General features: G+C 28.2%; 62 protein-coding genes (1 of these 62 running past the window's edge). 6 read left to right on the plus strand and 56 right to left on the minus strand.

All coding sequences use genetic code 11. From position 1 onward, the window contains the following. From QZ429_RS02020 to QZ429_RS02065, 10 genes are all read right to left on the minus strand, one after another. The coding region (locus QZ429_RS02020; protein ID WP_291950311.1) for an SAM-dependent methyltransferase at positions 1–886 on the minus strand (886 nt) is incomplete at its 3' end. Further along, on the minus strand, positions 887–4,150 hold the full coding sequence (carB, locus tag QZ429_RS02025) for a carbamoyl-phosphate synthase large subunit (protein ID WP_291950313.1): 3,264 nt from the start codon (positions 4,148–4,150) through the stop codon (positions 887–889). Between the two features lie 88 nt (positions 4,151–4,238). Then, entirely contained in the window at positions 4,239–4,982 is a 744-nt protein-coding gene (gene mreC / locus QZ429_RS02030) for a rod shape-determining protein MreC (protein ID WP_291950315.1), read from the minus strand. Beyond that, the gene (locus QZ429_RS02035; RefSeq protein ID WP_291950317.1) at positions 4,972–6,009 is read right to left on the minus strand and encodes a rod shape-determining protein; all 1,038 of its coding nucleotides are present in this window, start codon (positions 6,007–6,009) and stop codon (positions 4,972–4,974) included. Before QZ429_RS02035 ends, mreC begins: the two co-directional genes overlap by 11 nt. A gap of 2 nt (positions 6,010–6,011) precedes the next feature. Beyond that, complete coding sequence (clpX, locus tag QZ429_RS02040; protein WP_291950319.1) at positions 6,012–7,238, minus strand: ATP-dependent Clp protease ATP-binding subunit ClpX; 1,227 nt, start codon at positions 7,236–7,238, stop codon at positions 6,012–6,014. Beyond that, a complete protein-coding gene (gene lpxA, locus QZ429_RS02045; RefSeq protein WP_291950478.1) occupies positions 7,231–8,022 on the minus strand; it encodes an acyl-ACP--UDP-N-acetylglucosamine O-acyltransferase in 792 nt (263 codons plus the stop codon). Before lpxA ends, clpX begins: the two co-directional genes overlap by 8 nt. Beyond that, positions 8,022–8,462 carry a 3-hydroxyacyl-ACP dehydratase FabZ gene (gene fabZ / locus QZ429_RS02050; protein ID WP_291950321.1) on the minus strand — a complete coding sequence of 147 codons (441 nt, stop codon included), beginning with the start codon at positions 8,460–8,462 and terminating at the stop codon, positions 8,022–8,024. Before fabZ ends, lpxA begins: the two co-directional genes overlap by 1 nt. A gap of 67 nt (positions 8,463–8,529) precedes the next feature. Continuing rightward, positions 8,530–9,603, minus strand: coding sequence for an epoxyqueuosine reductase QueH (locus QZ429_RS02055; RefSeq protein ID WP_291950323.1), 1,074 nt, complete (start codon positions 9,601–9,603; stop codon positions 8,530–8,532). Further along, complete coding sequence (gene bcp, locus QZ429_RS02060) at positions 9,597–10,058, minus strand: thioredoxin-dependent thiol peroxidase (protein ID WP_291950325.1); 462 nt, start codon at positions 10,056–10,058, stop codon at positions 9,597–9,599. Before bcp ends, QZ429_RS02055 begins: the two co-directional genes overlap by 7 nt. Next, complete coding sequence (locus QZ429_RS02065) at positions 10,055–10,261, minus strand: 4-oxalocrotonate tautomerase family protein (protein ID WP_291950328.1); 207 nt, start codon at positions 10,259–10,261, stop codon at positions 10,055–10,057. Before QZ429_RS02065 ends, bcp begins: the two co-directional genes overlap by 4 nt. A gap of 98 nt (positions 10,262–10,359) precedes the next feature. On the opposite strand from QZ429_RS02065, the gene ilvE reads away from it, so the two are divergent. The 4 genes from ilvE to QZ429_RS02085 are packed head-to-tail and all read left to right on the plus strand — an operon-like array spanning position 10,360 to position 13,433. Beyond that, complete coding sequence (gene ilvE / locus QZ429_RS02070) at positions 10,360–11,274, plus strand: branched-chain-amino-acid transaminase (RefSeq protein ID WP_291950329.1); 915 nt, start codon at positions 10,360–10,362, stop codon at positions 11,272–11,274. A gap of 9 nt (positions 11,275–11,283) precedes the next feature. Continuing rightward, entirely contained in the window at positions 11,284–12,351 is a 1,068-nt protein-coding gene (locus QZ429_RS02075; RefSeq protein WP_291950332.1) for an SPFH domain-containing protein, read from the plus strand. Positions 12,352–12,366: 15 nt separating this feature from the next. After that, a complete protein-coding gene (locus QZ429_RS02080; RefSeq protein WP_291950335.1) occupies positions 12,367–12,903 on the plus strand; it encodes a DUF2393 family protein in 537 nt (178 codons plus the stop codon). Next, positions 12,903–13,433, plus strand: a complete 531-nt coding sequence (locus QZ429_RS02085) for a DUF2393 family protein (protein ID WP_291950338.1) — start codon at positions 12,903–12,905, stop codon at positions 13,431–13,433. The genes QZ429_RS02080 and QZ429_RS02085 overlap by 1 nt, the downstream gene beginning before the upstream one ends. A gap of 2 nt (positions 13,434–13,435) precedes the next feature. On the opposite strand, the gene purF is transcribed toward QZ429_RS02085, so the two are convergent. The 21 genes from purF to mqnP form a co-directional block, all read right to left on the minus strand. Beyond that, positions 13,436–14,776, minus strand: coding sequence for an amidophosphoribosyltransferase (purF, locus tag QZ429_RS02090; RefSeq protein WP_291950341.1), 1,341 nt, complete (start codon positions 14,774–14,776; stop codon positions 13,436–13,438). Between the two features lies 1 nt (position 14,777). Beyond that, positions 14,778–15,506, minus strand: a complete 729-nt coding sequence (gene dapB / locus QZ429_RS02095) for a 4-hydroxy-tetrahydrodipicolinate reductase (RefSeq protein ID WP_291950344.1) — start codon at positions 15,504–15,506, stop codon at positions 14,778–14,780. Between the two features lie 266 nt (positions 15,507–15,772). After that, positions 15,773–16,711, minus strand: a complete 939-nt coding sequence (gene trxB / locus QZ429_RS02100) for a thioredoxin-disulfide reductase (protein WP_291950347.1) — start codon at positions 16,709–16,711, stop codon at positions 15,773–15,775. Between the two features lie 116 nt (positions 16,712–16,827). After that, positions 16,828–17,142 (minus strand): thioredoxin, encoded by a 315-nt coding sequence (gene trxA / locus QZ429_RS02105; protein ID WP_291950350.1) that lies wholly within the window; start codon positions 17,140–17,142, stop codon positions 16,828–16,830. Between the two features lie 55 nt (positions 17,143–17,197). Continuing rightward, entirely contained in the window at positions 17,198–17,536 is a 339-nt protein-coding gene (locus QZ429_RS02110) for a YraN family protein (protein ID WP_291950353.1), read from the minus strand. A gap of 3 nt (positions 17,537–17,539) precedes the next feature. Continuing rightward, a complete protein-coding gene (locus tag QZ429_RS02115) occupies positions 17,540–18,793 on the minus strand; it encodes a homoserine dehydrogenase (protein ID WP_291950356.1) in 1,254 nt (417 codons plus the stop codon). Between the two features lie 2 nt (positions 18,794–18,795). After that, positions 18,796–19,998: an LL-diaminopimelate aminotransferase gene (locus QZ429_RS02120; RefSeq protein ID WP_291950359.1), complete on the minus strand. Its 1,203-nt coding sequence runs from the start codon at positions 19,996–19,998 to the stop codon at positions 18,796–18,798. 9 nt (positions 19,999–20,007) lie between these two features. Further along, a complete protein-coding gene (locus QZ429_RS02125) occupies positions 20,008–20,814 on the minus strand; it encodes a hypothetical protein (protein WP_291950361.1) in 807 nt (268 codons plus the stop codon). Continuing rightward, entirely contained in the window at positions 20,808–21,677 is an 870-nt protein-coding gene (locus tag QZ429_RS02130) for a hypothetical protein (protein WP_291950364.1), read from the minus strand. Before QZ429_RS02130 ends, QZ429_RS02125 begins: the two co-directional genes overlap by 7 nt. Next, positions 21,670–22,350, minus strand: coding sequence for a 23S rRNA (guanosine(2251)-2'-O)-methyltransferase RlmB (rlmB, locus tag QZ429_RS02135; protein ID WP_291950367.1), 681 nt, complete (start codon positions 22,348–22,350; stop codon positions 21,670–21,672). The genes QZ429_RS02130 and rlmB overlap by 8 nt, the downstream gene beginning before the upstream one ends. 19 nt (positions 22,351–22,369) lie before the next feature. Then, positions 22,370–23,188 carry a 16S rRNA (cytidine(1402)-2'-O)-methyltransferase gene (rsmI, locus tag QZ429_RS02140; protein ID WP_291950370.1) on the minus strand — a complete coding sequence of 273 codons (819 nt, stop codon included), beginning with the start codon at positions 23,186–23,188 and terminating at the stop codon, positions 22,370–22,372. After that, complete coding sequence (rpmE, locus tag QZ429_RS02145; protein WP_291950373.1) at positions 23,188–23,388, minus strand: 50S ribosomal protein L31; 201 nt, start codon at positions 23,386–23,388, stop codon at positions 23,188–23,190. Before rpmE ends, rsmI begins: the two co-directional genes overlap by 1 nt. A 77-nt stretch (positions 23,389–23,465) precedes the next feature. Beyond that, positions 23,466–24,128, minus strand: a complete 663-nt coding sequence (locus QZ429_RS02150; RefSeq protein ID WP_291950376.1) for a 16S rRNA (uracil(1498)-N(3))-methyltransferase — start codon at positions 24,126–24,128, stop codon at positions 23,466–23,468. Then, positions 24,129–24,539, minus strand: a complete 411-nt coding sequence (locus QZ429_RS02155) for a hypothetical protein (RefSeq protein WP_291950379.1) — start codon at positions 24,537–24,539, stop codon at positions 24,129–24,131. A gap of 2 nt (positions 24,540–24,541) precedes the next feature. Beyond that, positions 24,542–24,739 (minus strand): cytochrome C, encoded by a 198-nt coding sequence (locus QZ429_RS02160; protein WP_291950382.1) that lies wholly within the window; start codon positions 24,737–24,739, stop codon positions 24,542–24,544. Beyond that, a complete protein-coding gene (locus QZ429_RS02165; RefSeq protein ID WP_291950385.1) occupies positions 24,739–25,323 on the minus strand; it encodes a 6-carboxytetrahydropterin synthase in 585 nt (194 codons plus the stop codon). The genes QZ429_RS02160 and QZ429_RS02165 overlap by 1 nt, the downstream gene beginning before the upstream one ends. After that, positions 25,320–26,069 (minus strand): 7-carboxy-7-deazaguanine synthase QueE, encoded by a 750-nt coding sequence (locus QZ429_RS02170; protein ID WP_291950482.1) that lies wholly within the window; start codon positions 26,067–26,069, stop codon positions 25,320–25,322. The genes QZ429_RS02165 and QZ429_RS02170 overlap by 4 nt, the downstream gene beginning before the upstream one ends. A 1-nt stretch (position 26,070) precedes the next feature. Continuing rightward, positions 26,071–27,036 carry a GTP 3',8-cyclase MoaA gene (gene moaA / locus QZ429_RS02175; RefSeq protein WP_291950388.1) on the minus strand — a complete coding sequence of 322 codons (966 nt, stop codon included), beginning with the start codon at positions 27,034–27,036 and terminating at the stop codon, positions 26,071–26,073. Between the two features lie 10 nt (positions 27,037–27,046). Continuing rightward, on the minus strand, positions 27,047–27,553 hold the full coding sequence (locus QZ429_RS02180; RefSeq protein ID WP_291950391.1) for a hypothetical protein: 507 nt from the start codon (positions 27,551–27,553) through the stop codon (positions 27,047–27,049). After that, positions 27,550–28,050 carry a hypothetical protein gene (locus QZ429_RS02185; protein WP_291950393.1) on the minus strand — a complete coding sequence of 167 codons (501 nt, stop codon included), beginning with the start codon at positions 28,048–28,050 and terminating at the stop codon, positions 27,550–27,552. The genes QZ429_RS02180 and QZ429_RS02185 overlap by 4 nt, the downstream gene beginning before the upstream one ends. Further along, positions 28,041–28,916 (minus strand): menaquinone biosynthesis prenyltransferase MqnP, encoded by an 876-nt coding sequence (gene mqnP / locus QZ429_RS02190; RefSeq protein ID WP_291950396.1) that lies wholly within the window; start codon positions 28,914–28,916, stop codon positions 28,041–28,043. Before mqnP ends, QZ429_RS02185 begins: the two co-directional genes overlap by 10 nt. Before the next feature lie 69 nt (positions 28,917–28,985). Between mqnP and miaA the strand changes: the two genes are divergently transcribed. Further along, positions 28,986–29,855, plus strand: coding sequence for a tRNA (adenosine(37)-N6)-dimethylallyltransferase MiaA (miaA, locus tag QZ429_RS02195; RefSeq protein WP_291950399.1), 870 nt, complete (start codon positions 28,986–28,988; stop codon positions 29,853–29,855). On the opposite strand, the gene QZ429_RS02200 is transcribed toward miaA, so the two are convergent. From QZ429_RS02200 to QZ429_RS02320, 25 genes are all read right to left on the minus strand, one after another. After that, entirely contained in the window at positions 29,849–32,266 is a 2,418-nt protein-coding gene (locus tag QZ429_RS02200) for a flagellar protein (protein ID WP_291950401.1), read from the minus strand. The genes miaA and QZ429_RS02200 overlap by 7 nt on opposite strands. Continuing rightward, entirely contained in the window at positions 32,230–33,639 is a 1,410-nt protein-coding gene (locus QZ429_RS02205) for an NADH-quinone oxidoreductase subunit N (RefSeq protein ID WP_291950404.1), read from the minus strand. The genes QZ429_RS02200 and QZ429_RS02205 overlap by 37 nt, the downstream gene beginning before the upstream one ends. Continuing rightward, the gene (locus QZ429_RS02210) at positions 33,639–35,111 is read right to left on the minus strand and encodes a NuoM family protein (protein ID WP_291950408.1); all 1,473 of its coding nucleotides are present in this window, start codon (positions 35,109–35,111) and stop codon (positions 33,639–33,641) included. The genes QZ429_RS02205 and QZ429_RS02210 overlap by 1 nt, the downstream gene beginning before the upstream one ends. 1 nt (position 35,112) lies before the next feature. Then, on the minus strand, positions 35,113–36,915 hold the full coding sequence (nuoL, locus tag QZ429_RS02215) for an NADH-quinone oxidoreductase subunit L (RefSeq protein ID WP_291950411.1): 1,803 nt from the start codon (positions 36,913–36,915) through the stop codon (positions 35,113–35,115). Further along, a complete protein-coding gene (gene nuoK, locus QZ429_RS02220) occupies positions 36,903–37,217 on the minus strand; it encodes an NADH-quinone oxidoreductase subunit NuoK (RefSeq protein ID WP_291950414.1) in 315 nt (104 codons plus the stop codon). Before nuoK ends, nuoL begins: the two co-directional genes overlap by 13 nt. After that, positions 37,214–37,717 (minus strand): NADH-quinone oxidoreductase subunit J, encoded by a 504-nt coding sequence (locus QZ429_RS02225; protein ID WP_291950418.1) that lies wholly within the window; start codon positions 37,715–37,717, stop codon positions 37,214–37,216. Before QZ429_RS02225 ends, nuoK begins: the two co-directional genes overlap by 4 nt. Further along, complete coding sequence (gene nuoI / locus QZ429_RS02230) at positions 37,710–38,339, minus strand: NADH-quinone oxidoreductase subunit NuoI (protein ID WP_291950421.1); 630 nt, start codon at positions 38,337–38,339, stop codon at positions 37,710–37,712. The genes QZ429_RS02225 and nuoI overlap by 8 nt, the downstream gene beginning before the upstream one ends. A gap of 5 nt (positions 38,340–38,344) precedes the next feature. Further along, positions 38,345–39,343, minus strand: coding sequence for an NADH-quinone oxidoreductase subunit NuoH (nuoH, locus tag QZ429_RS02235; protein ID WP_291950425.1), 999 nt, complete (start codon positions 39,341–39,343; stop codon positions 38,345–38,347). Then, the gene (locus QZ429_RS02240) at positions 39,336–41,789 is read right to left on the minus strand and encodes an NADH-quinone oxidoreductase subunit G (RefSeq protein WP_291950428.1); all 2,454 of its coding nucleotides are present in this window, start codon (positions 41,787–41,789) and stop codon (positions 39,336–39,338) included. Before QZ429_RS02240 ends, nuoH begins: the two co-directional genes overlap by 8 nt. Beyond that, the gene (locus QZ429_RS02245; RefSeq protein ID WP_291950431.1) at positions 41,786–42,499 is read right to left on the minus strand and encodes a hypothetical protein; all 714 of its coding nucleotides are present in this window, start codon (positions 42,497–42,499) and stop codon (positions 41,786–41,788) included. Before QZ429_RS02245 ends, QZ429_RS02240 begins: the two co-directional genes overlap by 4 nt. Continuing rightward, complete coding sequence (locus QZ429_RS02250; protein WP_291950433.1) at positions 42,496–42,723, minus strand: NADH-ubiquinone oxidoreductase subunit E family protein; 228 nt, start codon at positions 42,721–42,723, stop codon at positions 42,496–42,498. The genes QZ429_RS02245 and QZ429_RS02250 overlap by 4 nt, the downstream gene beginning before the upstream one ends. Continuing rightward, complete coding sequence (gene nuoD / locus QZ429_RS02255; protein WP_291950436.1) at positions 42,720–43,946, minus strand: NADH dehydrogenase (quinone) subunit D; 1,227 nt, start codon at positions 43,944–43,946, stop codon at positions 42,720–42,722. The genes QZ429_RS02250 and nuoD overlap by 4 nt, the downstream gene beginning before the upstream one ends. A 1-nt stretch (position 43,947) precedes the next feature. Beyond that, the gene (locus QZ429_RS02260; RefSeq protein WP_291950438.1) at positions 43,948–44,739 is read right to left on the minus strand and encodes an NADH-quinone oxidoreductase subunit C; all 792 of its coding nucleotides are present in this window, start codon (positions 44,737–44,739) and stop codon (positions 43,948–43,950) included. Then, positions 44,739–45,236 (minus strand): NADH-quinone oxidoreductase subunit B family protein, encoded by a 498-nt coding sequence (locus QZ429_RS02265; protein WP_291950442.1) that lies wholly within the window; start codon positions 45,234–45,236, stop codon positions 44,739–44,741. Before QZ429_RS02265 ends, QZ429_RS02260 begins: the two co-directional genes overlap by 1 nt. After that, positions 45,215–45,634 (minus strand): NAD(P)H-quinone oxidoreductase subunit 3, encoded by a 420-nt coding sequence (locus QZ429_RS02270; protein ID WP_291950445.1) that lies wholly within the window; start codon positions 45,632–45,634, stop codon positions 45,215–45,217. Before QZ429_RS02270 ends, QZ429_RS02265 begins: the two co-directional genes overlap by 22 nt. Positions 45,635–45,741: 107 nt before the next feature. Further along, a complete protein-coding gene (locus tag QZ429_RS02275; RefSeq protein ID WP_291950447.1) occupies positions 45,742–46,416 on the minus strand; it encodes an ATP-binding cassette domain-containing protein in 675 nt (224 codons plus the stop codon). Continuing rightward, complete coding sequence (locus tag QZ429_RS02280) at positions 46,407–47,168, minus strand: ATP-binding cassette domain-containing protein (protein ID WP_291950450.1); 762 nt, start codon at positions 47,166–47,168, stop codon at positions 46,407–46,409. The genes QZ429_RS02275 and QZ429_RS02280 overlap by 10 nt, the downstream gene beginning before the upstream one ends. Further along, positions 47,165–47,932 carry an ABC transporter permease gene (locus tag QZ429_RS02285; RefSeq protein WP_291950484.1) on the minus strand — a complete coding sequence of 256 codons (768 nt, stop codon included), beginning with the start codon at positions 47,930–47,932 and terminating at the stop codon, positions 47,165–47,167. Before QZ429_RS02285 ends, QZ429_RS02280 begins: the two co-directional genes overlap by 4 nt. Before the next feature lies 1 nt (position 47,933). Further along, on the minus strand, positions 47,934–48,884 hold the full coding sequence (locus tag QZ429_RS02290) for an ABC transporter permease (protein ID WP_291950452.1): 951 nt from the start codon (positions 48,882–48,884) through the stop codon (positions 47,934–47,936). After that, the gene (locus QZ429_RS02295) at positions 48,885–50,420 is read right to left on the minus strand and encodes an ABC transporter substrate-binding protein (protein WP_291950455.1); all 1,536 of its coding nucleotides are present in this window, start codon (positions 50,418–50,420) and stop codon (positions 48,885–48,887) included. A gap of 42 nt (positions 50,421–50,462) precedes the next feature. Further along, positions 50,463–51,113, minus strand: a complete 651-nt coding sequence (locus QZ429_RS02300) for a lactate utilization protein C (protein WP_291950458.1) — start codon at positions 51,111–51,113, stop codon at positions 50,463–50,465. Then, positions 51,106–52,521, minus strand: coding sequence for a LutB/LldF family L-lactate oxidation iron-sulfur protein (locus QZ429_RS02305; RefSeq protein ID WP_291950461.1), 1,416 nt, complete (start codon positions 52,519–52,521; stop codon positions 51,106–51,108). Before QZ429_RS02305 ends, QZ429_RS02300 begins: the two co-directional genes overlap by 8 nt. Next, positions 52,518–53,255, minus strand: a complete 738-nt coding sequence (locus tag QZ429_RS02310) for a (Fe-S)-binding protein (protein WP_291950464.1) — start codon at positions 53,253–53,255, stop codon at positions 52,518–52,520. Before QZ429_RS02310 ends, QZ429_RS02305 begins: the two co-directional genes overlap by 4 nt. A gap of 8 nt (positions 53,256–53,263) precedes the next feature. Then, complete coding sequence (locus QZ429_RS02315; RefSeq protein WP_291950467.1) at positions 53,264–54,919, minus strand: L-lactate permease; 1,656 nt, start codon at positions 54,917–54,919, stop codon at positions 53,264–53,266. A gap of 178 nt (positions 54,920–55,097) precedes the next feature. Continuing rightward, positions 55,098–57,044 (minus strand): BCCT family transporter, encoded by a 1,947-nt coding sequence (locus QZ429_RS02320; RefSeq protein ID WP_291950470.1) that lies wholly within the window; start codon positions 57,042–57,044, stop codon positions 55,098–55,100. 241 nt (positions 57,045–57,285) lie between these two features. On the opposite strand from QZ429_RS02320, the gene QZ429_RS02325 reads away from it, so the two are divergent. Next, on the plus strand, positions 57,286–57,671 hold the 5' portion of the coding sequence (locus tag QZ429_RS02325; protein ID WP_291950473.1) for a cytochrome C. The gene runs 193 nt beyond the window's last position; the window shows 386 of its 579 coding nt (coding positions 1–386); the start codon lies at positions 57,286–57,288; its stop codon lies off the right edge, out of view.

Here is a 57,671-nt window from a genome sequence, read left to right on the forward strand (position 1 = left end):
TATAAATATAATATTTTAAATTATCCTTAAAAACTTTAACAGAATTAGAATTTTTACTTAACATAAATGTTTGATTTCGCTTTAGAGCATTTATGTCTCTTAATGTATGAAAATAAGCAGCCGCTTCTCTTGGATCATTATGATTTGGATATTTATTAACATAATTAGCGATACTATCATAATTATCTAAAGAAAAATCGTTTCCCTCTATAGTTTTAAAAGTATAATTTTTAATATACTCATAATTCATACCATATTTATCTTTTTTATAAAGTGCAATAATAATAGGAAAAAAAGTATTTGATTTAGGTGTAAAAATTTCTGATGATATAATTAAACTATCGATCAATTTATAATTATCTTTAAATTTACTCAAAGCCTGAAAATTTGTCTTTTTTATCAAATATGATAAAGGATGTAAAATACAAATAAATTCAGGATTTATAACCTCATATGATCTTAAAAAAGAAATTCCTAAATCTCTATAGTATAAAGATCTATCACATAAAAAAAGTTCTTTTTTTATATTTGAACGAATAATTGAAGTTTTATCATTATAAGGTGGATTACCTATTATAATAAGTTTTTCATCATCACCTATGTTAAATTTTTTTCTACTTGTATTTAATAAAGAATTAGAATGTATTATTTTAGCATTTCTAACTTTTCTCAACGCCATTTCATCAATATCGCAACCTATATATTTTAAGTTTTTTATAAAAAAATCCCCATATCCACAAGAACTATCTAAAAAAATATAATCATCTAATTTTATATATTTTTCTAAAATATCATATACTTTTTCAACTATAAATCTTGGAGTATAAAAACTTCCTAAATTTATAGTAGTATTTCTATCTAAATGAGTTTGGATACTCTGATTCATTTATCCTCTCAAATATTCTTGTAAGCTTTTAATTTCTAAATAACTTTTATCCTGCATAGCTTGTATAGCTTTTACACCTGCATAAGCTGCTCTTAAATTTGTAAAATATGGAGTTTTAAAGCGTAAAATATTTGCTCTAATTTTTTTAGTATCACCTTTAAAACTATGCTCATCACTTGTATTAATAGCTAAATGAATTTCAGCATTTTTGATCTTATCTTCAACATTTGGACGACCTTCTGAAATTTTATGAATAAATTCACATTCTATCTTTGCTTCTTGTAAAATTTTATAAGTTCCACTAGTTGCTATAATCTTAAAACCAAGTTTAATGTATTTACTAGCTAAATCTACAGCATATTTTTTATCTTTTTCTCTTAAAGATAAGAATACATTTCCACTTTTTGGTAAAAAATTTGACGAAGCAAGCTGACTTTTTGCATACGAATTTTCAAAATTTTTACTTATCCCCATTACCTCACCTGTTGAACGCATTTCAGGGCCAAGATCAAGATCGCTACCATTAAGTTTTGCAAAAGGAAAAACTACTGCTTTGACACTAATATGATTTGCCTTCTTAGCTCTTAAAATTCCACTATTTTCTTCAACTACATTAAAAGTATCATAAAATTTTAAACTTTCTTTTAAATTCCCCTGCCACATTACACGCGTTGCTACTTTAGCTAAAGGAATTCCTGTTGCTTTGCTCACAAAAGGCACCGTTCTACTTGCTCTTGGATTTACTTCTATCATATAAAGTTTATTTTCATAAATTGCAAATTGTATATTTAAAAGTCCTATAACTCCTAAATTTAAAGCTATATCTTTAGTTTTTTGCTCGATTAATTCAAGCATACTTTCATCGATATTTAAAGCAGGTAATGAGCACGCACTATCACCTGAATGAATCCCTGCTTCTTCGATATGTTCCATAATTCCAGCTACATATACATCTTTACCATCACAAATAGCATCTACATCAAGTTCGGTCGCATTATCTAAAAATTGATCTATTAAAACAGGGCTTTTATCACTAACATCTACTGCCTCTTGCATATAAATTTTAAGTTCATCTTCATCATATACTACTCGCATAGCACGCCCACCTAAAACATAACTTGGCCTAACAAGAACAGGATAACCTATTTCATTTGCTTTAATTATCGCCTCTTCTACGCTAATTGCAGTGCCATTTCTTGGCTGATTGATTCCTAAATTGTCTATAAATTTGGCAAATTTTTTTCTATCTTCAGCTAGATCTATCACTCGAGCACTAGTCCCTATAATCTTAGCACCCATAACACTTAAACGTTTGGCAAATTTAAGCGGAGTTTGACCACCAAAATGCACAATAACTCCATCAGGTTTTTCTTTATCAATGACTGCCCTTAAATGTTCAAAATCAATAGGTTCAAAATACAAAATATCACTTATATCATAATCTGTTGAGACCGTTTCAGGATTACAATTATACATTATGGTCTTTATACCCATATCCCTTAAAGCAAATGAAGCATGCACACAAGCATAATCAAATTCAATCCCTTGTCCTATACGATTAGGTCCTCCACCTATAATCATCACCTTTTTTTCTTTCTTGTCTTTACTTTCTTTATTTTGAGTTAATTCACTAGCATTAATACTAGAATACAAATAAGGAGTCAATGCTTTAAATTCACCAGCACAAGTATCTACTTCACTATATTGAGCGATAATTTTTTGCTTCATTCTTGCATAGTAGATATCATTTTGGCTTAATTCTAAATTATCTTTTTGATTTACTAAATTAGCTATTTTTTTATCTGAAAAACCTAATTTTTTTGCTTTTCTTAATAGATGCTTATTATTTAAAATATCCATATCTATCATTTCTTCAAAATCAACAATTTCTTTTATTTGACTTAAAAACCACATATCAATTTTACACAGCTCATAAAGCTCTTGAATGCCAAAGCCCTCTCTAAATGCCTGTGCAATATAAAGCAATCGTTTTTCATTAGCATAACGTATCTTCGTCATAAGTTCATTTTTATCACAATGTATTACATCAAAACCACTTAAATTTCTTTCAAGAGAACACAAAGCTTTCTGTATGCTCTCTTTAAAAGTCCTACCTATTGCCATTACTTCACCAACACTTTTCATAGCTGTGCCAAGTTCAGTATTAGCTCCTGGAAATTTTTCAAAAGTAAAACGAGGAATTTTAGTTACTATATAATCAATTGCAGGTTCAAAAGAAGCAGGAGTTCCAGTAATATCGTTTTTAATTTCATCTAAACTAAACCCAACTGCTAAAAGTGTTGCAATCTTTGCTATAGGATATCCTGTAGCCTTACTAGCTAAAGCACTAGATCTTGAAACACGTGGATTCATTTCTATGACTATCATTCTACCATTTTGCGGATTTACAGCAAATTGTATATTAGATCCACCCGTATCAACACCAATTTCTCTTAAAATAGCAAAAGAAGCATTACGCATAACTTGATATTCTTTATCAGTAAGTGTTAAGGCTGGAGCTATAGTAACACTATCTCCAGTATGCACACCCATAGGATCAACATTTTCTACAGAACACACAATAATACAATTATCATTCTTATCGCGTATGACCTCCATTTCATACTCTTTCCATCCAAGCAAACTTTCTTCTATTAAAATTTCATGAATTGGACTTAATGCTAAAGCTGTATTTGCAAGTTCTTTAAATTCATCCATATTATAAACTACACCACTACCTGCACCACCTAAGGTAAAAGACGCCCTAATCATCAAAGGAAAACCTATAATATCAACAGCTTTTAAAGCTTCATCATAATTATATGCATATATAGATTTTGGTAAATCCATACCAATTTTATTCATACATTCTTTAAAAATTTGTCTATCTTCACCTTTTTTGATAGCTTCTGGATTGGCTCCTAAGAATTTAATATCCTTTAATTGGCCACTTTCATAAACTTCCATTGCCACATTTAATGCCACTTGACCACCCATAGTTGGCAATATAGCATCAATTTTTTCTTTTTTAATTATGTTTAAAATACTTTCTTTGGTAATTGGTTCTATATAAGTTGCATCAGCAAATTCAGGATCTGTCATTATAGTCGCAGGATTAGAATTAATCAAAATTACTCTATATCCTAGCTCTTTTAAAGTTTTAGCTGCTTGTGTTCCAGAATAATCAAATTCGCAAGCTTGTCCTATGATAATAGGTCCGCTGCCTATTAGAAGTATGTTTTTTATATCTGTTCTTTTTGGCATAAATTTTCCTAAGATAATTTTTGGACAAAATTATAACAAATCAAAGTTTTTTAAAAGTTGAAATTTATTAAAACAAAAAGGAGAAATATTAATTTTCTACCATATAAAAATAACTTGGAATTTTTGTATGAACATAAGGTTTTACATAAGCATTCTTATAAGCTCCCTCTTCTTCTACCTTAAATATTTTTCCTACTGGTATGCCTGAAAAAAATATCTCATCTAATCCACTAGCATATACTTCATCATTTATTTGAATTTCAAGCCACTTAGGAATATATTTAACTAATACATAATCGTTTTTTCCATAAGCTACCCCTGGAGTTTGATTTTTACCAATATAAACAGAAAATACACATTCTTCATCACCCTGCAAAAGACCCATTGCTCGACCATTCTTCTCTACTACAATCCCTGCTGTATAACCATTATATATAAGACCTCTAACTTTACCTTTATAATCTAAAATATCAAGCCATACTTTATAATAATCACTAATTTGAACATAAGAAATAGCTTTTACTAAACTCACATTAGGATAATAAAAACTTGAATTTTTATCACTCAAAATATTGTTTAGCTCATTAGAAAAGTTTTTCATATAAATATTATTTTTTTCAAGCTCCAAATTTCTTTCTCGCAGTTTTCTAATTTCTTGAGCTTGATTGAAGTGTTCATCGAATTTATGTTTTACAAAAGTAAGACTTTGAGAAAAATACTCAAGTATTATTGTATTTAAATTTAAAACATTTCGCTTTATTATATCTCCATAATAAAACGAAATAAAAACTAAAAAAGATAAAACAAGAACACTAAAAATTTTACTCTTCATTGGTTAATTGATGTAATAAAGAAATTTCTTCTAAAGCTTTTCCAGTGCCTTTTGCAACAGCTAGCAAAGGTTCATCAGCTACATAAACTGGAAGTCTAACTACGTCAGAAAGATATTTATCAAGTCCTCGTATTAAGGCTCCTCCGCCTGTAAGCACAACACCATTTTCAACAATATCAGCTGCTAAATCAGGTGGCATCATTTCAAGAACTATTTTTAATGCATCAGCAATTTCTTTTAAATATTCTCTCATAGCTTCTCTAACATCTTCACTCGTAAGCTCTATTCTATTTAATAAACCAGTAACTTGATCACGACCCTTAACCACCATAGAAAGTTCTTTTGAAAGTTGCACTGCTGAACCTATTGATATCTTAATTTCTTCTCCTGTTCTTTCACCTATTACAAGGTTATATTTTTCTTTTACATAATTTACTATACTAGTATCAAGCTTATCGCCCGCTGTGCGAATTGATTTTGATATCACAAGTCCGCCCAATGAAATAACTCCAATTTCAGTAGTCCCACCACCAATATCTACAACCAAACTCCCTTGAGGCTCACGGATTGGTAAATTTGCACCTATAGCAGCGGCCATTGGCTCTTCTATTAAAAATACTTCTCTTGCTCCAGCACTCAAAGCACTTTCTCTAACTGCTTTTCTTTCAACTTGAGTCAAACCATAAGGGACAGAAATAATAATTCTAGGTCTTAAAAAAGATTTTCTTCTATGAGTCTTTTCTATAAAATAACGTATCATTTTTTCAGTCATATCAAAATCAGCTATAACTCCATCTTTCATAGGACGTATAGCTTCAATATTTCCAGGAGTCTTTCCAACCATTTCTTTTGCTTCTTTACCAACGGCTAAAATTTTAACTCTACCATATCTTTCACGTTCAACTGCCACAACAGAAGGTTCATCAATTACAATACCTTTATCTTTTACTAAAACTAAAGTATTTGCTGTTCCTAAATCAATCCCCATATCACTAGAAAAAAAACCAATTACTTGATCTAAAATCATTTTTATCCCTTAACTTTTTTATTTTTAACAAATAAAGGTTTAGCACCTTCTTTAATAACTTCCCCTGTTATAATTATAGTATAACCACTATACTCTGGTAATTCAAACATTAAATCTATCATTAATTCCTCAATAATACTTCTTAAGCCTCTTGCACCAGTTTTTCTTTCAAGCGATAATCTTGCAATCTCTCTTAAAGCATCTTCTTCAAATTTTAATTCCACATTATCAATCGCAAAAAGCTTTTGATATTGCTTAACAATAGCATTTTTAGGCTCTGTTAAAATACGGACCATACTCTCCTCATCAAGTTCTTCTAATGAAGCTAAAACGTGCAATCTCCCTATGAGCTCAGGGATAAGTCCAAAATGCACTAAATCATCGGGTTCTAATTTTTGAAACAAAACCTCTTTTTTATTTTCTTTTTCATTAAAAAATCCCATAACATTATCGCCTAATTTTCTCTTAATAATATCACTTATACCATCAAAAGCACCACCGCAAACAAATAAAATATTAGTCGTATCCATTTGTATAAAATCTTGATTTGGATGTTTTCTACCGCCCTTAGGAGGGATATTAACTACCGATCCTTCGATAATTTTAAGCAATGCTTGCTGAACGCCTTCTCCACTAACATCTCTAGTAATAGAACGATTCTCTCCCATTCTAGCAATTTTATCAATTTCATCTATAAAAATAATACCTTTTTGTGCTCTTTGCACATCTCCATCAGCAGCTTGCAAAAGACGTGTAAGAATATTTTCCACATCTTCACCAACATAACCTGCTTCAGTTAAAGAAGTAGCATCACAAATTGCTATAGGCACATCTAAAAATCTTGCTAAAGTTTGAGCAAGTAAGGTTTTACCGCTTCCTGTTGGTCCAACAAGCAAAATATTTGATTTTGCTAACTCTGTATCATCATCTTCTAAATTTGACTTAAATAATCTTTTGTAATGATTATAAACTCCCACACTAAAAATTTTTTTAGCCCTATCTTGTCCAATAACATATTTATCAAGATATGATTTTAATTCTTTAGGAGAAATATTTTGAAAATACGCACCATCAGCCTCTTGATGTTTTATCTTCTTTTCTTCTCCAAAAAAAATATTACAAGCACTCTCTGCACAATATTCACAGATAAAAGCACTATTGTAATCATTTACTAAAATTCTTCTATCACTCGTTTCTATCTCATTACAAAAACTACATCTTTTAACCATAATTTCTTTCCTTACAAATAGGAATTCCTCTTTTTGTTTCTAGTATAAAATTACACATTTTTTTTACATTTTCACTTTCAGTATTTCCCAACAATGCCAAAGCATTTTCCCTTAAATTTCCTTGTCTAAACAAAAATTTAAAAGCTCGATTTAAAATATCAACTTCATCTTTGTTAAAACGTCTTCTAAGACCTACCAAATTCAAGCTTTTAATACAAGCACGATTACCTTCAGCCAAACAAAAAGGAACTACATCTTGAGATAATGCACTAGCACCTGCAATCATACACCCTTCACCTACTTTTACAAATTGATGAATAGGCGTAAGTCCTCCAACAACAGTGTAATCACCAAGCTCTACATGACCTGCTAAAGTAGCATTATTAGCCAAAATAACATTATCTCCAAGCAAACAATCATGAGCTATATGAGAATAAGCCATTATAAAGGCATTATCGCCTATTCTAGTATAACCATCTCCTTTAGCTGTGCCTGAATTTATAGTTACAAATTCTCTAATAACAGCATTATTACCTATAATAACACCTGATTGTATCTTGTCCTCATAAGAAACATCTTGAGGTATATCTCCTACTATAGCATAAGAAAAAACTTTAGAATTTTCTCCAATTGTTACATTAGATAGAATTCTTGCACCTTGCTTTATCGTGCTATTAGCTTTTATATGAGCTTTAGATCCTACATAAGCATAAGCTTCTATAGTAACATTCTCTTCTATAATAGCACCATCTTCTATAACTGCACTTAGATGAATTTTACTCATCATTTATCTACTATCATAGCTTTAAGTTCAGCTTCTGCAACTAGTTGATCACTCACAAAAGCCTTACCTTGAAAAATCCACATATTTCCACGATTTTTAACCACACTCATTTCATAATCAAGCCTATCACCTGGACGCACTGGATTTCTAAATTTTGCGTTATCAATACCTGTAAAATACACCACTTTAGAACTAGGATCCACTTTATCATTCATACTTTCAAAAGCCAACACACCTCCTGTTTGAGCCATACCTTCTAAAATTAAAACTCCAGGGTATATAGGATGATCTGGAAAATGGCCCATAAAAACATTATCGCTAATACTGATATTTTTATAGCCCTTTACAACTTCTTTGACTTTAAGCTCAACAATTTTATCCACTAATAAAAAAGGATATCTATGTGGTAATATCTTTTGAATCTGCATTACATCAATCATAAATCCAACCTTCACATAACATCTAAATCCAAGATTTTACAAAAAAAATATTAATAAATCGCTAAATTTACAACTTTACAATCTTTTCTCTACTATCAAAATAAATCTCACTTTTTACAATAAATTCATACGAGGTATTTTTTAAATTTTCTATAATGACAATAGGTGAAAGATCATAAGCGTCAAATTGCTTTTGACGAATCTTAATTTCTTGTGCTATGGTTAAAGGGTGGGCAATTAACTCATTAAAATTTTTAAATTTACTTTTGCATAAAGAATTAAAATATTCAAAATCCCAAAGATTAATCTCATCTTTGACACTTTTATAAACGTGGAGTTTTTCTTGCTCAATATGAAATTTAGTATAGATATTCTTAAAATGAGAATAAAATAAAATATATGCTTTAATAGCTTGTTTATTTTGTTTAATCAAAGCACTTAATAGACGATAATTAAGAAATTTTTCTCTTTGAATATTAAAGGAAATATTTTTATCTTCTAAAGATTTTACTTTCTTATAAAATTTAATTTTTTCTTCTATACTAGCAGGTAAAATCTGCTTATTTATAGGAGATATAAATTCATCAATAAAAGTCTTATACTGCTTTTGTTTTGATAAAGCATAAATACATCCACAATAATTTTGATGATAAAGCATATTTTCTTTTGCAAGAGCAAATTGTCTTTGCGTTCCTCCATTTTTTCTAAAATCAGGAGCTATAAATTCAATACCAAACCGATTACATTCTTTTTGTAATGCTTGTTTTAGTTGCTCTAACTTTTTTTTAGGAGAAGTTAAAAGAGTAGTTGTTATTTTTGTTTCTCCTATCTTTTTAGCAAATTTCACACTCTTTTGAATTCTAAAGTCAAAACACACTTGACATCTTGCACCTTTTTCTGGCTCATCTTCATAACCTTTAACATTATCAAGCCACTTTTCATATTCATACTCACCTTTATATAACTTAACACCCAACTTATTACAACTTCTTTTTACATCTAAATATCTAAGCTCATATTCGCTATAAGGATGAATATTTGGATCATAAAAAAAACCAATAATTTTTTCTTCAGGATAAAATTTACTTAATTCTTGTATAAAATAATGGCTATCAACACTACAACAAATATGCACTAGCATAATTCGTTTAAAACTCTTAAAGCATGATCTTTTGTTTTAACATTTTTATAAATATTTTTTATTATTCCATTTTCATCAAGCACAAAAGTAGATCTTATCAACCCTTCATACACTTTACCATAATTTTTTTTCAATCCCCACACTCCATATGCTTTAGACACCTCTTTTTCACAATCACTCAATAAAATATGCTTAAGATTATATTTTTGTATAAAATTTTCGTGAGATTTAGTGCTATCAGGGCTAATACCTATAATTACAACATTTTTAGATAAAAATTCATCATAAAATTTTGTAAAATCACATGCTTCTAAAGTGCATCCTGGCGTATTGTCTTTAGGATAAAAATACAAAATCACTTTTTTACCTATAAAATCTTTTAAAGAAATTTTTATACCATCTGGATTTAAAAGCTCAAACCAAGGTGCTCTATCGCCAATTTGCAATTCCTTCATTTTTTATCTTTCAATCTTAATTTCTCTACACTTTCACCACCAAATGCTATATTAAAAGGCTCAATATCTTCTAAAATTACTACTATATTTTGTTTTGGCTTTTTATATTTTTCATGTAAAAGTTTTGTTATATCTAAAACTAATTCTTCTTTTTCTTTAACACTAAACTCCGGCTTAGCAAGCTTTATATTAATAATTGGCACTGATTATCCTTAATAATTTTTGTATTAATTTTACTATATTCTAGCAATTATTAGTATATTTTTGATAAAATTAATCTTATTTAAAAAAGGTTTAATTTATGATTTGGGCAAAAAAAATTTGGATGGATGGAAAAATTATCAATTTTGATGATGCAAAAATTCATGTTTTAACACATTCTTTACACTATGGTAACGCGGTATTTGAAGGAACAAGAGCTTATAAAACACAAAATGGTTTAGCAATTTTTAGGTTAAAAGAACACACTAAAAGGCTTTTAGAGTCTGCTAAAATAACTTTGATCACACCCTCTTTCACACAAAGCGAACTTGAAAATGCACAAATTGAGCTTTTAAGAGTTAATGATTTTAAAAAAAATACTTATTTGCGTCCATTAATATTCTTAGGCGATGGAGTAATGGGGGTATATCACGCTAAAGCACCTGTTCGAGTAGCCATAGTTGCGTGGGAATGGGGTGCATATTTAGGCGAAGAAGGTTTAGAAAAAGGTATTAAAGTAAAAATTTCTTCTTTTGCTAGAAACAGCGTAAAATCAAGTCTTGGAAAAGCAAAAGCTAGTGCAAATTATTTGAATTCACAAATGGCTAAATTTGAAGCTATTGACGCAGGTTATGAAGAAGCTTTGATGTTAGATGAAGAAGGTTTTATAGCAGAAGGAACTGGTGAGTGTTTTTTTATGATTAAAGACAATAAGCTTATCACTCCGCCTAATGATTTTTCTTTAAAAAGTATAACACAAGATACGGTTTTAAAAATAGCTCATGATTTAGGATTAAGTGTTATACGAAAAAGAATTTCAAGAGATGAAGTGTATGTTGCAGATGAAGCATTTTTTACAGGCACTGCAGCAGAAATTACTCCGATTAATAACATAGATGGAAGAATTATAGGAAATGGAACAAGAGGCGAGCTTACTAAAAAGCTTCAAAATGCGTATTTTGATATAGTATATGGGCGAAACGAAAAATACGCTTCTATGCTAACTTATATTTAAAGGAATTAAATGCCAGCTGATTTAAATGATTATTTTAATAAAAAAAACAATCAAAATAACAAACAAAATCTAAATTTTAAAACTCCAGATTTTAATTTTAAAGGATTTGGTAAATTTTCATCACTTATTTATACTGCTACTGCAATCATTCTAATTTTTGCACTTTTTAAACCATTTGCAGTCATAAATTCTGGAGAAATGGGAATAAAATCTACGACAGGAAAATACAATCCCACTCCTTTAGAGCCAGGCTTACATTTTTTTATGCCTGTTTTGCAAAAAATCACTATAATAGACACTAGAGTAAGACAAATCAATTATGCTTCAGTTGAAGGGATTAATGAAAATTTACAAATGGGTTCAGGTGTAATAAATAAAAATAGTATCTCTGTGCTAGATTCAAGAGGATTGCCTGTATCTATTGATGTAACCGTTCAATATAGACTAAATCCACTACAAGTCCCTCAGACTATTGCTACTTGGGGATTAAATTGGGAAAATAAAATCATTGATCCTGTAGTTAGAGATGTAGTTAGAAATGTAGTAGGTCAATATACAGCTGAAGAACTTCCAACTAATAGAAATACCATAGCAATTCAAATTGATCAAGGTATTAGAAAAACCATAGAAAATCAGCCTAATGAACCTGCAGAACTTCAAGCTGTTCAACTTAGAGAAATCATTTTACCTAGCAAAGTAAAAGAACAAATTGAAAGAGTCCAAATTGCAAAGCAAGAGGCTGAAAGGACAAAATATGAAGTTGAAAAAGCTAATCAAGAAGCTTTAAAAAAAGCTGCTTTGGCTGAAGGTGAAGCAAATGCAACTATAATTAGTGCAAAAGGGCGTGCTAGTGCCGCAAAAATAGAAGCTGACGCACAAGCATACTCTAATAAAGAAATCGCAAAAAGCTTAAATAATCCCTTGCTTAGTTTAAAGCAAATTGAAACTCAAAAACAATTCAACGAAGCTTTAAAAGCAAATAAAGATGCCAAAATTTTCTTAACACCTGGTGGAGCTGTGCCAAATATATGGTTAGATAGTAAAGATATAAAACAAACCTCTTCTATAAATAATTAAATTTAAAGAGTGGCAATGAATGCACAGCATATACGAGAGCAAATATTTTTCTTTACAACTCATTTGCACATAATAGATTTTTTATTAATTATAGTAGTTATATTTTTTTTTGTTGCCACTTTAATTGTAGCTTTAATTATTAGACATAAAGGTAATTTTGCCTTTTGTGTAATAATTTTAGGAATTTTGTGCTCAATATCTATGGCTTATTTGGGATATTACATAATAGATACACAAATTCGTTCAAGAATTACAGAAGTTGAACATTTTAAACACTTTACTTATGATAATTCTTTAAGTGTAGAATATAGCCTAACAAACACCTCTAAAAATAATTTTAATTTTTGTAAAATAAATATCAATATACTAAAAAAACAAGAAGAATTAAATTTTTTACAAAAAATAATCTACACTATAAAACCTTTACGTAGTAAATCAATTATGCTAAAAAAAATAATAAAACCTAAACAAACTATAAACCTTAGAACTAATTTTTCCGATTTTAAAGAAAATCAAGATTTTGATATAAAAATTAATTCAAAGTGTTTTTAATGGGATATTTTACAATTTTTCATATATTAATTATTTTTGTTATGCTGGTTTCAACAATATTAACTTGGGTTTTAATCTATTTAAAAATACAAAATAAAAAAAATATGTTAATTTTTTGCTTACTTAGTTTTATTCTAGCTTCAATTTTAACAATTTCTTTGTTATTAGTAATAGAACAATATACAAAAAAAGCAAGCTTAAGTAACTTCTCTACTTACAGAAGATTATCTACAGAAAGTATTATTATCAAAGGAAGAATTACTAATGATACTAATTTTAAAATTTCAGAATGTTTGTTAAATCTTAGAATCATTGATGATAGTAAAAAATATGAAATAAATGGAGAAATTTTTAATCAAAATAATTTTGATAGCATAAAAAAAGCAAATAAAGAAATAAGATATACTACTTATAGTATAAAAATAGCAACAAATCTCTTAGGTAATACCTACAAAGACTTTTATTTTGAAGTTGCTCTACCTCCACATTTTCAAAGTTACAAAGTATTTAAACAATTAAAATGTCATTAGGATTATTTTATAAAATAATCTCCATCAAAACTAATCAAAGAATATTTCCTCTCGCTTCCTATGCTTTCAGCAAGCTCATTTATATCAAGAAAAATCAAACTATCAGCACCAGTATATGCTCTAACTTCTTCTATATTTTTATTAGCTGAAATTAATTCTTTAAAAGTCGGTGTATCTATACCATATGTATCAGGAAACTTGATTTCAGGGCACGCAATAGCCAAATGAATCTTTCTAGCTCCAGCTTGTCTTAGAAGTGAAATAACTTTTTTAGATGTTGTTCCTCTTACAATACTATCATCAATAACAACAATATCTTTATCTTGCAAAACTTTTTTCATAGGATTTAATTTTAATTTTACTTTCAAATTTCTTAATTCTTGAGTTGGTTCTATAAAAGTTCTCCCCACATAATGATTTCGCACTATAGCCATTTCAAGAGGTATATTAAGATATTGTGAAAACCCTATTGCTGCACTAACTCCGCTATCTGGCACAGGTATTACAAAATCAACTTTTTCGTTAAATTTCTTTGCCAATGTTTCACCCATTTTTTTACGCACTTCATAAACACTTTTACCCTCTACTATACTATCAGGTCTTGCAAAATAAATATACTCAAAAGCACAAATTCTAGGCTCAATATCATCAAATATTTGAATACTCTCAAATTCATCTTTTCCTTGTGTAAAAATAATCATCTCACCAGGTATAATATCACGAATAAATTCAGCCTCTATTAAGTCAAAAGCACAAGTCTCGCTTGCTACAATAAATCCTCCATCTTTTAATCTACCCAAAGATAAAGGTCTTACTCCATAAGGATCTCTTACAACAAAAAGTTGATCTTTACTTGCAAGCATAAAACAATATGCTCCTTTAGAATATTTTAATGCTTCTATAAATCTATCTTTTAAATATTTTTGCTTACTTTTAGCTATTAAATGGATTACATTTTCTGTATCCATATTAGAATGAAAAATAGCTCCATTATCTATAAGTTTTTTTCTAATCTCTTCTTTATTAATTAAATTTCCATTATGCACTAAAGAAATATCTCCTAAAGAACACGTTGCTGTTACTGGTTGTGCATCTTGCAATGAAGAATGACCAGCTGTTGAATAGCGATTATGTCCTATAGCTATACTTCCTTGTAATTGGGATAAAATCTGACTATTAAAAATTTGTCCAACTTCTCCTTTTGCTTTATGTGTTTTTATATTTTGACTATCACTCACACTAATACCACTTGCTTCTTGCCCACGATGTTGCATAGCAAACAAAGCATAATAAGCAAGCGTGCTAGCATTTTTTGAGTTTATAATTCCAACAACTGCACACATTTTAAATTCCTAAACAATCATTAATATCATACAAACCATTATCTTGAGTTACAATCCATTTTGCACAACATATTGCACCCATAGCAAAAGTTGCCCTTGAAGTTGCACTATGATTTAATTCTATAAATTCCCCCTCATTATAAAATCCCACTCGATGAGAACCTACAATATCACCACCCCTTAAACTCATAATCGCTATCTCATCTTTACTTCTAGCACCTATTAATCCATCTCTTCCGCTTACTCTAACTTGATCTAAATTTAAATTTCTAGCCTTTGCTACACATTCTCCTAAAGTCATAGCTGTTCCACTTGGAGCATCTTTTTTCTTATTATGGTGCATTTCTACTATTTCTATATCAAAATCACGCAAAATTTCACTAGCTAAAAATGAAAGTTTTTTTAAAACCGCTATGCCTAAAGACATATTAGTAGCATAAAGTATAGGCATAGTAATACTCGCACTTTGTAAAAGTTCATATTGTTTTGAATTTAAACCTGTGGTACCAATAACTAAAGGTTTTGGATTGCTTCTAGCGTATAAAATTAAATTTTCACATCCTTGGGGAGTTGAAAAATCAATAATCACATCACTTTTTTTAAAAAAATCTTCATAATCTGAACCTTGATCAAAAAATGCACTAGATTTAGCATCTATACATTCTTGCAAACAAAGATCAATCTGCTTTCCCATACGCCCTTTGCTTCCATGGATTCCAACGTTAATCATCAAATAAACCTTTCAAAATTTGAAATTATTGTAGCGTTTATTTGATTAAAAGCAACTAACAAATTTAAACACAATTTCACTATAATTAAATTTTTTAACATACTTTCAATTTATTTAATAATTAAAAATAATTTAAATCGCACTTTGTTAATGTTTTAATTTTAGATATTTAAATACTTCTTAAATTTAATATTAAAATCAGATAAAAGCTTTTATGATTTATCCTTTATCTTCAAAGATAAAGGATTTATAAAATTAATAAATTTTTAATGTAGATTCTCTATATATGATAAAGCACTCAACGCAGCAACTGCACCATCTCCTGCTGCACAAATTACCTGCTTAGGTGCATCTTTTCTTAAATCTCCTGCTGCAAATAATCCTGCAACATTTGTTTGCATTCTAAGATCAACACTAACTTGGCCGCTTTCTTCCATATTACATAAAAATTTACCATCGTCTTGTTTTAAAATTTCATTTCTCACATTCAAACCAACAAAAGTAAAAATTCCAGGTATATCAAGTTCTCTTTTAGTGCCATCATTAATACCTATTTTTATTTTATTAACACCCATATTATCACCACAAACTTCATCAACAATCGCATTAGTAATTAATTCTATTTTTTCGTGATTTTTTACCTTTTCTATTGTTGAAGGAGCTGCTCTAAATTCATTTCTTCTGTGAATGAGATAAACTTTTGAACAAATATTTGCAAGATAAAGAGCTTCCTCTAAAGCGGTATCGCCCCCTCCAAGAACTGCAACTTCTTTATTTTTATAAAAAAATCCATCGCATGTAGCACAAGTACTAACACCTTTGCCAAAAAATTCATCTTCACCTTTAAATCCTGCACGACGCGGTGTAGAACCAGTGCAAACAATTACTGCTTTAGCTAGCTCATTTTTTCCACCTTCAAGCTTAATGCTAAAACTTCCATCATCATTTTTTCGAACTTGCTCTACCCCTACCATTTCGTGTTTTAATCCAAAACGCATACATTGTTCATTCCAAGGTGCCATAAAAGAAATTCCATCTAAAACTTGAGCAATACCTGGATAATTTTCTATTTCAGAACTTGAAGTAATCTGGCCACCTGGCATACCTTTTTCAAACATTGTAACGTTCTTTAAGCCACCTCTTGTAGCATATAATCCTGCACTAAGACCAGCAGGACCACCACCAATAATTGCTAAATCTAACATACTATACCCTTTAGAAAAATTATTTGACTGCATTATACAAATTTTTCTTTAATTATAAATAATAAAAATTATTAAATAGTAAAAATAGAAGAAAAAGCCACGATAGTGGCCTAAGATTATAAAAGTGAATTTATTTTATCAACTAAAACTTGTTTTGATTGTGCGCCAACTAATTGATCTACAACTTCACCATCTTTAAAGAATATGATAGTTGGAATAGATCTAACACCAAATTCAGCTGCTAAATCACCTTGTTCATCTGTATTTACTTTACAAATTTTAGCCTTACCTTCAAACTCATCTGCAAGCTCATCAATAACCGGTGCAAGCATTCTACAAGGTCCGCACCACGGAGCCCAAAAATCTACCAAAGCTACACCATCTTTTGCTTGTGCAAAATTTTCTGAAGTTAAATCAATATATTTTCCCATTATATTTCTCCTTTATATTTTTTGAAATTCTATTACATTTAAGATAAATGCTATCTTAATAACTAATATTTTCAATAAGCTTTATATCATCTTTATACACACAAAGTAAATCTAATTGATAATTTTTATCACACATATGTTTCATAAAGTAATATTTTATTGTTTTGATGAGCTTGGTATATTTTTTATAATCTAATCTATAGCTTACTTCATAATTACCTTTAGTGGCTTTAACTTCTATAAAATGTAGTATTTCATTCTTTATTGCAATAATATCAATTTCACCAAATTTAGAAGAAAAATTTCTTTCTAAGATTTTAAAACCTAAATCTTGTAAATAAATACAAGCTAAATTTTCACCATTGATACCAAAAATATAAGATTCCAATCCCATAATTTAATCTTCAATTCTCATCATAAAAATTTCACTTTGAATAAAATCTTGCTTTTGTAAATTTTGTATTAAAGATTGTATATTATTTTCATAAGTCTTATGAGTAATAAAAAATAAAATACTACAATCATCATTTTCTTTCTTAGGTTTTTGCAAAAAAACATCGATTGAAATTTGATGCTCACTCATAAGCTGTGTAATCTTTGATAAAACTCCTATTTTATCTAAGACTTTTAATCTTAAATAATATTGGGTATTAATTTTATCTTTATCTAATAATCTATACGAAGTGCTATTTAAATAACCAAACATCACGCTATTTTTTTCTTTTCTTGCAATATCAATTAAATCAGCCACAACTGCACTTGCTGTAGCCATACCTCCAGCACCCGCTCCATAATACAAGCTTTCTCCTAAAATATCTCCAAAGATACTTATAGCATTCATAACTCCATCGACCTTGGCAAGCATTTTATTTTTATTTATCATAACAGGATGCACTCGAAGCTCAATTTTTTCATTTTGAATTTTAGCTATACCTAGATGTTTAATAGTATAATCAAATTCCTTTGCAAAATAAATATCCTCTTGTTTTATTTTACTAATACCCTCAATTAAAATTTCTTCAGGTTTTACTTTCAAACCATAAGCAATATTGGCTAAAATTAATAACTTATACGCAGCATCAAAACCCTCTATATCAAAAGTAGGATCAGCTTCTGCATAGCCTAAATTTTGTGCTTTTTTTAATACATCTTGAAAATCTAATCCCTCTAAGCTCATCTTACTTAAAATATAATTGCTTGTTCCATTTAATATTCCTTTAATAGAAAGAATATTATTTGCACTTAATCCTTCTTTTAAAATTTTAATAATAGGAATTCCGCCTGCAACACTTGCTTCATAACCAAAAGCTGAATTCTTAGCTAATTTTTCAAGCTCGCTTCCATAATAAGCTAATAAAGCCTTATTAGCAGTTACAACCGCCTTTTTTCTTTTTAAAATTTTAGAAATTATTTCAAAAGGTAATTTTATACCCCCCATTAATTCTACAAAAACATCAATATCATCACGATACAAAATCTCATCAATATCATTTACAACTGGAATTAAAGCATTATTTTTTTGTGTTCTTGCTAAAGCTACAACAGGCACAATCTCTTCATCACATCTAGCTTTAATAAGCTTTTGATTATCAAGTAAAGTTTTTACTACAGCACTACCAACGACTCCATAGCCTAAAATTGCAATTTTCATTTTTATTCTTTTAAATATTTTTTGATATTTCTAGCTGCTTGACGAATGCGATTTTCATTTTCTATCAAAGCAATTCTTACATACTCATTACCTACTTCACCAAATCCAATTCCTGGACTTACAGCAACATTTGCTTTTTGTAAAATCTGCTTTGAAAATTCCATACTTCCAAGATGAATTTTACTCGATGGGAGTTTAGCCCAAACAAACATACTAGCATTAGGTTTTCTTAAACTCCATCCTGCTTGTTCAAATGATTCAAGTAAAACATCTAATCGCTTAGCATAAACTGATCTAATAATCTCAACACACGATTGATCTCCATCTAAAGCAATAGTAGCAGCTACTTGTATAGGTGTATACATACCATAATCAAACCATGATTTTATTTTTTTAAGAGCACCAATTAAACGTTTATTTCCGACCATAAAACCAACACGCCAACCTGCCATATTATAAGACTTTGAAAGAGTATAAGTTTCTACTGCCACATCTTTTGCTCCATCAACTTCAAAAATTGAAGGCGTTTTATAAGAACCAAAAGTTAAATCTGCATAAGCAATATCAGAAATGATATAAAATCTTTCCTTTTTTGCTAAAGCAACCAATCTTTCATAAAAACTTTTTTCCACTGTAGTCGTAGTGGGATTGTGTGGAAAATTAACAACCACATATTTTGGGCGAGGCAAACTTTCATATAATGTCTTTTGCAAATTTTTAAAGAAAATATCCTCATCTAATTCATAATTTTCATTAAAATCAAATTTCATAGTTGCAACATTACCACCTGCTATAATAAAAGCTTGTGTATGTATAGGATAAGCTGGCGTTGGCACTATAGCAACATCACCTGGATTCACAATTGCTCTAGCTAAATTTACAAAACCCTCTTTTGATCCCATTGTTGCAACCACTTCATTTTCAGGATCTAAATCAACATTATATTTTCTTTTATACCAATTACAAATTGCAAGTCTTAATTTATATATACCAATAGAAGCTGAATAGCCTGAAGTTTTATCTTTATTAGCACTTTCACAAAGCTTATTTATAATATGTTGTGAAGTTTTACCATCTGGATTTCCCATAGAAAAATCTATAATATCTTCTCCTGATCTTCTAGCAGCCATTTTAATCGCATTTACTTCTGAAAAAACATAATTTGGAAGTCTTTCTATAGTGTTAAAACGGATTTCTTCAAACATATTTATTCCTTATCTTCTTAGATAAATCTTTAACCCTCTTTTTATGTTATCTAAACTAAACATATCTCCTATAATAGCATATTTTGCACCAAGTGGAATGTTTAAAACAACATCGTTTTGCTTGTGAGTATTTTCTATGCTTTGAATAAAGTTTAAATTTTTATCTAAAAATTGAATTTTACAAAACCAAGAATCATAATTATGAGCATTTAATTCTAAAATTTTAGCACCTTGTAAATCCACCATATATTCTCTTAAAGGTTTTTGCAATTGCACAAAAGTGTTCAACGGCACTTGAGTATTTACCTTCGCTTTAACTTTAGAAAAATCAAGCTCATACTCATAGTGTGTTTCTGAAATTTTAGAAATATCTTTAATAAAAATTAAATTTGAAAGCAAAGCTTTATAAAAAATTCCAGGATCAAGCATATATTGAGAATCAAGTGAAAGCTTATAAGTAATATAATCTTCTCTTAATATAAATTCAATTGGTATAAAATACACATACCCTAACTCATTTAAAGTATCATTAATAATCTTAAAAAAAATTACCGCATCAGCTTGAGCTTTAAAAGAAAAAGTTAATTTTTTTGGTTCATTAAAAATAAAATTTGATAATGAATTTGTCTTTAAAATTTGTGAAATTGTATAAATGTCAATGTTGCCATAAGCATCTTTATAAGTATCTTTAGCAAAAAGTAATTCTAATTTCGTATTTTTAGAATTATCATTAACAATATGTTTAGCAACCTTTAAAGCACTCAAAGCAAATAAATTTACGCTAAAAACTACTACACAAAGAAAAATTTTTACCATAATTTTCCTCGATTTTCCTTAATAAATTCTGCCTTGCTAATTTGCTTAATTTTTCCATCTTTGATTATAAAAAATTTAGAAACACCATTTTTAAATTCTAAAGTCTTATTATGTTCATCACTTAAGGTGAAAGCTGCGTGTCCAGTAGTAATGAGCATATCTTTTTTTAAAGAAAATACATAATCATTTTTAATTATTTTTGAAGTTTTTTGAAAAGTTTGCAAATTAACCATTCCCAACCATAATTCTGCACTCGGCTTAAGAATACTCTCTTCTAACAATGGCAATTCCTTAGCGTCTGATTTCTCATTTGTGCTTATATTTTCATCAATAATATCTATATCAATAACTTCATCTGCAATTTCATTATCTTTATCATTCTTAGTGGAATTTTCCTCTATAAAGTATTCTTGTATAGGTGTATAAGAAGAATTTTCATCATTTATTTCTTCAATCACAATTTGCTCTTGGTTTAATATATTTGTTGTATTTTCATCTAATGAACTTTGGAAAAATCTAGACACCCCTAAAATTCCAAGAACTATTAATACAACAATAATAATGATTACAAAAAACCAAAAATACGATCCCTCTTTAGCATAATAACTCATTCTTGGACAAACTTGAATATGATTTTTTTTCTCTGCTCCATTTTCCATAAGATAAGCTTGATATTCTTCTAAAAAACTCGTAAAATCAAGATCGTATTCTCTTTGTAAAATTTTTACAAATCCACGAATATTAAAACGAGATAGAGATTTAAAATCTTTTTTTATAATCAATTCAAGACAATTTTTTTCTATTTGTGTTCTTTTTTGAACCTCCATTAAATTTAAATCTTCTAATTTTTTCCAATTATCCATTCATCATCCTATCACAAAGTATCGCAAATGCTGCACTTACATTTAAGCTATCAAAATTATTATACATTTTTATCCCTACACACTCATCACATCTTTTTAGAATTTTAGATGGTATCCCAAAGCCTTCACTGCCCATAATCAAAACTTTTTTATCCCTTGGCGTTATTTGATGGATATCACTACCACCACTAGCACTTGCATAAATAAAAAATTTTCGTTGCTTTAATTCATTTATCATATTTAGCACATCATCATTTAATGCTATTTTCATATCTAAAGCTGCACCGCTACTAGTTCTAATCACTCCATCAATAGCCACATTCTTAGCTGCTAAAATCACACCTTCAGCACCTAGTGCATAAGCACTTCTAATAATAGCTCCAATATTTCCAACATCACTAATATTATACAAAATAACTATAAAATTTTTATCTTTAAGGTCATTAAAATCACAAAATTCAAATTCTTTAATATCCATTAAAAAACCTTGATGATTGCCGCCCTTAGCCAGACTTTGAGCACTTTTAAAATCAAGTTTTTTAATCTTTTTAGAACACTTAGTTATTTTTGCAAATTCATTTCCTTGGCACTCTTTTGCTAAAAAAACTTCATTAATCTTGTCTTTGTGCTTTTCTAAAATATAAAAAAATACTTGCTTACCATAAACTATCATTTGTCAATGATAGCCAAATTCAACTTAAAAGCAGTTTTTGATAATTTTCTTTTGGCGATTTTGCATTTATTTTTGAAAGAAGTTTAGATTTTATTTTAAGAGGTAAATCAAGATTTAAAATATCTTCTTCACATATAGTGCTTTGATAAAATTGCTCTAGCTTAGGTGCTACAACCACACACCACTCACCCCTTAAATCCATATTTTGAAGTTTTTCTACAGCATTATGGGCGCTGGTTTTAAATTTATTTTCAAACTTTTTAGTTGCCTCTTTAATTATAAAAATTTCCCTTAAAGGATCAATTTTGCTAATTTCTTTCACAAGATCAATTATTCTAGTAGGAGCTTCATAAACTACACTAGGATAAGGGTTTAACATCAATTTTGCTATATCTTTTTTTCTTTGAATACTCTTATTTGCCAAAAAACCCATAAAAATAAATTCTTTATGACAAAAACCACTAGAAACTATAGCTAAAAGTGCTGCATTAGATCCTGATAAAACCTCATATTGTATATTATTTTTTATAGCATACTCGATTAAAATCTGCCCAGGATCACTAATTCCTGGCATACCAGCATCACTCATATACACTACACATTCTTCAAAAAAACTCGTATCAATTGATTGCAAAAAAGTTTTCTCATTGTGAGTATGAAAGGCTAAAATTTTTCTTGGCTTTATAGCAAGTTTAAATTTATCATTTAATAAGCTAATCAAAAATCTGCAAACTCTTGTATCTTCACACAATAAGAGTTCGCACTTTTGTAAAACTTCTAAAGAATGAAATGAAATATCACTTAAATTTCCTATAGGAGTAGGAATAAAATAAAGCATTATTGCATTGCGTATTTTTTCTTAAATTTCTCAACACGCCCAGCAGCATCTACTATTTTTTCACTACCTGTAAAAAATGGATGACAATTTGAACAAATATCAACTCTTATTTCTGCTTTATTAGATCTAGTAGTAAAAGAATTTCCGCAAGCACAACTTACCTTGCATTCTACATATTCTGGATGAATTTCTTTTTTCATTATCTATCCTTTTTCAAACATTAAAGGTGTGATTATATAAATTTTTATATAAAAAGTAGATAAATCTAAATAAAAATTTAAATTGCAAATTTTGAAGCTAAAGCTATCACTGCTGTTTGTGCTCTTAATATAAATGGAATATTTAATTTAGCTTTTTGAATATATTTAGCTTTTTCTAATTTAGAAAATCCACCTTCAGAACCCACTAAAAAAACATATTCTAATGGATCAAAACTTGATAAATCCTCTCCTTCAAAATCAATCAAAACTATATTTTTATATCTTGACTGAAATTGATCAAAATTTTCATAAATTTCAAATTTTAATAAAGAATTTCTGCCACATTGTTGAGATGATTCTATAAGAATTTTTTTCATTCTTTTTTCATCTAATTTAAAATTTCTTTGAGAATACTGCATATATATCAATGAAAGCTTTTCAACACCTAACTCATTTAAAAAAGGTAAAGTTTTCTCTATAACTTTTGGCTCAATCACTGCTAAGGCTAAATGAAGTTTTAAATTTTGTTGAGCTTGTTCGATTTTTTTCTCTTTTAATCTAAATAAAAAAAATTTTCTTTCTGATTGCACGCATTTATATGTATAAATGAAATTATCTTTTAAATTTTTAAAAACAAGTTCATCATTTTCCTTTAAGCGTCTTGCTTTTAGATGTAAAAATGCTTCATTTTCTATCTTTAATTCTTCTTCACCACTCTGATCATGATATAAAAATTGCATTTAAATATAAAACCTTTGTAATATATAAGGCACAAAAAGTAAAAATATATCTATACTTAAAATAAAAAAACTTAGAAATCTAAACTTAGCATAACGTTTATACAATCTTGCCTTTTTAAATAAAATAAATTGATAAATAGCAAGGAAAAAGATGAAAAACCAAGCAATCCACATAGATAAGATATATAAATTTATTTCAAAATGCTTTAAAGCCCAAAGTAAATTTCCAGTAAATAAGACTATGGCTAAAAATAAATAATAAATTGGCAAGAATAATCGAATTCTTCTAATAAAAATAAATTCTTGCGAAAAAGAACTTTGAGTTAAATACAAATAAAACAACATCAAAAAACCACTAGTGCATAAGCTATAAACATGGATTGCTAAAAAGAAATTATAATTTTGATCCATCATTATCCTTGACTTGCATTTTCATCTTTAACCTCATCATCAATAGGCAAAGGAAGTGTATCATCATTAATCTGTATATTAGAATCGCTTTGTTCAATCTGCACATTTTCTGTTTGTATTTCCTGAGAATTACTCTTTTTCTCCTCATTTGAACAAGCATAAAAAAATAAAATAATAAATCCTAGTAAAATTTTTTGCATTAGACCTCCTTTTGATTGGTAAAAATAAAATTTTGATCTTTGAGATTGGTGTAAAAATTTTGATCTTTCCATTCATTTTGTATAGATTCTGAAAATTCTATATCTTCTAAATTTATTTTAGGCAAGAATTCGCTATAAGCATCTTCTTTAAATCCTTGTGCATAACCTGTTCTAGTTTCGTGTATTATAATACTTTGCAATTTTACACCTTGCTCGCCATTGAGCATTTTAGTTTTTTGAAGTAAAGTATCTATAAGTATAAAAAATATCCTTACAAAATTTTCAGCACTTACATTTACTGGTAAAACTACCCATCTTTTAGAATGCTCTTTCATATCTTTTAAATATTTATCATCATCATATTTAAAAAGAGTAATTGCGTGATCAAAACTATCAATAATTTGTCTAATTTCATCTTTTAATAATCCAAAATCATATACCATTCCAGCATTATCTAAATACTTACTTTCTAATAAAATCTCAATTTTATAAGAATGCCCGTGGATACTAGTTTTACATCTTTTAGAGCTACAAAATCTTACTATGTGGGCATTTTCAAATTCAAATAATTTTCTAATAATCATACGCCTTCTTTATCCCCCCAAAGCCTAATATGCAGTCTATCAGAATAATTATATCCATTTTTTATACAAAATTCAGCAACACTTAAGGCATTTTGAGAAATTTCTTCTTGATTAAAGCCCATTGGCATACAATACACTTCATTTTGACAAATTGTTAAAATTTCTTCTATCTCTTCTTGTGCTTGATTATTTAGTATAAATTTCTTGTTTAAAACAAATTTATAAAAACTATCTTTAGCATTTTTTTTAAATGCTTGCAATGCTTTTTCATTAATCCTTTTTTCTTTAATCACATCACTATTACTTAATTTTACTCCTAAAGCAAAACAACACTCTTTATACAAAGGATACTCTTTAAAATCAAGCTCTATACTAGCATTAGTCTCAAAATGAAGTAAAAAACCTTGCTCTAACAAAAGTTCAATCCATCTAACAAACTCTTTATTTTTATGGTAAATTAAAGGTTCTCCACCTGTAATTACCACAATGGGTTTAAAATCTTTTTTTAATGATTTAACTCTATCAAATAATTCTTGTGCAGTATATTTTTTATAAGTAGATGCAAAATCCTTGGTAAAAACTGCCTTAATGGTATCACAACCTGTAAAAATACTGCCATCTTTTTCTCTGCTAACTCCAAAACCAATGCAATTAAAATTGCACCCTGAAAATCTTACAAATATAGCGAGTTTTCCACTATACATTCCCTCGCCTTGAATACTTAAAAAAGTTTCAACAATCTCCACTTTATCCGCCTGTTTGATAAAAAGCTCTTGTGGAGCTTTTATTGTCTTCAAGGCCCCATCTATTTTTTTCTGATTTATTTTTTATTACCATTCGTAAAATTTCACAAGCACCTTGAATATCCTTATTTTTTATAGATTTTCTAATACTCAAAGCCTCATCATAATACAAACAAGGTATTAAAAACCCTTCTGCTGAAAGTCTTATACGATTACAAGTATCACAAAAATCGTGACTATGTGGATCAATTATGCCAAAACGATAACCATCATCAAGCTCATATAAAGAAGCAGGAGCATTAGGAATTTTTTCACAAGCTTTAAAAGAATATTTCTTTGCAATGATATTTAAAATATCTTTAGATTTTAAACCCTTTAAATCACCATAAGCGTGATAGTTTTCCATAAATTCTATAAATCGAATTTGACAATTTCTTTCCTTGGCAAATTCTAAAAGTTGGACAAATTCACTATCATTAACATCTCTTAATGCCACAGTATTGAATTTGATTTTAAAATCAAATTCTAAAGCTTCTTCTATGCCATTTAATACTTCTTTGAGTATATTTTTTTGAGCCAACTTAAATGCCACTTCCTCTTTTAAAGTGTCTAATGATATATTAATTCTTTTTAATCCCGCATTTTTCAAATCTTGCGCTTGTTGTTTAAGCAAAAATGCATTAGTTGTAAGAGCTAAATCTATATCTTGCTTATACTCACTAATCATAGCAATAAATTTATGTAAATCTTTTCTAACTAAAGGCTCTCCGCCTGTAATTCTTATTTTATTAACTCCTTCATCAATACATACTTTTACAAACATAAACAACTCTTCAAATGAAAGCAAGTTTTCCTTTGCACTCCACTCAAAAGGTGTTTTTGGCATACAATATAAACAACGAAAATTACATCTTTGTGTTACAGAAATTCGTAAATAATCAATCACTCTACCGTAACTATCAATCAACATAAAAAACCTCTTATAAAAGTTTATTAAATTTTAAAATCAACTCAACCCTTCCAGTGCCTATGCGTAAATCTTTAGCAATTTGTTCTATAGATTTTTTTTGCTCAAACATTTCTATAACTTTTTGCTCTTCATTATCATAATTTGGACTCAATTTTGTAATACTTTGAGTTTTTTGTTCCAAATTTAAAAGCCTATCTTTTTGCTCACTTTGAAAATCATCAATTACTTCTTCAACTTCTTTCAAAGCAACAAGTATTGGCGTAATATTTTGATTAATCTTTGTATCTAAAATTTGTATAAGCTCCTCTTTTATCAATCCTATATCAACTTCTTCTTTTTCAATTTCTTGATCTTCGTTTTCTTTTTTTAAATAATGATATTGTTTATTTAAATCCTCTATAATCTTACCAAGCTCGTTAATTTTAGCTACATGTTCTCTTTCTCGTATAATCATATAAGCAAATAAAGCAAATATTAAAAGTATAATAACAAGTGCTAACAAAATATCTATACTCATTCGCTTTTCTCCTTTAGTATTTTAATCATTTCCCTTTGCATATCTACGACAAAATTATTATAAATACTCTCATCTTCACTTTTCATCTGTATAATTTTTCCCTCTTTTGCATTTAATCCTTTAAAGAAAAAACAAATCTTTTGCCCATAAAGTTCTAATTTTGCATAATATTCTTCTTTATGTTGCAAGCATTCTTCTTTAAATTTCAAATGAGAAAAATTTATACCATCTAGCATAAAATTCTGATTTAAATCAATAGACAAATTACTTTTATTTATATCATTTTTAAGCATAAAAATTTCTTGTTTTAAATCTAATAATAATTCAAAAATTAGTTGCTCACCCTCGCTAAATTCAACTCTAGAAGCAAGTTTTTTCCACTTATTTAAATTTACAAGATTATTTGAAGTTAAATAATCGTGTAAAAATTCATCATATCTTGTTTTACTTTCTTCAAAATTTAAATTTAAAGAACATTGAAAAAAATTTATCTCCATAAAAGATCAATCCAAATAAAAATAAAAAAAACTATACTCAAATAACCATTTAATGTAAAAAATGCTTTATCAATTTTAGAAAAGTTTTTTCTAACTATTTTGTGCTCAAAAAATAAAATTAAAGCACTAACAACTACGCCCATAAAAGCTATATTTCCAGTTGGAGCTATCCATACAAATAAAAACCAAAAGAGTATAGCTAAAACATGACAACAAGCTGCTAAAAATAAAGTAGTTTCAAATCCAAATTTAGCAGGAATAGAATACAAACCCACTTTTTTATCATACTCCATATCTTGCAAAGCATAAAGTAAGTCAAATCCAGTAGTCCAAAATGTAACACCTAAACATAAAATTACACTATAAATCTCAATTTTTCCGAGTATAATTACACTTCCTGCAATAGGAGCAAGTCCTAAACAAAATCCAAGTACTAAATGTGCTAAAGAAGAAAATCTCTTAAAAGTTGAATAAATTGCAAGTATAAATAAAACAGGTAAAGCTAAAGCAAAAGCTAATTTATTTATAAAATAACTTGACAATACAAAAATAACAGCGTTTAAAATAATAAAAAGCAAAATACTACTTTTGCCTATGCGTCCATCAACGCTAGGTCTATTAGCACATCGTGGATTATTTTTATCAATATCTTCATCCATTAAACGATTAACAGCCATTGCAAAATTTCTAGCACTCACTGCACAAATAATCCCTAAAAATAAAGCTTTAAAACCTATCCAAGTGCTATCATTTAACATAACAGAAGCTACAATCATTGAAACAAATAAAAAAGGTAAGGCAAAAATAGAATGCTTAAAGACAATCAAATCTAAAATATCTTTTATTTTGTTTTTGTATAAGTCCATATTCTAACTCTTTAAAAATATTTTTGCTATGATTTTACTAAAATAATTTAAATTTGGGATATTTTTATAATGTTTTTTGAATTTGCACTTATTGGGACTACTGCTAGTGGCAAAACAGATCTTGCTAATTCTCTTGCTAAAGAATTTAATGCGTGCATTCTAAGTCTTGATAGTCTTTGTGTATATAAGCAAATCAATATAGCTTCAGCTAAAACTGATGAAAAAACTCTGAATCAACTCAAATATTTTGGAGTAAATTTAATTAATGTAGATGAACATTTTAATATAGCTTTATTTTTTGAAGAATACAAAAAAGCTAAACAATTTGCCATCAAAAATAATAAAATTCTAATCATAACAGGGGGAACAAGTTTTTATCTTAAAACCTTAATGGAAGGATTAAGCGATGAATTTAAAGAAAGTCAAAGTCCAATAAGCAATGATGAAATTTATACTTTAATGCGACAAATTGATAAAAATTCAACAATAAAAAAAAATGATACTTATCGTTTAAAAAAATGGCTAGGAATTTATGAACAAACCAAAAAAATACCTAGTGAAGTTTTAAAAGAAAGTCGCAAAGAACCTTTAATAAAAAATTTAAAAATATATGACATTATTTGGGATAAAGAAGAGTTAGAAAAACGTATTGCTAAACGCACGCATAAAATGATAAAAGAAGGACTAATTGATGAAGCAAAAATGCTTTTTAGTAAATTTGATCCAAATTTAAAAGCATTAAATTGTATAGGCTTAAGAGAATGTAAAGATTTCATAAATAAAAAAATAACTCTGCAAGAGTTGGAAGAACTTATTATCATACATACAAGACAACTTGCCAAAAGACAAAGAACTTTTAATAAAAAATTTGAAAAAACTGATATACCTTTTGAATATGCTTACAATATACTAAAAAAAGAAATTACAAATATTTATTGAGACATATTCAAAATACCCATTTTTTCTTTACATAGACCTTGCCAATCACTCGTAGAATTAATATCTAAACATTTTTGCAAGCTATTTTTTTGATTTTGAGTCTGATTTAAATCTTCATAAATATTGCTTTGCACATAAAAGGCTCTAGCTCTTTCATCATCTTTCAAAGGATTGGCTAATAAATCTTTAAATAAACTTAATGCTTTTTGATTTTGATTAGTTTGCATTAAAGCTTTAATATACATAAATTCTAAATCTGGAGAAAAAAGATTCACTCCTTTTAAATTTTGATAATTTATAGCCTTTGGTGCATAGGTTAAAATATTAGTAATAAAATTATTCTTTTCACAAAAAAGCAAAAATTCATAATAAAGCTCTACCATACGATAATTCATCTTAAATTGCTCTAATCTTTGCAAAGTTTCAACCATAGCATTATAATCTTGGAGTTTAAGCTGGGCTAAAAATTTCATATAATATGCTTCAAATTTCTCATTATCGGTAATGATTGACCGAGTGGATAAAACACTTTCAACGATTTTAATAACTTGCTTATATTGCTTATCTTTTAAAGTAAGATCTGCATCTTGAAGTTTATAATAAATTACATCATCTTGTTCATTTTCGGCTATATATTTTTTAGCCTCCTCTATGCGTAAAGTTCTTTTAAAACACGCTAACATTTGTTTTTTATTATAAATTTTATTTCCAATATTATATTCTTTAAAGGTATCATATATTTCAATAGCCTTTAAACATTCATCATTATTTAAATCTTGACTTAAAATCTCTATAGCTGATTTTTCTAAAATATCTTTTGCTTCTTTATTTGAGTATTTTTCTATATCACTTTTATAGGAAATAACTTTTTTGTAATTTTTTTCTTTAAAATATAATTTTATATTATCAAACAAAGCCTTACTTGAAATTTCACCCACATATTTATGCATAATTTCTTCATATTTTTCATGTAAATACGTCGCATTTGTATCTTTTAAATACAAAAAATTCCTATCTTTAGCTTGTTTTATAAGTGCTAAATATTCTCCCATTGGAAATTCATCTGTATAAAGATCTAAATATTTTTCAGCCTTGTTATATTCTTTATTATTAAGCAAAGATAAAGCTAAATCTTTTAAAACTCTTTCATAATCTTTTTCAATTTTTGGTAAATGTGAAAAAATATACTCATAAATTTCTGAACTAATATCATAAATTTTATTATTATCTAAAGCTTTTGCTAAAATCAAGGAATTTGATAAATCACTCATAAAAAACTTAGGATTAGATACTAAAATCTTACGAACTAAATCTTTAGCATCTTTAATATTGTTTTGCTGTAGATAATTTTTAGCTAAAAACAATGCTGCTCTACTTGCTAAATCTGCATTTGAAGTTGAGTAATAAACCTCTTTATAAATATCTACTGCCGCACTTTTTTTACCTAGATTATACAAATAATCAGCATAATCTAGCATAGCTACAATAGTATAAAAATTATTTTTATGTTCTGTTGTTAAAAGATTTATAGTGTATTCCACATTAGATCTTTGTGATAAACCTATATAAATCCTCATTATAATATACATCACTTCAGTAAAATCTTTATCATTTATGTAAGTTCTCGTCCATTTTTTAGCGTCCTCTAACATTTGACCTAAAATATGCTGATCTTTATCTAAGGCATAAGTATAAAGTTGGTTTTGTGCTCTTAATTTATACAATTTAAATTCATTCATAAAGATACTGCCTTGGTATCTCTTAATAGCATTTACACTATCTCTTAAAACCTGATCATATTTTTTAGCCTCATATTCTTTTTTTATACTAAAATAAGCATTAAAATCTGCACTTTTAGAGCTTTCCATAGGATTTGAATTTAAATCTAAAGCACCTATAAAAGGCATCAATCCATCATTAAAATAAATATTAAAATCCAAGCCATCATCAATTCGATCTTTTTTAAGATCTTTTGTAAAAATAAATATAAAATGTTTTGCAAGATTTGATTCTTGGTTAAGTATTTCTTTAGCATCAAAAATCTCTTGAGAATAACTCCTCATTTTTGCTGGAATTTTTGGACTAATGATAATATCCAAATAAGCTCGTTCTTTTTTGAATTTTATAGAAAATTCATCAAATTCCCGATCTTGGAATTTCATATTACTCGTACCAAAAACTTTACATTCAAAAAAATTTTTCTCTGATTCAAAACTACTTTTACAAGTAAAATTTTTATCATCTTTTAAATGCAAAATAGTAAATGGGATTTTTGCATCTTCACCTTTGTTTATGATGATTTCAAAAGAAAATACATAATTTACACCCAGTAAAAGTAAAAATAATATTCTTCTCATAGATGTGATTATAGCAATTATTTTACAAAAGCAAAAATACCACATACTAAACATAAACTTCCTATAAGACAAAAACATAAAATTACTTTTTGTCTTACATATAGTTGCTCACTTTGAGAATAATCAAATTTTTTAAAAAATATATAAATTAAAACTTTCAAATAAGCATATAGCATAATCATAGAACTAACAGCTATAGCAAACATCACAATATAATAACCAGAAGTTAAAATAGAGGCTAAAATCAATAATTTCCCCCAAAATACTCCAAAAGGAGGAATACCAGCGATACATAAAATCAATAAAGCTATAATTACTGATAATACAGGTCTTTTATTAAATAATCCTGCAAAACTCTCATAAGAACTTTCTTTAAACAAACTTAATATCAAAAATAAACCATAATTAGCAAATGCAAAAACTATCCAATATAAAAATAACGCATATACTGCCATTAAATACAATATACCACCATCTTGAAAATTTAAATTAATTTCTGAAATTATTGCTGCTAATATAAAAGATGAATGAGTTATAGAACTATATGCAAGCATTTTTTTTACATCATTTTGAACTAAGGCTACAATACTAGCACTTAACATAGAAAATATTGCTAAAAATACAACAATATATTCAAATTTTACTCCTCCGCCTAAAGCTGAAAAAATTCTTAATACAACTATAATCATCGCTATTTTTGGCACTACAGATATAAAAGCTACAAAAGTTGTATATGCACCATAATACACATCTTTTAACCAAAAATGAAAAGGAGCTATAGATAACTTAATCCCTACTATCACTAAAAACATAACTCCAGCACTCAATAAAATAGGATTTGCAATATATTCTGAATGTAGTAAATCAACTAAATCCAAAGACCCAATTTTTAAATATACAAAAGCACAAGCAAAAACAAAAAAGCCACTACCAATGGCTGCGATAGCAAAATACTTAATACTTGAGCTAATTGCATTATGCGTTCCCCTTAAAGCTATCAATGTATAAAGTGCTAAAGAAGATCCTTCTAAAGCTAAAAAAATCACGATTAAATTTGTGCTTGAAACCATTAATATTAAGCAAGCTATCATAAACAAAAACAAAGGAAAAAATTCAGTCCTTTTCTCTTTTACATCCATAATAAGATAAAAAATAGAAAAAACTATTATAATCACCTGTGCAAATATGGCGTAATTATCACTTATAAATAAACCAAAAAAAGCATTAGTATTGCTCAATACAAATCCATTAAAAATACTCAAAAGTAATGAACTTCCTAAAAGAGCTATTACACTCACACTTGTATAAAAATTTCTGGAAAACTTTGTAAAAACACTTAGTAAAAGTAAAACAATAGCCCATAAAAACAAAGATAGCATTGGCCACAATAATACAAAATTCAATCTTTCCATATCAAAACCACTCATTATAAACCTCTTACACTATCTATGATTTTTTGATCTTCTAAAGCATTATTTTTCATTTGTATCATTTCAAAAATAACATTTACATTATCTAAAATTTGATCAAGCATAAAACTTGGTGCTATACCAAAATAAATAATCATTATGCTTAATAAACTTAATACAAAAATTTCATTTTTATTAAGTTTAAAATTTATTTTATCTTCTTGATGTTTTGGCATAAAAAACATATTTCTATAAATATTTAACATATAAATAGCACCTAATATAATAACTATACCTGCTAAAAGTGCATACCATAAACTAATTTCAGCAATTCCTTGCAAAATCAAAAATTCTCCAACAAAAGATATACTTAGCGGTAAAGAAATTGATGAAAGCATTAAAATTCCAAAAAATACGCTATATAATGGAGATTTTTTAGCCAAATTTTTATAAAAATCAATCTCATAAGTATAGTATCTTTGATAGAGTGTATATGCAGCTAAAAATAAACCACCTGTAACAATCCCGTGAGCAAACATATAAAATACAGCACCACTTAAACCATTATGAGTTTCTGTAATAATACCTAAAATCACAACTGCTAAATGTGAAATAGAGCTATATGCTATCAATTCCTTCAAGTCTTTTGCCTTAAATGCTATAAATGCTGCATATAAAATACCTATAATACACAAAGCAACTAAAATAAAAAGATAGTGATTTAAAACATCTGGAGTTAAAGGCAAAATAAATACTATTATACCAAAAGGTGCCATTTTAAAACTAACTAGCATAACAGAAACCAAAGTAGGACTTTTAGCATATACTGATGGTGCCCAAGTATGAAATGGAAATAAAGGACTTTTAATAGCAAATGCAGTAAAAAATCCTAAAAAAATTAAATTTTGTGCATATTCTGGTATAAAAAAATCACTCTTATACCATTCTGGTAGATCAAAACTCCAATAACCAAAATTTTGAAAATATAAATATCCTACATAAATAATAGCTAAAAGCATTAACATAGAGCCACAAAATGCATAAATAAAAAATTTAATCCCCACCTGATAATTACTTGAATATCTTCCTATGAGATAAATAAGCGGGATTAAAGAAAATTCCCAAAAAATATAAAATAAAATAGCATCTAAAGAAGCAAAAAGCCCCATCATACAAAATTCTAGTATAAATATACTTACCACTACGCTTTTATCTTGAATTTTTAAATACACAAAGGATAAAAAAATCATCAAAGAGCAAAGTAACATTAAATACAATGCTATAGCATTAACACCTATGTGATAATTTGCGATCAAAAAAGAAAAATTGAACTCATAAGCTAATCCATCTTGATATTTGTAAAGTAAAAATAAATTTAATATAAGAACACAAAAACTAACTAATATAGCAAAAGTCTTACTTTCATCTTTTTTTAAAAACAAAGCTATACAAGCAGCAAAAAATGGAAAAGATATTAATAAATTTAACATATTACACCACCAATACTAGACAAAATAAACAAATAAATGCTGATACAAAAATCCTTAAAATTAAAGAAAAATCTCCTTTAATTGAAATATCTTTTGCAAATGCTTGTAGAAATTGAGCTATACTATTTACAACAGCATCTAATATTTCTTTATCACTTCTTTTTAAAAATTCACAAAATAAAATGTATTTTTGGACTAAAAACTGATGGTAAAATTTTGGAATATAATACTCATTAAATATAAGTTTATACACACTCATCTTAGCTAATGAAGGCTTAAACCAATTTTTCCAATACGCAATAATAGCCAATAACACCCCAAGTATAGCAGCAATGATAGCAAGTTGCATTACTAAAAAATTTTGTGCTGAAATTAAAGTTAAATCCGAACTCACAAAATCCATAAATTTATGCTCAAATAATCCAGCTATAGTAGCAAGTAAAGCAAGTGGGCTCATAGCTAATAGTGCTATTTTGCCTGCTTCATGAGGATGCTCTTCGTGTCGTCTTGGAGTAAAGAAAACAAGCATTAAGAGTCTAAAGCTATAAAATGCTGTCATAAAAGCTGAAACTAATAATACTAAAAATATCCCGTGATGATGGCTTATAAAAGAAAATCCTAAAATTAAATCCTTAGAAAAAAATCCTGCAAAAGGATAAATTCCAGCTAAAGCTAAAGAACCTATAAGCATTAAAATGGCACTAAAACGCATACTTTTATAAAGCCCACCCATTTTACTAATATCAAGTTTATCATTCATAGCGTGCATTACATTTCCAGCCCCTAAAAATAATAAAGATTTAAAAAACGCATGTGTTGCTAAGTGAAATAATGCTATAGCATAAGCCCCAAGACCAGCAGCTACAAACATATATCCAAGTTGAGAAAGAGTAGAATAAGCAATGATTCTTTTTAAATCTTTAGCCACCATAGCCATAGAAGCAGCAAACAATGCCACAAAAGCTCCCAATAAAGCTATAAAATAACCAACCTCACTTGCTTGCAAATAAAGCTCTCCAGCACGAATTATCAAATACACTCCTGCAGTAACCATAGTCGCAGCGTGGATTAATGCAGAAACTGGAGTCGGACCTGCCATAGCATCAGCAAGCCAAGTATGAAATGGAAATTGTGCGGATTTACCCATAGCCCCTATGAAAAGTAAAATTGCAATCCAAATCAAGATTTTATTATTTTCATGACCTGATATTACAAGATGAAATACCTCATCATATTTTAAAGTACCAAATTCTAAATAAATTAAACAAATTCCTAAAAGTAAAGCTAAATCTGCTATACGATTCATAATAAATGCTTCATTAGCTGCAAAAGTGTATTTTTCATTATGAAACCAAAAACCTATCAAAAGCCAAGAACAAACTCCAACTCCCTCCCAGCCTATAAATAATCCTAAAAAATTATCACTCATCACCAAAAACATCATTGAAAAAACAAAAAATCCAAGATAACTAAAATAGCGATTAAACCCTTCATCTTTTTCCATATAAAATATGCTATATAAATGCACACAAGTTGATACTACACCCACTACACACATCATAACTAAAGTGATAGTATCTATCTTAAAACCAAATTTAACATCGATTAAAGATATCCAAGTGCCTAATGAAAATTCAAAATGAGCGTTATTAATCAATAAACAAATAGATGCAATAGCTGAAATTAAAACTAAAATAAAAGCAAAATATCCTAAAAAAAAATTTTTAGCTCTAAAGGAAAAAATTCCTAAAATTAATGCAGACGCTAAAGGTGTAAAAAGTGCAATCAAAGCTAAATTTTGCATTCTTTATCTCCTTTTTCTACTAAAGAACTTAATTCAAGAGTTTGCGTTTTTCTATACCATATCACACAAAGTGCAATTCCAACAGCAACTTCGCAAGCGGCTACACCCATTATAAACAAAGCAAAAATTTGCCCTTCAATATCATTGTGTAAAACACCTGCTGTAACTAAGGCTAAATTGGCTGCATTTAGTAAAATCTCACTAGAAATAAAAAGCATAATTAAATTTTGTCGTTTTATAATACCTATTAAACCTATAACAAACATTAAAATGGCAACTATATAATATTTTTCAAACGTCATTGCTCATCCTTTTGTGTATTTTTTTGCGTAAGAACAATGGCACAAATTAACGCAATCAATAATAAAATAGCCATAAATTCAAAAGCCAACATATACTTAGTAAATAATAACAAACCAATTTGCTGTGTTGATGTAAGATCATAAACTATATCTTGCTTTGTTCCGTCTATATTATGACCTAAAATGACAGATAAAAATAAAAAAATACTAAAAATAACAATAATAAATATTTTTTTATCTTTTAAATTCTCTTTAACTTTTGAGGAAGTATCAAAAAACATCATAGCAAAACTATAAAGACCTAAAATAGCACCGCTATAAATGATAATCTGTATTGCTCCGATAAATTCAGCATTTAGCAAAAAATAAAATCCGCTTAAAAAAATCATAGCAGCAGCTAAAGCACTAATAGCATAAAGCATACTAGTACTTAACACACTCACCAAAAAAAATCCTAACACCAATACACTCAATATATAAAAGGCTAATGTTTCAAACATTTTTTTCCTTTGTATCTTCTCTTTGCAAATCTACATCATAATAATTTGGAGTTTTCTTAACTAAATCATCAGCATCTTGCCTAAGACTACCACTACCTTGAAACACAACTTGATCTTTTAACTCATCAATAGGAGTTAAAAGATCTTGTTTTTGTCCAAAATACGATCTTTGTTCTGCTGTATTTTCATATTCTTTTCCATGAACTATAGCAAGTTCAGGACAAACATCAGCACAAAAACCACAATAAATACAACGTCCTAAATTGATACTATAATTTTCTACTTTTTTACGTCCATCATCTGCTAAAGATGTCTCCATTCTTATACAATTACTAATGCAAATCTTTTCACATAAACCACATCCTATACAACATTCATTTTCACTTTCTATAAAACGCATCAAACGATGTATCGCACGATATCTATCATCTAAAGCCACTTTTTCCATAGGGTATTTGATTGTTGCGCTATTATTCCTTTTTAGCATTTCCCTTAAAACTACATACAAACCAACAAAAAGCTCAGTATTTAAAGTTCTTTTTACAATTTGAATAAATTTCTCATAAGCATTTTGAGGATTTTTACGCTCAAAATCTATTTTAAAATAATCCTTTTTCATCATTTTTCCTATACTACAAGCACTAAAGCACTAACTAACAAATTTAAGACAGCCAAAGGTATTAATATCAAATAACACATTCTCATAACTTGATCAGGACGCAGTTGAGGAAAGGCCCCCCTAGCCCAAAAATACCAAAAAAACACAAAAGATACCTTTGCAAGCATCATAATAGCACCAGGTATAATCCAAAAATCGTTAAAACCACCTAAAAATAAAAGAGATATTAAAATAGCTCCAGTTATCATAGCAGTATATTCACCTATAAAAAACATACCCCATCTAAGTCCTGAATACTCCGTTCCATAACCAGAAACAAGTTCAGTTTCATTTTCACTTAAACAAAGTGGCGTTCTATTAGTCTCTATAAAAATAGCTATTACAAACAAAATAAAAGCTAAGGGTTGTTTAAAAATAAGCCATGAAAATAAACCATTGTTTTGATAATTATTAATATCTACTAAAGAAAGAGAACCTACCAACATTACCACACACACTAATGAAAGCCCTGCAACACTTTCATAAGAAATTATAGAAACTAATCCTCTAGCTCCACCCAATAAAGACCATTTATTATGACTTGCCAAACCACCTAAAAAAATAGCATAAAAGCTAATCCCGCCCATACCCATAACAAATAACAAAGCTACATTTATATCAGCTATAAGAGGACGGACTATTCTTCCAAACAAAGTAAATTCAGGAAAAATAGGTATAGCAGCAATAGATACAAAAGCACAAATAGCAGCAATCAAAGGGGCAACTAAAAATACTATCTTTTGTGCGTTAGTTGGTATAATGTCTTCTTTTGTAAAAAGTTTTATCATATCTGCAACAACTTGAATCAAACCAAATGGCCCAACCATATCAGGGCCTATACGACGATGAAAAAATGCTAAAACTTTTCTCTCAAGATAAGTTGCAACACCAGCTAAAGTCGCAAAAATAGCTATAACAAGAATACATTTAATGATAGTTTCTATGATAAAAAATGTGATATCACTCATATTTTACTCCTGTTTTTTCAAGCCAAATTTTAATGTAACGCGAATTTTTAAATAAATCTTGGGTATTAATTTTGCAATCATAATCCCCTAAATAAGCACCATTTTCTAGATGTTCATCGACTTTTACACTCAAAGCAAGTTGCATATGCTGATTTTTTAAAATCACACTCTCATTTTGAATCAATCCAAATTTTTCCATCAAATCAGTCGATAAAAATAGCACTCCAACTTCATTAAAAGACCTATTGCTAAATTTTCCAAATTGATGTATAGGATTTGCAAAATATAAATCCAAATTTCCTTCTTCTTGATTGTTTTTTCTATTTCCTAACAATGCTTCTTTTAGTTTGAAATTTGAAAAATCAAGCTCATATCCTCTATAATTTTTTCCACCATTGTCATAATAATTTTCTAAATCATCAAAACAAATATCTTTAAAACCTTTTTCTTTAGGCAAAAATCTAGTATAATCTATGGTATATTCTTTATCAAAACCTAAAGCGTTAGCTAAATCATTTAAAAAATAACCTTTAAATTCCAAGGCTACATTCGTAGGAACTACTCTTTTATCATAATTAACAAAAGTGCCCTCTTGCTGATTTAAACTAGAACTTGCAAGATCACAATGCTCTTCATATGAAAAAGAAAAATCTCCTGCTTCATTATAACCAAGTGTTTTGCCTTCTTTATATGTGTCTTTTAAATCACAAATTAAACTCACGCCTAAAGTATTTGTGCAAGTTGGTATTAAAAATACTTTAAAATCAGTATATTTTTGTATCAAAGCACATAATTTTGCTAATTGTAAATTTTGTTCATAATAAAAATCACTACCTATAACTAAAGTAATTTTTTGCTTCTTAGCTAGTAAATTTTCTAAAATATCTTCATCTATGCCAAGAACTTTCGCATATTTTGATCTTTTTATTTTGATAGTTTTTGTAATCTTTTTAGGAATTTGTTTTTTTACCTCTTGAACAATAATATCACCATTTTCATTTTGACTTTCAATTTGTTCGATAACTTCTTCTGTAATAGTTTCTTCAATCTCTTTACTATCTTGATAATAAGCATTGTCAATTATATTTTTTAAATCTTGCGGAATCTCTTTTGCAAATTTTTGCAAAAGAAAAAGTAAAATATTCTCATTATCTTCAATTTTATGATTAATTTGCAAAATGTTTTTAGAGTATTTATCTATCCCTTTATCTTTTATAGGATGAAAATATAAAGCCGCTCCTTTATTCATAACTAAAGCATTGTTAATTTTATATCCAAGAGTTGGTGCATCATATCTTAAAAATGAACCTACAATAATCAAAAAATCACTTTGAGTAATATCATCACTATTTGCATTATATACATCATTTATTTCACAATAAAATGCATTTAAAAAATCTTGAAAATATTGCGCCTCATCATTAATTAAATTCAAATCAAACTTATTGCTTATATTTTGCAAAATCAAAGCCTCTTCGTTTGTAATAAAACTATTAAATTTAATATTTTTTATCTCTTTATTTTTAATCATATTTACGAGTTTTTCAAAAGCTATATTATCTTTATATTCTATTTCATTTTGAGTGTTAAAACCATACCTTGCTGCTTTATTAAGCGTTGCAAATGCAAAATCATTACTTACTCTATAAATTTTTTCTTTTTGATTATTTATACTTGTTTGTTTAATATCATAATACATTAATTCACAATCACTAGAATGTGGATTACTTGCTGGAATTCTTTTTAATTCCCAAACATTTGAAGTATATTGAAAAGAAGCTCCTATTAAAGCTCCAGTTGGACAAACACTAGTGCATTCTCCACAAAAAGAACAATTTAGCTTTTCTCCAACACTTGGAGCTATCAAATTTTTTTGAAATTTAGTCCAAATAGCAAAAGCATCTTTACTCATACTTTCTTTAAAACTTACATCAGGAGCATTAGAACCTCTTGGTATCGTCTTTAAAGCACTTTCTCCTATTTTATCTTTGCAAATTGTTATACATCTTTCACAAACGATACAAAGTGCGGGATCGTAATTAATCTCGCCCCATTTTTTATGTTGTTTATGAGTATCTTTAATCCAATAATTTTGTGTATTTACTCTAGCTTTATGTGTAAAATTTTGAAGCTCGCATTCTCCAGATTTATCACAAACTCCACATTGCAATGGATGATTAATACAATAAGCTTGCATAATAGCATTACGCTCATCCCATAAATTTGGTAAATCACTTTCTACAACCATACCTTCTTTGATTTTAGTATTACAAGAATATACCTTTTTTCCATCTGCTTCTACCATACACATACGACAGGCTAAAGTTGGCGAACATCCACTTAAATAGCAAATTGCTGGGATAAATATATTATTTTTTCTAGCTACATTTAAGATATACTCATTTTCATTTGCTTCACATTCTACGCCATTAATGATCACTTTCATTTTATAACCTTAATCTGGGCTTTTACAAAAGCAAATACATTGCTTTCATAATTATATAAAGCCACAGTACCTTTTAAATTTGTATTGATTTTTACTTGAGTGTGAAAAATCTTATTATCAAGTTTTAACTCTATAAAATCGCCATCTTTTACCTTAGCTATCAATGCAAAAGAAGAAGAGCAATATAAATTTGATTCTTTTAAGGTGCTTTTTAGCACTACGATACCATCAAAATTATCAAGTTCTAAAAGTTTTTCAAATTTTTCTTGTATTTTTAACTCTTCACATTGCTCATCACTGCAAATTAAACAAAGTTCAAATTTTTTACAAAGTTTTGCTAGAAAAAATTTAATATTTTCATAATCTTTGTGTTGCTTTAAATTTTTATCAAAAATAATACATTTAGCATTTTGCAAAAATTCCAAAACCTCTAAAGCTTCTTCTTCCCCAAAACAAGATTCAGCACTTAAATATCCTTCATCTAAATCTTTAAATTCATCTATACTCATTTTACACAACAACGCTAAAACAAAAGAAACACTAGCTATTTCACACTTATAAGAACTAGCATTTAAAGCTATATCTTGCATACAAGAAATATTGATATTTTTACTTTTACTTAATTTTGTATTTAAATTTGGATTTTCTAAAGAGAGTAAATCTACAAAACACAAAGCATTTAAACCTTCTTGATATGTAACTAATTTCACCGATTAGCCTTTTTTAAAACTATAGTCCAATCGACTTGATTAAATTTTAAAGAATTTAAAAGTTCGCAATTTTGTTCTTTCACAAAAGCAAAACTTTTTTCTACATTAGAAAAATCTCCTATTTCAAATAAAACAACTAAAACCTCGCCATTGTAAGCTTTATTGATAATTGTCTTTAGATCAAAAAATAAATCTTTACTCTTTCTTAAATCTACACGCCTCATCGATCAATCTCACCTAAAACAATATTTATACTTCCTAAAATCGCTACAGCATCAGCTAAATACGATCCTACAAGCATCTCTTCTAAAAAAGCACAATGGAAAAAACTAGGTGTTCTAGCTCTTAATCTATAAGGCCTACTGCTTCCATCTGAATGAATAAAAAATCCAAGCTCACCTTTTGGACTTTCAGTTGGCACATAAACCTCACCTTTTGGAGGTTTTAAACCTTGAGTAACTAAAACAAAATGTTGCATCAGGGAATAATTTTGAGTCATAATTTGTTCTTTTGATGCACTTACATATTCTGGGTGATCGCATAAAATTTGCGGTGAAGTGTCCTTATATAAGGTAGCGCATTGGACAAGAATTTTTAAACTTTCTCTAAATTCTTGCATATAAACTTTATATCTAGCATAAGAATCACCCATTTTTGCAACAGGCACTTTAAAATCTATCTCTTCATAAAGCAAATAAGGCTCTTCTTTTCTTATATCATAAGCAACTCCGCTACCCCTTAACATAATCCCGCTACAGCCCCAATTTAATGCCTGCTCCTTAGTTACAACTCCTACATTTTCAGTTCTTGCACGCCAAATTCTATTCTCATCAAGTAAAGCTTCATAATCTTTAATGTCATTTGGGAATTTCTTACAAAATGCTAAAAGTTCTTCTAAAAAACCCTTAGGCAAATCAAGCATTACCCCACCTATTCTCATAGAAGAATGAGTTAATCTCGCCCCGCAATATTTTTCTATTAAATCAAGCACATATTCACGCTCTCTAAAACAATACAAAAACACGGTCATCGCACCAATATCAAGTGCATGAGTTGCTAGCCATAATAGATGAGAGGCGATACGATTTAATTCAAGCAAAATCATTCTTATGACACTTGCCCTACGAGGTATTTTTAGATCACAAAGTTTTTCAACTGCGGCGACATAGGCATAATTATTTGCACTTGCAGCAACATAATCCATTCTATCAGTAGTTGGTATAAACTCCTGATAAATCATATTTTCAGCCATTTTTTCCATACCACGATGCATATAGCCTATGCAAGGACTAGCCTTAATAATTTCTTCCCCATCAAGCTCTAAAATAAGTCGCAAATTTCCATGAGCACTTGGATGTTGTGGTCCAAGATTTACTATCATAGTGCCATCTTCTCGTTCAAAACTTATATTTTCATAGTAAGGTTTTAATTTAGTAGAAATTTGCATTTTATCTTCTCTTATCTAAAATTTTAGCTTCATTTCTTTTGATTTTTTTCACAAAAAGCACTCCGCCTTCTTCTTGATATTCTTGTAAGTATTTATCCTTTCTTGGAGCATCTCCTTTAGCTACTTCATGATAAATTCTACTAAAATTTAAGGTATCTTTTTCATCTACAAATCCTGGATCTCTATTTTCTTCACCAACAATTTCCCTATATTCTTTACCAAAAATTTTATCTATCTCATACCATTTGGCAAATTCATCTCCTTCTAAAGGATAAGTTTTCAAAAATGGATGACCATACCAATCATCTGGCATTAGAATTCTTTTTAAATTAGTATGATTAACTATAAAAATTCCAAACATATCATAAATTTCTCTTTCACACCAATTTGCACCCTTAAATACACTCATAACACTTTGAAGCTTATCTTTTAAAGCAACAAAAGTTTTTATCCTAACTCTGATTTTTTTTTCTATATTTAAAAGTTGATAATATACCTCAAAACCTTGTTTTTGCTCTACAAAATCAATAGCACTTGCGTCAATAAATGCTTCATAGCCTAAAATTTTAAGCTCTTTTAATACCTCGATATTGTCATCTTTTTCTATTTCAATTACCCAAAAATCAAGCTCTATAAAAGAATCTTTTATATTAAATTTTTGAGAAATTAAACGAAAATCTTCTTCAAATAAACTTCCTTCAATTTTTATTTTTTTAATTTGTGGAGTATGATAAAATCTATCCTCATAATAATTTCTTAATTGAACATTTTTTTTATTACTATATTTTCTCATCATATGAGCCTTTTTGGAGCAATATGCCTACTTGCTTTTTCTTTTCGGATTCTTTTTTGAAGAATCATTAGTGCAAATTGAAAAGTTTCAGGACGTGGAGCACAACCTGGCACATAAATATCAACAGGAATGATTCTATCTACACCTTGAACGGTTGAATAAGTATTAAACATACCACCTGTGTTAGCACAGCTACCCATAGAAATCACCCATTTAGGATCTGGCATTTGATCATAAAGTCGTCTTGTAAATTCAGCATGTTTTTTACTTAAAGTTCCTGCTACAATCATCACTTCAGATTGTCTAGGACTAGCTCTAAAAATAGTCCCAAATCTATCAAAATCATATCTTGAACCACCAGCTGCCATCATTTCAATAGCACAACAAGCTAAACCATATGATAAAGCCCATAATGAATTACTTCTTCCCCATTGGATTAGTTTATCAACCGTAGTTAAAACAACCGGAGCCTTACTCATCTTTTGATACTCTGCCACTCAAATGCTCCTTTTTTATAAGCGTATAAAAACCCTACCCCAAGTAAGAAAATAAAAATAAAAATTTCAACTAAGGCAAATAAAGATAAACCATATTTTGAAAGTTCAACACTTAAGTCCTTAAAAATTACCGCCCAAGGAAATAAAAATACCACTTCAATATCAAGTAAAATAAAAATCAAAGCAAAAATAAAAAATTGAGAATTGATTTTATTAGCTTGTTTAGAAACCATAGGACCACACTCATAAATTCCAAGTCCTAATTTCTTTCTACTATGAGAGGCTAATTTTGAGCCTACCTTTGAAGATAAATATACTAAAGTAAAAAATATAATACTTGCAATAACAAGCATCGCAAATATACCAAAATACTGATGCTCTATAGTTGCATGAGTCATAACAAACCTTTTTAAAGCATAATTAGAGGATATTCTACTTAATTTTAGCTATATAAAAACTTATTGATATAAAATATTTTTTTAGATATTTCAAAATGAAACAATTTCTATCCTTTTAAGGTTATTTTCTTGTGATAAATATTGCTTAAAATTTTTTCCTGATGAGAAATAAAAATATAAGTTATATCATAATGCTTTTGAAAATATTTAAGATAGTTTAAAATTTGATAAGCTGTTGGCATATCTAAAGCTACAGTAACCTCATCAAGTATTAATAATTTTGGCTTTAAAATCAAAGCCCTAATTAACCCTAATCTTTGACATTGACCGCCACTAAGCTTTGAAGGTTTTAAATTTAAAATATCCTTTTGTAAGTCAAAAATTTCAAATAATTGAAAAATTTCATCTAAATTTGGTTTAAGATTAAAATTTTCATATACATCAAATATAAGTCTCTTAGCATTTTTATAAGGATTAAGTGCAAGTTTTTGATCTTGAAAAAGATATTGAATTTTCTTACGAATTTTTCTTTGTTCTTTAAAAGATAAATTTAAAATATTTTTCTTTTCAAAAATTATTGTGCCTTCATTTGCACACTCAATCATACAAAGAATTCTAGCTAAGGTGCTTTTGCCACTTCCACTTTCACCAGATAATAACAAATTTTCACCTTGGCATAAACTAAAATTCACATTTTTAAAGATGAAATTTTCCTCTTCTTTTAGATACCAATGTTTTTTAATTTTATAACTTTTACTTAGATTTTCAACCTTTAAAAGCATTTATTCTCAATATCTAATATTTTTTTAATATATTTGTTTTTTGAAGAATTTAACAATTCTTCCATAGAACACTGATAAACTATATTACTTTCTTCAAAAACTAAAACCTCATCACATAATTGTCTAATTAAATTTAAATTATGACTAACATAAATAATATTTGTAAATTTTGTTTTTAATTTTTTAAAAATATCAATAATCTTGTTTTCATTGTGCATATCAAGCGAGCTAGTTATCTCATCACATAATAAATATTGTGATCTACACAACAAAGCTAAAGCTATCTGAACACGCCTTGCCATACCTCCACTTAATTGATAAATAAAAGAATGCCACAAAAAATCGTGATTTTTAAGCCCTAAACACTCAAAAAAATAAAATGCTTTTTCTTTAATCTGCTTTGTGTTTAAATTAGTATGTGTTTTTATAACTATATTAAAGTAACTTCCAATATCTACAAAAGGATAAAAACTTCCATAAACATCTTGAAAAAGTAGATTGGCTTTAGCTCTTAAATAATTTAACTCCTTATTGTTTAATTTTAAAACTTCACTATCATCAAATCTTATAGTTTTAGCACGCAAAGTATAATTTTTATCAAAAAGTCTAATCAAACTTTTTAACAACAAACTTTTACCTACTCCACTTTTACCTATAATTGCTAGAGATTTTTTACTTTCAAGTTTAAAATTTATATCTTGCAATAAAAGTTTTTGTTTAAAACTCAAATTTAAATTCTCCACACATATCATATCTTAATATCCTCTTGTATATCATTAGCTAAAGCAAGTAAGGGCAAAATCAATAAAAGTATAAATACTACTGGAAAAATTATCATCCACCAAAATCCTAAAAACACAGCTTTGCTAACATCATTTAACATATTACCTAAACTAGGAGTAGAAAGCTCAACCCCTAAACCAAAAAAACTTAGTGTAGCTTCTGCTGTGATAGAATGAGCTATATGTAAAATAAAAAGCACAAAAAGCAAATTTAAACACGCTGGCAAAAGCTCATTAAATAAAGCTTTTAATCTAGTGCTACCTAAGACAATAGCATTTTGATAAAATTCTAATTTTTGAAATTTATTTAATTGATTATCAACTACTTTAGCAGCAAAAGCAAAATGTCCTAAAGCTATAATAAAAATCATACTCCACAAAGATCCTACTAAAAAACTTTGAAAAAACATTATCACAAGTAAAGATGGCAAAGCTAAAAGCATATCAAGCAATCTTGAAAAAAAAACATAAGCAAAAAATCTTGATATAAAAACATAAATTAGGGCAAAAATAATGCTTAAAAATGCTGCACTTACCCCTACAAATAAAGATACACGTAAAGCATATAAAATTCTTGAAAAAATGTCTCTTCCTAAAATATCTGTCCCAAAAATATAAGTTAGATTTGGAGGTATTTTTGCTGTATTAAGATCAATTAAGATTGGATCGTGCGTGCTTAAAAATGGAGCAAAAAGTGCTAAAAATATACTCAAAATAATAAAAAAAATATAAATTTTACGCACTAACAAACCTCGGATTTAACATTTTGCAAATTATTTCCACAAGTAAATTTACGCAAACAACAGCTAATACACTAAAGCACACTATAGCTAAAACTACAGGATAGTCCTTAAACAAAATACTTTTAATAACTAAATTTCCAATCCCATCATAAGAAAATACACTCTCAACAACATAAGTGCTCATTAAAAAACCCACAAAAGAAGCTCCAAAATATGCTAATATAGCACCTAAAGAATCTTTTAATACAAAGTGAAAATATACTCTTTTTTTACTAAGCCCTCTAGCAAAAGCAGCTTCTATAAAATTTTGATTTAAACTATCAATCAAAGTAGTTCTTACAAAACGCACAAAGATAGCTAAGTGTGAAAGAACTAAAGCACTAACTGGCAAACACAAATGCCATAAACGATTTAAAATATCATCTTCATATCCAATATCAGCTATAGCAGAACTTGGAAAAATCTTAAAAAATACACAAAAAACTAATATCAAAAGTAAAGATAAAGAAAAGGTAGGCAGAGCAAAAAAACTCATTGTAAAAAAAGTAATACAATCATCTAAAAGACTACCTTTATACATCACGCATAAAATTGCTAAAAATATAGAAATAAAAAACAAAATTCCAAAAGATAACACCCCAAGTATCAAGGTATAAGAAAGTTTTTCTTTTAAAATTTCACTTACCTTTTCACCATTTATTAAAGAATATGAAAAATTTCCATTTAAAGCCTTTAAAACCCAATTTTTATACTGATACAACAAAGGTTTATCTAAATTTAAATTTCTCTCTATTTCTTCTTTTACTTTTAAACTAGTCCCTTGAGGCACACTAGCAAAAACAACACTTCCTTTTGCATAATAAATCATCGCAAAGCAAATAAAACTTGAAAAAAAAAGTAAAAAAAACGCCCACAAAAGGCGTTTAAAAATCAATTTTAACACTTAATTTTTATTCCACTCATATGCATTCCATGCAAAACCCACTCCATGATGTCCTAAAATATGAGGCTTAATACCTTCAATATTTTTAGCAAAAACCAAAGGATAATCAATATAAGCTATAAATAAAAATGCAGGGTCATCATATAAAGCTTGTATAAAATCTTTATAATATTTTTTTCTTTCTTCAAAATCTAGTGATTTTCTAGCAAGTTTTAAAGATTCATCTACTTTAAAATTTTTATAATGTCCAAAATTCCAACCACTTGAATTTAAAGTAGAATCTTGAGAACTTGCAAAAACTCTAAAAGTATGAAAATCAGGATCATAAGGGCTACCCCAACCTATCAAAAAACTATCTACTTTAGTATAATCAAAACTCCCGCGTGGTTTAGCTACTGCTTTAGCCTTAATACCTAATTTTAAAAATTCACTTTGTAAGATATTTACTAAAGCTATCCTTAAAGGATCTTCGCTCATAGCGAACATTTTAAAGCTTAATTCTTTGCCATTTTTTTCTAAAATACCATTTTTATTTTTTATAAAACCTGCTTGTTTTAAAAGCTCATTAGCTTTTTTTATATCATATCCATAAACAGGAAATTCTTTAGGGTTAGCCCAAGAATTTTCTAAAGGGTGATTTGCCACTTTTCCAAAAGAATGTAAAAGTGATTTCACTATGATATCTTTATCTACAGCATAATTTAATGCTAAACGCACTTTTATATCTTTTAAAAATTCATTATCTAAATTAAACATTAAAGCACGATAATCAGCCGAAGGCTCCACAAGTACTTTAAAATTTTTATCATTTTGAAAATTTGATGCTAAAAAAAAATCAACTAATGCTACATCTATAGATCCATTTTTAAGCTCAATAGCACTTATGCTTGGATCTTTGATATTTTTAAGTATGAGTTTTGGTGTTTTAACCTTGCTTAAATAATATCTTTCATTTGCTTGTAAAATCATATATTGACCTTGCTTCCATTGTTTAAGCTTGTAAGGTCCTGTGCCTATTGGGTGTTGATTAAAATTAGTAGTGTTTAAATTCTCTTCTTTAAGTAGATGGTATGGTAAAACTCCTACGCTTAAAGCATCTAAGAAAGCAGGAAAAGGAGATGATAAAATGATATTAATATTATAATCATCAATGATTTTTATTTCTTTTACTGCATCAAAATTAACTTTTGAAGGAGAATTTAATTTCTTATCTTTTAGAGCATTAATACTAAATTCTACATCTTTAGCACTAAATTTAACTCCATCATGCCACAATACATCATCTCTTAAGCTAAATTCATACATAAGTCCATCTTTACTTACTTTCCAAGAAGTAGCTAAATCAGGAGCTAAACTCATATTTTCATCAAAACGAGTCAATCCAGAAAAAACTAATCCTATAGCCACATCATGATCTTCGCTAAAAAGTGGATTAATACGATCAGGTTCATTTTCTACAGCAATGACTATGGTATCTTTTGGAGTTACAGCAAAAAGATTTAACGCAAAAAAAAATATTAAAACCAATCTCAACATAAAACACCTTTCTTAAAAAATTCTATTTATTCTTTATGAATTTTAATAAAAAATAATATGAGCTTTTTGAGATCCATGAACACCAAAAACAGTTATTAATTCTATATCAGCAGTTCTTGAAGGACCAGCTATAAATAAAATATTACTAGGTAAAATTTCATTTTCACGTTTAACTAAATTTAAAGCCTCACTTATACTTTTTACTACATTTTCTTTTTTAAGTAAAATCACGCAAAGCATAGGAGCTAAAGAAAGCATTCTAGCTTGTTCTTTACTTGAAGTTACTAAAGCTACTCCATGAGAGCTCACTCCAGCTCTTGCATTTATTATAGAAAAATCGCTGTGAAAAACTTCTGCTCTTAAATTTTCTATTTCTTTATCAAAACAAACTTTTTTATCAGCTCGTATTTTATTAATATCTATAGGTAAGCCATTTGGATATATCATACTTTTATAATCATAGCTAGCCACTATTTGATTTATTTTTTCTTCCAAATTTTCCCTAGTGCTTTCTTCTACTATGTATTTATTATCACTCATTTTTTGTTTTAATTCAGCTAACATATCATCACTTGTTTTTATGTGCTCGATAGGATCTACGCTTGTTACTTTATCAAAATTTATTTTTGTATTTTTTATCCTAGCTAAGATTTCTTCTTTGCTTTTTGATGATATTTCATCTATCTTATTCACAGCTTACTCCTTGTATTTTTTCAAGTTCCTCATAAATATCATACTTAACTTGCGGTAAATTTCTATAAACACTCCATTTTTTAATCAAAGGTAAGGATTTTTTACCTTTTTGTAAAAGCCAATTAAATTTATGTAAATTAGATATAGTTAAATTCCAAATCTTTGGTGAGGTAGCTATTTTTTCAAAAGCTTTAAAAGCTATAGCCTCGGTTTTATTAGGATTTATATCTCCAAAACTTCCTTGGCCTATTTTTGCTGCTCTTAATTTTCTTATAAGATCTGCCAATGGTATTTTTACAGGACAAACCTCGGAACATCTACCACATAAAGAACAAAAACTTAGTATATCTCCATTTTCTTTCATACCAAAAAGATTAGGACTTATAACTTCACCTATAGGACCTGGATAAACACTTTGATAAGTATGACCGCCTATTTTGTCATAAACAGGGCAAAAATTCATACAGGCTCCACATCTTATACATCTTAAAGCCTCATAATAATCTTTATCATTTAGCATTTTACTTCTATTGTGATCAAAAAGTATTATATGCACTTCTTTAGGACCATCTAGCTCACCTTCTTTTCTAGGAGAGCTTATAATATTGTTATAAGTAGGTATAAATTGACCTGTAGCTGATGGAGTAAGTAAAGATACCATAGTAGCTGCATCTTCAAAACTTTCCATAACTTTTTCTATACCACAAAGTGCTACATGTATATCACAGGCAGTTGTGCACATTCTACCATTACCTTCATTTTCTATAAGCCAAAAAGCACCCTCTTTTGACATAGCAAAATTAACGCCACTAAGCCCCATCTTAAGACCTTCAAATTCACTTCTTAAATGTTTTCTAGCTATAGCGTTTAATTTTTCTGGCTCATTTTCTAAATTTGCTCCCAACTTTTCCTTAAAAATTTTACCAACTTCATAACGATTTTTGTGTATAGCAGGAACTACAATATGCACTGGTGTTTCATTATTTAATTGAAGTATAAGCTCACCAAGATCTGTTTCTATAGCTTTAACACCTTTTGCTTCTAAATAGTGATTTAAACCTATTTCTTCACTAGCCATAGATTTGCCTTTTAAAATCTTACTTATTTTTTTTTCAATCATAAGATTATAAATTATCTCGCAAGCATTTATATCAGAATTAGCCCAATGGACTTTTATACCATTTTTACTAGCATTTTTTTCAAATTCTAACAATCTATCATACAAACTAGAAAGAGCACTATTTTTAGCTTGTTTAGCCTTAAATCTTAAACCCTGCCAATCATTAAATTTTTCATCTATAACCCTCAAGCGATTTTTTTGTAAAGTATGCATAGCTGATTTTAGATTCTCTCTCATTTGTGTATCGTGAATTTTTATATCTACTATTTCTTCATGTGCGACTTTCATATTGAAACTCCTTCAAGGCGTTTATTTAAAAAATCATATAAATGTAAGGCTTTTATATCAAGACCCATTTTATTCATAGCACCTGATATATTCATTAAACAACCACCATCTGAACTTAAAATATATTTTGCACCGCTATTTTGTATATCTTTTATTTTTTCCATAACCATAGCATTAGAAATTTGAGGTTCTTTTACAGAAAAAGTTCCACCAAAACCACAACATTCTTGCTCATATTCTAAAGATACTAGCTCAACATTTTTTAGTCTTTTGATTAAATTTTTACTAGAATCTATACATTTTTGAATTCTTAAAGCATGACAATTAGAATGCCAAGTAACTTTTAATGGATCACCCTTATCTTCATACTCTACTTTTAAAACATTATCTAAGTATTGGCTAAGATCAATAACTCTTGAACTAAACTCTTGAACTAAAGCATAATTTTCATCATCTTTAAAAAGATCTAAATAATCATGACTCATCATACCAGCACAAGATCCACTTGGCACAACTATAGGATAATCTTTATCAAATAACCTTATATTATGCAAAGCTATATTTTTACTTTCTGCAAAATATCCTGAATTAAAAGAGGGTTGAGAACAACAAGTTTGTTGTTTTTTAAAAATCACCTCAACCCCTTCTCTTCTCAAAAGTTTAACAGCATTTAATACACTCTCTTGCATAATAGCACTACCCAAACAAGTAGCAAACAAATAAACCTTTTTCATTTTTAGCCTTATTTTAAAATTATAGCATCAGGAATTATACCACTTAAGAAAAAAGCTATAATAAAAGTCCAGCTTCCTATTAAAATTACAAAAGCTATAGAATATTTTAAAGTAAATCTAAATAATTCTGATTCTCTTCCTACAAGTCCAACTGCTGCACAAGCTACTGCTATGCTTTGAGGTGATATCATCTTACCTACAACGCCTCCAACTGAATTTGCAGCCAAAAATAAAGCTTCTGAGATACCTAATTTTTGCGCACTTACTTGCTGTAAAGTTCCAAAAAGTAAATTTGAACTAGTATCTGAACCAGTTAAAAATACCCCTATCCACCCTATAATAGGTGAGAAAAATGCAAATGCATCACCAGTATTTGAAAAAGCTAGTCCCAAAGTAGTACTCATACCGCTATTTTTTGCTATAAAAGCAAAAGCTACAACTAAACCTATCGTAAAACAAGGAATAGCCATATCTTTTAAAGTTTCCCAAAAACACTCACTTGCATCACTAACTTTGATTTTTAATATAAAAATACTCAACAAAGCAGCTATTAAAATAGCTGTTCCAGCTTGAGCTACTAAAGATATATTGTGATATGGTATGATAGTTTTTATTTTGCTAGCATCTGATATATCAGGACTTATTATAGAACCTAATGCACTATCAAATTGAATACTAAATTGTAAAAAATTTAAAATTCCATCTTTCGCAAATAAAGCCTTAAACCAAGGTTGAGTCCATATGATAATACAAATAATCAAAAGTATAAATGGCATCCAAGCTAAAACTACCCTTTTAAGCTCCAACTTTTGTATGTTTTCAAAGTCTTTAACATCATCTAATCTAAAAATATTACTTGGTCTCCAAAATTTTAAAAATATAGTGGTAGCAAATAAAGAAACTATAGCCGAAATAATATCTGGTAATTCTGCCCCTAAATAATTTGAGCTTAAAAATTGTGTAATAGTAAAAGATATAGTTGCTACAAAAATAGCTGGAAAAGTTTCTCTAATACCTTTTACACCATCCATTAAAAAAACTATGAAAAAAGGTATTGTTAAACTAAGTGGCACAAGCATTCTACCAACCATAGCTGAAACACTATGCTGTTCTATACCTACTAAATTACTCATAGCTATAATAGGAATTCCAACCGCACCAAAAGCTACAGGAGCAGTATTTGCTATCAAACAAAGTCCAGCAGCATATAGAGGTTGCAAACCAAGACCAACTAATAAAGCAGCAGTGATGGCAACAGGACCACCAAAACCTATAGCACCTTCTAAAAATGAACCAAAACAAAATCCTATCAAAATCACTTGAATTCTATGATCAGGAGTTATACTCATAACACTTTGTTTGATAACTTCAAAAGACCCTGATTTAACAGAGAGTTTGTATAAGAATATAGCCGCTATAATAATCCAAGCTATAGGCCAAATTCCATTAGCAAATCCTTGTATAAAGCTTGCTCCTAATAAAGACAAAGGCATATCATAAGCAAATAAAGCCACTAATGCTGATAAAATAAGAGTAAAAAATGCTGCTTGATATCCTTTGAGCTTAAAAAACACAAGCGAGATTAAAAAACATAATATAGGTAAAAATGCAATCAAAGCACTAAAGACTATATTATTAAATGGGTCATAAATTTGTTGCCACATATTTTTCCTTTCAGTTTCAAATTACTAATTTATAATAACAAATATTAATTCTATTAACACCTTAATTAATAAAAAACTTTCGTAATTATAAGTATATTTGTTAATTTATTTCACATTTTGACTTTAAATATAAATTATTATTAGTAAATTAGATAAGAACTTTACATTTTTCAAAAATCTACTCACCATAAGCTTTAGTAAAAATTTCATTTTTATCATCAAATAAAAGTTGCAAATATCTTTCGTATTGTTTTAGTATATCTACAATAATTTCTTGTTCATTTAGATATTCTATATTATAGCCATTACGCGAATCTGCAAAAAAAGTTTGAGGTTCAAAAATAAATTCTTTAGAATAAGTAGGTATAAATTTATCATCAATAATACTCTGGCTTGTATGCTTTCTTACAATTTTCACTCCATAAATAAAATCTTTTGCAAGTTCTTTTTTAATAACTAATTTAATACTAAATTTTTCTTGAATAATTTGTGATTTTAAACCATAACTTTCAAGGCTTTTGCTAAGCTCACTCATAGCACTTTTTACTTTAATATCTAAAAAATCTTGTATATCTTTTTCTTTACTTTGCTTTAAAATTCCTGCTAATCTTTCTTGCCAAAATTCACCTGAAAAATATACACTGCTTTGACTAAGTTTAGTCAAAGAATAATTTACATCTACAATTAAACCTTTAAGCAAAGAAAAACACATCAAACAAAGCAAAAATGCAAAAGGTAAAGCTACTATCATTGTAATACTTAAAATAGCTCCTAATCCGCCTAAATACAACAAAGAAGTAGCTAAAAATGTCAATACAAAACCCCAAAGAATATTTTGCCATTTATGTGGCTTATGCATACCAGCACTTCCTAAGGAATTTAATACAAAAATACCACTATCTGCAGAAGTTATAAAAAATAAAGAAAGCACTATAAGAGCCAATAAAGAACTCCAATAAGCAAAAGAAAAATTGTCTAAAAAATAAAAAAGCAAACTCTCTGGTGTTGAAGTAAAAGGACTTAAAATATCATTAAAATTTAAAGCACTATTGCCAAATATACTAAACCAAAGTATATTAAAACTAGTAGGCACTACAAGCACTCCAAAGATAAATTCTCTTATAGTTCTACCGCGTGAAATTTTAGCTATAAAAAATCCCACAAAAGGCGACCAGCTAAGCCACCAAGCCCAATAATATATAGTCCAATTATTAAACCACTCTATATGTTCTTTTTCATAATAATAAGTCTTAAAACTAAGTTGTATAATATTTTGTAAATAATTACCTATATTAGAACTAAATTGTGAAAGAATTTCAATAGTATTACTAGAAAAAAGTATAAAAAACATCAAGCACGTAGCAAGGACTAAATTTATTTCACTTAAAAGCTTTAACCCTTTAGTCAAACCACTAATAGATGAAATCGTAGCTAAAGAAATAATAGTAATTATAATCACACTTTGTTCTAAAAAACTTTGCTCACTTAAAATACCTAAATTTAAAAAGCCAGCATTTAATTGCGAAGCACTATAACCAAGTGTAGTGCTAATACCAAAAACAGTTACAATTAAAGCTAAAATATCAACTAAATCACCCCAAAAACCATAAATTTTATCCTTTAAAAGTGGGTAAAAAGCACTACGCAAACTAAGAGGCATTTTGTATCTAAAACCAAAATATGCCATAGCTAAAGCACATACTCCATAAATAGCCCAAGGATGAATTCCCCAATGAAATATAGTATATAACATAGCTTCATTATCACTTGCTTGTAAAACTTTTTTATGAATAAGTGGCTCAGCTACACCAAAATACATAAGTCCTACGCCCATACCAGTAGCAAAAAGCATAGCAAGCCAAGAAGTAAATTTAAAATGAGGGGTTTCATCATCATCGCCTAATCTAATATCACCAAATTTAGATAAAGCAAGAATAATCATAAAGCATACAAAAAAACTCACACTAAGTATATAAAACCATGAAAAATTTTGAAAAATTTCATTTTTAATATGATTAATAAAATCATTTGTAATCTTAGGAAAAAAAATACAACTAAAGCTCAAAATCGCTATAGCAGCAATACTTGGTAAGAATACTGCTTTTTTAAAACTTGTCTTAAACATAACACTCCTTTTTTTGTAGTTTTTGATTATATCAAAAACTTAATACATATAAATAAATTATATATTAAATTTAAATATTAACTAATAATTTAATTCTAAAATAAAACAAAATTTTAGTAAAACTAAATAAATATCATAATAATAAAATATTACATTACTTATTACTTAAAATATTGTTATTTAAGTATTATTTTATTTATAAATTATAAAATATTTATCAATTTAAAAGTTAGGAGGATAAATGAAGAAAAAATTGATGGTATGTTTAGCACTTGTTTCTTTTGCTTGTGCTAAGGGTGAGTTTTTTACAAGTGAAGTTACTTCTCTTTACTCAAGTAAAAACGATACAAAAGCTATTGGTAGATTGTTGCCTACAAATCCTTTTGAAGTATTAAAAACTGAAGGAGATAAGGTTTTAGTTGAAATTACAGGTTATGTTAATCCTGCATCACCTTCTGTGCTTTATTACAATGATAGTCAAAGAATCATAGTAGCGGCTTTTTCTAAAAATACAAAACTTAATTTTAAAACTTACACAAAAAGTAAAAATGGTAAATGGGATAAAGCCACTATAGAGGTTTGGGCTGATAAAAAAGACTTTGCAAAAAGCAATAAAGAAATGTTTGC

This window comes from Campylobacter sp. (assembly GCF_020024835.1).
Taxonomy (GTDB): Bacteria; Campylobacterota; Campylobacteria; order Campylobacterales; family Campylobacteraceae; genus Campylobacter_D.

Bases quoted from the DNA above. Each gene is read 5' to 3' on its own strand.
- QZ429_RS02180 (WP_291950391.1), bottom strand. From the start codon at position 27,553: ATGAGTATAGATATTTTGTTAGCACTTGTTATTATACTTTTAATATTT.
- QZ429_RS02080 (WP_291950335.1), top strand. From the start codon at position 12,367: ATGAATGCACAGCATATACGAGAGCAAATATTTTTCTTTACAACTCAT.
- QZ429_RS02200 (WP_291950401.1), bottom strand. From the start codon at position 32,266: ATGTTTAGTATGTGGTATTTTTGCTTTTGTAAAATAATTGCTATAATC.
- QZ429_RS02185 (WP_291950393.1), bottom strand. From the start codon at position 28,050: ATGGAGATAAATTTTTTTCAATGTTCTTTAAATTTAAATTTTGAAGAA.
- purF (WP_291950341.1), bottom strand. From the start codon at position 14,776: ATGTGTGCAGTTGTTGGAATTATAAACTCAAAAAATGCTAGCACGCTT.
- rpmE (WP_291950373.1), bottom strand. From the start codon at position 23,388: ATGAAAAAAGAAATTCATCCAGAATATGTAGAATGCAAGGTAAGTTGT.
- QZ429_RS02125 (WP_291950361.1), bottom strand. From the start codon at position 20,814: ATGGTAAAAATTTTTCTTTGTGTAGTAGTTTTTAGCGTAAATTTATTT.
- QZ429_RS02210 (WP_291950408.1), bottom strand. From the start codon at position 35,111: ATGTTAAATTTATTAATATCTTTTCCATTTTTTGCTGCTTGTATAGCT.
- QZ429_RS02305 (WP_291950461.1), bottom strand. From the start codon at position 52,521: ATGAAAGTCGCACATGAAGAAATAGTAGATATAAAAATTCACGATACA.
- dapB (WP_291950344.1), bottom strand. From the start codon at position 15,506: ATGATTAACGTTGGAATCCATGGAAGCAAAGGGCGTATGGGAAAGCAG.
- nuoD (WP_291950436.1), bottom strand. From the start codon at position 43,946: ATGCAAATTTCTACTAAATTAAAACCTTACTATGAAAATATAAGTTTT.
- nuoI (WP_291950421.1), bottom strand. From the start codon at position 38,339: ATGATGAAAAAGGATTATTTTAAAATAGATTTTGAGCGTAAAAATCCT.
- mreC (WP_291950315.1), bottom strand. From the start codon at position 4,982: ATGAAGAGTAAAATTTTTAGTGTTCTTGTTTTATCTTTTTTAGTTTTT.
- QZ429_RS02155 (WP_291950379.1), bottom strand. From the start codon at position 24,539: ATGGATCAAAATTATAATTTCTTTTTAGCAATCCATGTTTATAGCTTA.
- QZ429_RS02205 (WP_291950404.1), bottom strand. From the start codon at position 33,639: ATGAGTGGTTTTGATATGGAAAGATTGAATTTTGTATTATTGTGGCCA.
- clpX (WP_291950319.1), bottom strand. From the start codon at position 7,238: ATGGTTAAAAGATGTAGTTTTTGTAATGAGATAGAAACGAGTGATAGA.
- rsmI (WP_291950370.1), bottom strand. From the start codon at position 23,188: ATGCTTTATTTTATTCCTACTCCTATAGGAAATTTAAGTGATATTTCA.
- QZ429_RS02120 (WP_291950359.1), bottom strand. From the start codon at position 19,998: ATGTTTGAAGAAATCCGTTTTAACACTATAGAAAGACTTCCAAATTAT.
- QZ429_RS02165 (WP_291950385.1), bottom strand. From the start codon at position 25,323: ATGATTATTAGAAAATTATTTGAATTTGAAAATGCCCACATAGTAAGA.
- moaA (WP_291950388.1), bottom strand. From the start codon at position 27,036: ATGTTGATTGATAGTTACGGTAGAGTGATTGATTATTTACGAATTTCT.
- trxB (WP_291950347.1), bottom strand. From the start codon at position 16,711: ATGTTAGATTTAGCAATTATTGGTGGTGGTCCTGCTGGTCTTAGTGCA.
- QZ429_RS02225 (WP_291950418.1), bottom strand. From the start codon at position 37,717: ATGTTTGAAACATTAGCCTTTTATATATTGAGTGTATTGGTGTTAGGA.
- QZ429_RS02075 (WP_291950332.1), top strand. From the start codon at position 11,284: ATGCCAGCTGATTTAAATGATTATTTTAATAAAAAAAACAATCAAAAT.
- fabZ (WP_291950321.1), bottom strand. From the start codon at position 8,462: ATGATTGATGTAATGCAGATTCAAAAGATATTACCACATAGATATCCT.
- nuoH (WP_291950425.1), bottom strand. From the start codon at position 39,343: ATGAGTGATATCACATTTTTTATCATAGAAACTATCATTAAATGTATT.
- QZ429_RS02270 (WP_291950445.1), bottom strand. From the start codon at position 45,634: ATGACTCATGCAACTATAGAGCATCAGTATTTTGGTATATTTGCGATG.
- QZ429_RS02240 (WP_291950428.1), bottom strand. From the start codon at position 41,789: ATGAAAGTGATCATTAATGGCGTAGAATGTGAAGCAAATGAAAATGAG.
- nuoL (WP_291950411.1), bottom strand. From the start codon at position 36,915: ATGCAAAATTTAGCTTTGATTGCACTTTTTACACCTTTAGCGTCTGCA.
- QZ429_RS02260 (WP_291950438.1), bottom strand. From the start codon at position 44,739: ATGAGAAAATATAGTAATAAAAAAAATGTTCAATTAAGAAATTATTAT.
- QZ429_RS02085 (WP_291950338.1), top strand. From the start codon at position 12,903: ATGGGATATTTTACAATTTTTCATATATTAATTATTTTTGTTATGCTG.
- lpxA (WP_291950478.1), bottom strand. From the start codon at position 8,022: ATGAGTAAAATTCATCTAAGTGCAGTTATAGAAGATGGTGCTATTATA.
- QZ429_RS02275 (WP_291950447.1), bottom strand. From the start codon at position 46,416: ATGCTTTTAAAGGTTGAAAATCTAAGTAAAAGTTATAAAATTAAAAAA.
- QZ429_RS02115 (WP_291950356.1), bottom strand. From the start codon at position 18,793: ATGAAAATTGCAATTTTAGGCTATGGAGTCGTTGGTAGTGCTGTAGTA.
- QZ429_RS02250 (WP_291950433.1), bottom strand. From the start codon at position 42,723: ATGAGGCGTGTAGATTTAAGAAAGAGTAAAGATTTATTTTTTGATCTA.
- carB (WP_291950313.1), bottom strand. From the start codon at position 4,150: ATGCCAAAAAGAACAGATATAAAAAACATACTTCTAATAGGCAGCGGA.
- QZ429_RS02035 (WP_291950317.1), bottom strand. From the start codon at position 6,009: ATGATTTTAGATCAAGTAATTGGTTTTTTTTCTAGTGATATGGGGATT.
- rlmB (WP_291950367.1), bottom strand. From the start codon at position 22,350: ATGATAGTTTATGGTAAGCAAGTATTTTTTTATATTTTAGAAAAGCAC.
- QZ429_RS02280 (WP_291950450.1), bottom strand. From the start codon at position 47,168: ATGATATGTGTGGAGAATTTAAATTTGAGTTTTAAACAAAAACTTTTA.
- QZ429_RS02055 (WP_291950323.1), bottom strand. From the start codon at position 9,603: ATGCTAGTGCATATTTGTTGTAGTGTTGATAGCCATTATTTTATACAA.
- QZ429_RS02315 (WP_291950467.1), bottom strand. From the start codon at position 54,919: ATGTGGCAACAAATTTATGACCCATTTAATAATATAGTCTTTAGTGCT.
- miaA (WP_291950399.1), top strand. From the start codon at position 28,986: ATGTTTTTTGAATTTGCACTTATTGGGACTACTGCTAGTGGCAAAACA.
- QZ429_RS02150 (WP_291950376.1), bottom strand. From the start codon at position 24,128: ATGCAATTTTTATATCATGATCAGAGTGGTGAAGAAGAATTAAAGATA.
- QZ429_RS02110 (WP_291950353.1), bottom strand. From the start codon at position 17,536: ATGGGATTGGAATCTTATATTTTTGGTATCAATGGTGAAAATTTAGCT.
- nuoK (WP_291950414.1), bottom strand. From the start codon at position 37,217: ATGACGTTTGAAAAATATTATATAGTTGCCATTTTAATGTTTGTTATA.
- bcp (WP_291950325.1), bottom strand. From the start codon at position 10,058: ATGAAGGAATTGCAAATTGGCGATAGAGCACCTTGGTTTGAGCTTTTA.
- mqnP (WP_291950396.1), bottom strand. From the start codon at position 28,916: ATGGACTTATACAAAAACAAAATAAAAGATATTTTAGATTTGATTGTC.
- QZ429_RS02310 (WP_291950464.1), bottom strand. From the start codon at position 53,255: ATGAAAAAGGTTTATTTGTTTGCTACTTGTTTGGGTAGTGCTATTATG.
- trxA (WP_291950350.1), bottom strand. From the start codon at position 17,142: ATGGGAAAATATATTGATTTAACTTCAGAAAATTTTGCACAAGCAAAA.
- QZ429_RS02295 (WP_291950455.1), bottom strand. From the start codon at position 50,420: ATGTTGAGATTGGTTTTAATATTTTTTTTTGCGTTAAATCTTTTTGCT.
- QZ429_RS02130 (WP_291950364.1), bottom strand. From the start codon at position 21,677: ATGGATAATTGGAAAAAATTAGAAGATTTAAATTTAATGGAGGTTCAA.
- ilvE (WP_291950329.1), top strand. From the start codon at position 10,360: ATGATTTGGGCAAAAAAAATTTGGATGGATGGAAAAATTATCAATTTT.
- QZ429_RS02320 (WP_291950470.1), bottom strand. From the start codon at position 57,044: ATGTTTAAGACAAGTTTTAAAAAAGCAGTATTCTTACCAAGTATTGCT.
- QZ429_RS02160 (WP_291950382.1), bottom strand. From the start codon at position 24,739: ATGCAAAAAATTTTACTAGGATTTATTATTTTATTTTTTTATGCTTGT.